The organism is Cognaticolwellia aestuarii (genome assembly GCF_002000025.1).
Classification (GTDB): Bacteria; Pseudomonadota; Gammaproteobacteria; order Enterobacterales; family Alteromonadaceae; genus Cognaticolwellia; species Cognaticolwellia aestuarii.
The window spans coordinates 1-57,671 of the sequence record NZ_MUZV01000015.1 but is presented as its reverse complement, the minus strand read 5'-3'; the positions used below and the strand labels follow the sequence as shown (position 1 = coordinate 57,671).

At 38.5% G+C, this 57,671-nt stretch carries 48 protein-coding genes and 2 pseudogenes (1 of these 50 running past the window's edge); 25 read left to right on the top strand and 25 right to left on the bottom strand.

Features of this window, described 5'->3' with window-relative positions:
- On the bottom strand, positions 1 to 1,404 hold the 5' portion of the coding sequence (locus tag B0169_RS17505; protein WP_158077117.1) for a transporter substrate-binding domain-containing protein. Its footprint begins 1,368 nt before the window's first position; 1,404 of the gene's 2,772 nt are visible here — the first part of the coding sequence; it begins with the start codon at positions 1,402 to 1,404; its stop codon lies off the left edge, out of view.
- A gap of 234 nt (positions 1,405 to 1,638) precedes the next feature.
- On the opposite strand from B0169_RS17505, the gene cmoA reads away from it, so the two are divergent.
- The 4 genes from cmoA to B0169_RS17485 all read left to right on the top strand — a co-directional run bounded on the left by cmoA (position 1,639) and on the right by B0169_RS17485 (position 5,970).
- Positions 1,639 to 2,373 carry a carboxy-S-adenosyl-L-methionine synthase CmoA gene (cmoA, locus tag B0169_RS17500; protein ID WP_077288202.1) on the top strand — a complete coding sequence of 245 codons (735 nt, stop codon included), beginning with the start codon at positions 1,639 to 1,641 and terminating at the stop codon, positions 2,371 to 2,373.
- Positions 2,374 to 2,390: 17 nt separating this feature from the next.
- Positions 2,391 to 3,356 carry a tRNA 5-methoxyuridine(34)/uridine 5-oxyacetic acid(34) synthase CmoB gene (cmoB, locus tag B0169_RS17495; RefSeq protein ID WP_077288201.1) on the top strand — a complete coding sequence of 322 codons (966 nt, stop codon included), beginning with the start codon at positions 2,391 to 2,393 and terminating at the stop codon, positions 3,354 to 3,356.
- 260 nt (positions 3,357 to 3,616) lie between these two features.
- Positions 3,617 to 4,963 carry an anti-phage deoxyguanosine triphosphatase gene (locus tag B0169_RS17490; RefSeq protein WP_077288200.1) on the top strand — a complete coding sequence of 449 codons (1,347 nt, stop codon included), beginning with the start codon at positions 3,617 to 3,619 and terminating at the stop codon, positions 4,961 to 4,963.
- A 608-nt stretch (positions 4,964 to 5,571) separates the two neighbouring features.
- Positions 5,572 to 5,970: a bacteriohemerythrin gene (locus B0169_RS17485; protein WP_077288199.1), complete on the top strand. Its 399-nt coding sequence runs from the start codon at positions 5,572 to 5,574 to the stop codon at positions 5,968 to 5,970.
- A 57-nt stretch (positions 5,971 to 6,027) separates the two neighbouring features.
- Here the strand turns inward: B0169_RS17485 and B0169_RS17480 are convergent, their stop codons facing one another.
- The 7 genes from B0169_RS17480 to B0169_RS17450 form a co-directional block, all read right to left on the bottom strand.
- Positions 6,028 to 6,420 carry a VOC family protein gene (locus B0169_RS17480; protein WP_077288198.1) on the bottom strand — a complete coding sequence of 131 codons (393 nt, stop codon included), beginning with the start codon at positions 6,418 to 6,420 and terminating at the stop codon, positions 6,028 to 6,030.
- A 2-nt stretch (positions 6,421 to 6,422) separates the two neighbouring features.
- Positions 6,423 to 8,255 carry a protein kinase domain-containing protein gene (locus B0169_RS17475; RefSeq protein ID WP_077288197.1) on the bottom strand — a complete coding sequence of 611 codons (1,833 nt, stop codon included), beginning with the start codon at positions 8,253 to 8,255 and terminating at the stop codon, positions 6,423 to 6,425.
- A 541-nt stretch (positions 8,256 to 8,796) separates the two neighbouring features.
- Complete coding sequence (locus tag B0169_RS17470; protein WP_077288196.1) at positions 8,797 to 10,377, bottom strand: dihydrolipoyllysine-residue acetyltransferase; 1,581 nt, start codon at positions 10,375 to 10,377, stop codon at positions 8,797 to 8,799.
- Between the two features lie 11 nt (positions 10,378 to 10,388).
- Positions 10,389 to 11,366: an alpha-ketoacid dehydrogenase subunit beta gene (locus B0169_RS17465; RefSeq protein ID WP_077288195.1), complete on the bottom strand. Its 978-nt coding sequence runs from the start codon at positions 11,364 to 11,366 to the stop codon at positions 10,389 to 10,391.
- On the bottom strand, positions 11,366 to 12,550 hold the full coding sequence (locus tag B0169_RS17460; protein ID WP_077288194.1) for a thiamine pyrophosphate-dependent dehydrogenase E1 component subunit alpha: 1,185 nt from the start codon (positions 12,548 to 12,550) through the stop codon (positions 11,366 to 11,368). Before B0169_RS17460 ends, B0169_RS17465 begins: the two co-directional genes overlap by 1 nt.
- A 445-nt stretch (positions 12,551 to 12,995) precedes the next feature.
- Positions 12,996 to 14,123, bottom strand: coding sequence for a succinylglutamate desuccinylase (astE, locus tag B0169_RS17455; protein WP_235838624.1), 1,128 nt, complete (start codon positions 14,121 to 14,123; stop codon positions 12,996 to 12,998).
- A gap of 312 nt (positions 14,124 to 14,435) precedes the next feature.
- Complete coding sequence (locus B0169_RS17450) at positions 14,436 to 15,692, bottom strand: D-amino acid dehydrogenase (RefSeq protein ID WP_077288192.1); 1,257 nt, start codon at positions 15,690 to 15,692, stop codon at positions 14,436 to 14,438.
- A 115-nt stretch (positions 15,693 to 15,807) separates the two neighbouring features.
- On the opposite strand from B0169_RS17450, the gene B0169_RS17445 reads away from it, so the two are divergent.
- Entirely contained in the window at positions 15,808 to 16,722 is a 915-nt protein-coding gene (locus B0169_RS17445) for a LysR substrate-binding domain-containing protein (protein ID WP_077288191.1), read from the top strand.
- Positions 16,723 to 17,229: 507 nt separating this feature from the next.
- Here B0169_RS17445 and B0169_RS17440 read toward each other — a convergent pair.
- From B0169_RS17440 to seqA, 5 genes are all read right to left on the bottom strand, one after another.
- Positions 17,230 to 17,409 carry a hypothetical protein gene (locus tag B0169_RS17440; protein WP_077288190.1) on the bottom strand — a complete coding sequence of 60 codons (180 nt, stop codon included), beginning with the start codon at positions 17,407 to 17,409 and terminating at the stop codon, positions 17,230 to 17,232.
- An 84-nt stretch (positions 17,410 to 17,493) separates the two neighbouring features.
- Positions 17,494 to 17,997 (bottom strand): regulatory protein RecX, encoded by a 504-nt coding sequence (locus B0169_RS17435; RefSeq protein ID WP_077288189.1) that lies wholly within the window; start codon positions 17,995 to 17,997, stop codon positions 17,494 to 17,496.
- 326 nt (positions 17,998 to 18,323) lie between these two features.
- Entirely contained in the window at positions 18,324 to 19,028 is a 705-nt protein-coding gene (locus B0169_RS17430) for a substrate-binding periplasmic protein (RefSeq protein WP_077288188.1), read from the bottom strand.
- 293 nt (positions 19,029 to 19,321) lie between these two features.
- Entirely contained in the window at positions 19,322 to 20,968 is a 1,647-nt protein-coding gene (gene pgm / locus B0169_RS17425) for a phosphoglucomutase (alpha-D-glucose-1,6-bisphosphate-dependent) (RefSeq protein ID WP_077288187.1), read from the bottom strand.
- Between the two features lie 76 nt (positions 20,969 to 21,044).
- Positions 21,045 to 21,596, bottom strand: a complete 552-nt coding sequence (gene seqA / locus B0169_RS17420) for a replication initiation negative regulator SeqA (protein WP_077288186.1) — start codon at positions 21,594 to 21,596, stop codon at positions 21,045 to 21,047.
- A 439-nt stretch (positions 21,597 to 22,035) separates the two neighbouring features.
- On the opposite strand from seqA, the gene B0169_RS17415 reads away from it, so the two are divergent.
- The 4 genes from B0169_RS17415 to fldA all read left to right on the top strand — a co-directional run bounded on the left by B0169_RS17415 (position 22,036) and on the right by fldA (position 24,119).
- The gene (locus tag B0169_RS17415) at positions 22,036 to 22,803 is read left to right on the top strand and encodes an alpha/beta fold hydrolase (RefSeq protein WP_077288185.1); all 768 of its coding nucleotides are present in this window, start codon (positions 22,036 to 22,038) and stop codon (positions 22,801 to 22,803) included.
- 243 nt (positions 22,804 to 23,046) lie between these two features.
- Positions 23,047 to 23,268, top strand: a complete 222-nt coding sequence (locus B0169_RS17410) for a DUF2788 domain-containing protein (RefSeq protein ID WP_077288184.1) — start codon at positions 23,047 to 23,049, stop codon at positions 23,266 to 23,268.
- A gap of 12 nt (positions 23,269 to 23,280) precedes the next feature.
- A complete protein-coding gene (ybfE, locus tag B0169_RS17405; protein ID WP_077288183.1) occupies positions 23,281 to 23,562 on the top strand; it encodes a LexA regulated protein in 282 nt (93 codons plus the stop codon).
- Positions 23,563 to 23,591: 29 nt separating this feature from the next.
- Positions 23,592 to 24,119, top strand: a complete 528-nt coding sequence (fldA, locus tag B0169_RS17400; RefSeq protein ID WP_077288182.1) for a flavodoxin FldA — start codon at positions 23,592 to 23,594, stop codon at positions 24,117 to 24,119.
- A gap of 232 nt (positions 24,120 to 24,351) precedes the next feature.
- Here fldA and B0169_RS17395 read toward each other — a convergent pair whose 3' ends face one another.
- Positions 24,352 to 24,540 (bottom strand): YgaP family membrane protein, encoded by a 189-nt coding sequence (locus B0169_RS17395; RefSeq protein ID WP_077288181.1) that lies wholly within the window; start codon positions 24,538 to 24,540, stop codon positions 24,352 to 24,354.
- Positions 24,541 to 24,710: 170 nt separating this feature from the next.
- Between B0169_RS17395 and B0169_RS17390 the strand changes: the two genes are divergently transcribed.
- Genes B0169_RS17390 through B0169_RS17380 form a run of 3 tightly spaced genes read left to right on the top strand, consistent with a single transcriptional unit; the run spans position 24,711 to position 29,421 of the window.
- Positions 24,711 to 25,034 carry an ArsR/SmtB family transcription factor gene (locus B0169_RS17390; protein ID WP_077288180.1) on the top strand — a complete coding sequence of 108 codons (324 nt, stop codon included), beginning with the start codon at positions 24,711 to 24,713 and terminating at the stop codon, positions 25,032 to 25,034.
- Positions 25,031 to 28,342 carry an efflux RND transporter permease subunit gene (locus B0169_RS17385; RefSeq protein WP_077288179.1) on the top strand — a complete coding sequence of 1,104 codons (3,312 nt, stop codon included), beginning with the start codon at positions 25,031 to 25,033 and terminating at the stop codon, positions 28,340 to 28,342. Before B0169_RS17390 ends, B0169_RS17385 begins: the two co-directional genes overlap by 4 nt.
- The gene (locus B0169_RS17380) at positions 28,339 to 29,421 is read left to right on the top strand and encodes an efflux RND transporter periplasmic adaptor subunit (protein ID WP_077288178.1); all 1,083 of its coding nucleotides are present in this window, start codon (positions 28,339 to 28,341) and stop codon (positions 29,419 to 29,421) included. The genes B0169_RS17385 and B0169_RS17380 overlap by 4 nt, the downstream gene beginning before the upstream one ends.
- A 171-nt stretch (positions 29,422 to 29,592) precedes the next feature.
- Here the strand turns inward: B0169_RS17380 and B0169_RS17375 are convergent, their stop codons facing one another.
- Positions 29,593 to 31,200, bottom strand: a complete 1,608-nt coding sequence (locus tag B0169_RS17375; protein ID WP_143323592.1) for a methyl-accepting chemotaxis protein — start codon at positions 31,198 to 31,200, stop codon at positions 29,593 to 29,595.
- Between the two features lie 143 nt (positions 31,201 to 31,343).
- The gene (locus tag B0169_RS17370; RefSeq protein WP_077288176.1) at positions 31,344 to 31,799 is read right to left on the bottom strand and encodes a DUF4442 domain-containing protein; all 456 of its coding nucleotides are present in this window, start codon (positions 31,797 to 31,799) and stop codon (positions 31,344 to 31,346) included.
- A gap of 213 nt (positions 31,800 to 32,012) precedes the next feature.
- Between B0169_RS17370 and fur the strand changes: the two genes are divergently transcribed.
- A complete protein-coding gene (gene fur, locus B0169_RS17365) occupies positions 32,013 to 32,456 on the top strand; it encodes a ferric iron uptake transcriptional regulator (protein ID WP_077288175.1) in 444 nt (147 codons plus the stop codon).
- 239 nt (positions 32,457 to 32,695) lie between these two features.
- Positions 32,696 to 34,144 (top strand): catalase, encoded by a 1,449-nt coding sequence (locus B0169_RS17360; RefSeq protein ID WP_459562017.1) that lies wholly within the window; start codon positions 32,696 to 32,698, stop codon positions 34,142 to 34,144.
- 118 nt (positions 34,145 to 34,262) lie between these two features.
- Here B0169_RS17360 and B0169_RS17355 read toward each other — a convergent pair whose 3' ends face one another.
- Positions 34,263 to 34,562, bottom strand: coding sequence for a DUF3465 domain-containing protein (locus tag B0169_RS17355; RefSeq protein ID WP_077288173.1), 300 nt, complete (start codon positions 34,560 to 34,562; stop codon positions 34,263 to 34,265).
- A 348-nt stretch (positions 34,563 to 34,910) separates the two neighbouring features.
- Between B0169_RS17355 and B0169_RS17350 the strand changes: the two genes are divergently transcribed.
- From B0169_RS17350 to B0169_RS17340, 3 genes are all read left to right on the top strand, one after another.
- A complete protein-coding gene (locus B0169_RS17350; RefSeq protein WP_077288218.1) occupies positions 34,911 to 35,828 on the top strand; it encodes an extracellular catalytic domain type 1 short-chain-length polyhydroxyalkanoate depolymerase in 918 nt (305 codons plus the stop codon).
- Between the two features lie 215 nt (positions 35,829 to 36,043).
- Positions 36,044 to 38,326, top strand: a complete 2,283-nt coding sequence (locus B0169_RS17345) for a TonB-dependent receptor (protein WP_077288172.1) — start codon at positions 36,044 to 36,046, stop codon at positions 38,324 to 38,326.
- A 115-nt stretch (positions 38,327 to 38,441) separates the two neighbouring features.
- Entirely contained in the window at positions 38,442 to 39,110 is a 669-nt protein-coding gene (locus B0169_RS17340; protein ID WP_077288171.1) for a response regulator transcription factor, read from the top strand.
- 257 nt (positions 39,111 to 39,367) lie between these two features.
- Here the strand turns inward: B0169_RS17340 and B0169_RS17335 are convergent, their stop codons facing one another.
- Positions 39,368 to 39,553, bottom strand: a complete 186-nt coding sequence (locus B0169_RS17335) for a hypothetical protein (protein ID WP_077288170.1) — start codon at positions 39,551 to 39,553, stop codon at positions 39,368 to 39,370.
- A gap of 359 nt (positions 39,554 to 39,912) precedes the next feature.
- On the opposite strand from B0169_RS17335, the gene prfC reads away from it, so the two are divergent.
- The 4 genes from prfC (at position 39,913) to B0169_RS17315 (ending at position 45,372) form a co-directional block, all read left to right on the top strand.
- Positions 39,913 to 41,493 (top strand): peptide chain release factor 3, encoded by a 1,581-nt coding sequence (gene prfC / locus B0169_RS17330; protein ID WP_077288169.1) that lies wholly within the window; start codon positions 39,913 to 39,915, stop codon positions 41,491 to 41,493.
- Between the two features lie 130 nt (positions 41,494 to 41,623).
- Positions 41,624 to 43,363: an arginine--tRNA ligase gene (argS, locus tag B0169_RS17325; RefSeq protein ID WP_077288168.1), complete on the top strand. Its 1,740-nt coding sequence runs from the start codon at positions 41,624 to 41,626 to the stop codon at positions 43,361 to 43,363.
- A 40-nt stretch (positions 43,364 to 43,403) separates the two neighbouring features.
- Entirely contained in the window at positions 43,404 to 44,519 is a 1,116-nt protein-coding gene (locus B0169_RS17320) for an HDOD domain-containing protein (RefSeq protein ID WP_077288167.1), read from the top strand.
- Positions 44,520 to 44,556: 37 nt separating this feature from the next.
- Positions 44,557 to 45,372 carry a TatD family hydrolase gene (locus B0169_RS17315; protein ID WP_235838623.1) on the top strand — a complete coding sequence of 272 codons (816 nt, stop codon included), beginning with the start codon at positions 44,557 to 44,559 and terminating at the stop codon, positions 45,370 to 45,372.
- 6 nt (positions 45,373 to 45,378) lie between these two features.
- Here the strand turns inward: B0169_RS17315 and B0169_RS17310 are convergent, their stop codons facing one another.
- On the bottom strand, positions 45,379 to 45,981 hold the full coding sequence (locus B0169_RS17310) for an AhpA/YtjB family protein (RefSeq protein WP_077288166.1): 603 nt from the start codon (positions 45,979 to 45,981) through the stop codon (positions 45,379 to 45,381).
- Positions 45,982 to 46,088: 107 nt separating this feature from the next.
- On the opposite strand from B0169_RS17310, the gene serB reads away from it, so the two are divergent.
- Entirely contained in the window at positions 46,089 to 47,123 is a 1,035-nt protein-coding gene (serB, locus tag B0169_RS17305; protein ID WP_235838622.1) for a phosphoserine phosphatase SerB, read from the top strand.
- Positions 47,124 to 47,202: 79 nt separating this feature from the next.
- Here serB and B0169_RS17300 read toward each other — a convergent pair whose 3' ends face one another.
- Positions 47,203 to 49,653, bottom strand: coding sequence for a PilZ domain-containing protein (locus B0169_RS17300; RefSeq protein ID WP_077288165.1), 2,451 nt, complete (start codon positions 49,651 to 49,653; stop codon positions 47,203 to 47,205).
- Positions 49,654 to 49,995: 342 nt separating this feature from the next.
- On the opposite strand from B0169_RS17300, the gene radA reads away from it, so the two are divergent.
- Entirely contained in the window at positions 49,996 to 51,384 is a 1,389-nt protein-coding gene (gene radA, locus B0169_RS17295; RefSeq protein ID WP_077288164.1) for a DNA repair protein RadA, read from the top strand.
- 297 nt (positions 51,385 to 51,681) lie between these two features.
- Here the strand turns inward: radA and B0169_RS17290 are convergent, their stop codons facing one another.
- Together B0169_RS17290 and B0169_RS17285 are read right to left on the bottom strand one after the other, a co-directional pair.
- Entirely contained in the window at positions 51,682 to 53,880 is a 2,199-nt protein-coding gene (locus tag B0169_RS17290) for a hypothetical protein (protein ID WP_077288163.1), read from the bottom strand.
- 11 nt (positions 53,881 to 53,891) lie between these two features.
- Entirely contained in the window at positions 53,892 to 54,470 is a 579-nt protein-coding gene (locus B0169_RS17285) for a GNAT family N-acetyltransferase (protein ID WP_077288162.1), read from the bottom strand.
- A gap of 154 nt (positions 54,471 to 54,624) precedes the next feature.
- Here B0169_RS17285 and B0169_RS17280 point away from each other — a divergent pair.
- A pseudogene (locus B0169_RS17280) lies at positions 54,625 to 54,900 on the top strand (IS110 family transposase); the annotation flags it as partial.
- Between the two features lie 482 nt (positions 54,901 to 55,382).
- On the opposite strand, the gene B0169_RS17275 reads toward B0169_RS17280, so the two are convergent.
- Together B0169_RS17275 and B0169_RS17270 are read right to left on the bottom strand one after the other, a co-directional pair.
- Positions 55,383 to 55,793, bottom strand: a complete 411-nt coding sequence (locus tag B0169_RS17275) for a hypothetical protein (RefSeq protein ID WP_077288161.1) — start codon at positions 55,791 to 55,793, stop codon at positions 55,383 to 55,385.
- 98 nt (positions 55,794 to 55,891) lie between these two features.
- Positions 55,892 to 56,359: a hypothetical protein gene (locus B0169_RS17270; RefSeq protein WP_077288160.1), complete on the bottom strand. Its 468-nt coding sequence runs from the start codon at positions 56,357 to 56,359 to the stop codon at positions 55,892 to 55,894.
- A 104-nt stretch (positions 56,360 to 56,463) separates the two neighbouring features.
- On the opposite strand from B0169_RS17270, the pseudogene B0169_RS17265 reads away from it, so the two are divergent.
- A pseudogene (locus B0169_RS17265) lies at positions 56,464 to 56,760 on the top strand (IS110 family transposase); the annotation flags it as partial.
- Positions 56,761 to 56,997: 237 nt separating this feature from the next.
- Here B0169_RS17265 and B0169_RS19290 read toward each other — a convergent pair.
- Positions 56,998 to 57,671, bottom strand: a 674-nt coding sequence (locus B0169_RS19290) for a transposase (protein WP_459562016.1), incomplete at its 5' end; no start/stop codon positions are given.

The following is a 57,671-nucleotide window of genomic DNA, read 5'->3' as shown; positions in this document are numbered from 1 at the left end:
AGTTAATTCCAGCATAGATAACTGGCGCTTAAAAAAGCCCGAAGAATTATCTAAATTCCATTTTTTTTCAAGCGCAATTAAATCTGCTAGTGGTATCTCCTTAAAGCCATCGGATATCAACTGCTTTAATTCAACATTAGCGTTATTTAATACCGCATGAACATCGTGTTTGAACTGATACCCTGGAAAGTGAATATAAGACGACTGCAATTGGTTTTGCAGTAAGTGGTGCTCAATAACATCACTTTCACCAGCAATAATATCAAGCTCGCCAAGTGCTACCGCCGCAAATAATGATTTATAGTCATCAAAATAAATAATATTGGCATTATCAACATGTTTGTTAATATCTTTAACAAGCTCTGGTGATGATACTAGGCCAATATTTTTATCCTTAATTTCAGAAATATGGGATATTTTATCCATATCGTTTGCCATAAATAAGCTGTTATTAATGCTATAAATAATCGGCCCTAGGCTAGCATGGTCTTTATGACTTAAACTGGCGATGTGAATATCAACAGTATTTTGGTTTACTTGCTGCAACTGATGAGAGTCCGCAACAATAAACTCGACTTCTAACCCACTATATTTAGCCCACATTTGCCATAGTTCGATAAAGAAACCTTGCGCATTTCCTGCAGCTGAGGTATCTGAAAAAGGCATCTGATTATTAGCATATGACAAAACAATAACGTTATCTGACTTATCTACTCCTAGCCATTTTATTTCTAATGCCGACTTTTCCTCTACTGATATTTTATCCAAACCTTGCTGAATAAAGCTCAATAATTTCGTGCTGCCTTTTGTGACCGCCGTACCATAATCATCAGTGTGATAAGAAATTCTTGCAAATGCAGGATATTTTTTATTAAGCAAATCATGAGCAGAGAAGTTTTTTGATAGTTTTTCTACCCCTGCAAAAATTAATACTTCATTATTGATTGCGGCATTATATAAAGCATGACGATCAGAGAACTTTCTTAGCGTTAAGCGAGGGTATTTCTTTTTTAATGATTCTTCATGACTCGATCCAGCAACCACACCTACAGTGTATGGCGCTAGCTGTGCGATATCTCTAATATGAGCAATTGAGCGATGCAAAAAAAGATGTCTACTTTGACGAAAAAAGGCTGAACTAAAATCGAACATTTCAGCTCTATAGGTATTTTGCGATAAACCAGCATGAATATCGACCCGACCATCTTGCACTTGCTCAAGGGTTTCTTGCCAGTTCAGTGCTACAAATTCAACCTTAGCGCCTTGCTTTTCTGCCCATAATTGCCAAAGTTCCACCATCATGCCATCTGGTTTATTGTCTTTGTTAATAAAATGATAAGGGTAAGACGTTTTATTAATAGCAACACGATAAGTTTTGGTTATATCCTGTGCAGAAACTGGCATAGCCAACAACATGTATATCAGGACTAGGCTTGTTATTAATTGCTTGAAAGATCTTAAAACCAAGTTAAATTCTCATTATTTTTTATTTTGCCAATAAAGCGCTGAAGTAAAATAGTAAAGACAGACAACGAAAAGCATAAAAATACATTATCTACGCGTTGTAATGTTTATCGTTGAAAATTTCAGGTAAAATACCCTTTTATATAACCTAAACGTTAGTATAGTTTCGACATCATGCAAGAATCAGACACCGATTTAATTTTTTCTAATAAACAAAGTAAAATCAAAGACTTTGCATTTGATGCTCAAGTCGTTGAAGTATTTCCCGATATGATCAGCCGCTCAGTGCCTGGTTATAATACTATTATCGATACCATAGGTCGACTAAGTCAACGCTATGTCACCGATAATAGCCAAGTTTATGATCTGGGTTGTTCTCTAGGCGCTGCAACACTGGCCATGCGCAAAGCTATTACAGCAAAAAATTGTAAGATCATCGGCATTGACAGCTCTCATGCTATGGTGGAACGCTGTAAAATGCACGTCAGTGCTTTTAAAGGTGATACGCCAGTAGAGATAATAGAGGATAATATTCTCAATATTGAAATTGAAAATGCCTCTATGGTAGTGCTCAATTTCACTTTACAGTTCATTGCACCAGAGCAACGTCAGCAACTATTAACTAAGATAGCTAAAGGCCTTAAACCTGGAGGCTTATTACTATTATCAGAAAAAATTGCTCACCCAGATACTATATGTAATGAACTTCTTGTTGATTTACACCATGACTTTAAGCGAGCAAACGGTTATAGCGAACTAGAAATAGCTCAAAAACGTACAGCACTTGAAAATGTTATGCGTACCGACAATTTAGATACCCACTTAAACCGTTTAAAGCTTGCTGGCTTTAAACATAATGCACCATGGTTTCAGTGTTTTAACTTCTTTTCTCTTATTGCCATTAAATAAATAGACTTTATATCCTTATGATTTCATTTAATAAGTTTTACCAAAAAATAGCGGGCAATCGTTTAAGTCACTGGCTTGATAGCTTGCCTGCACAACTCAGTCAATGGCAAGAACATCATTTACATGGCGAATTTGCGCAATGGCAAAAAACTATTGCGGCATTACCTAAAACATCACCTTCAAGTGTTGATATTAGTACTACCGTTCGTGCCGGTGAACGCGATGACATCAACGATGGAGAATATAAACGCATAGAAAATTTGCTAAAAAAGTTTAAGCCTTGGCGTAAGGGTCCATACCATATACACGGTCTACACATTGATACTGAATGGCGCTCAGACTTTAAATGGGATCGCCTAGCACCGCATATTAGTGATTTATCAAATCGTTATGTACTCGATATCGGCTGTGGTAGTGGATACCATTTATGGCGTATGCGCGGTGCTGGAGCAAAATTTGTTGTTGGTATTGACCCCACTCAATTGTTCTTAACACAATTTCAAGCTGTGCAACACTTTGTACAAGACGACAACGTTAATTTACTGCCCTTGGGTGTTGAGCAACTTCCTGAGTTAAATGCCTTTGATACTGTGTTTGCAATGGGGGTTTTATATCATCGTCGCTCACCTATCGACTTTATTTATCAGTTAAAATCGCAGTTAGCTGTTGGTGGTGAATTAGTCCTTGAAACCTTAGTGGTTGATGGCGATGAAAACACCGTACTTGTGCCTGGTGAACGCTACGCTAAAATGCGTAATGTTTGGTTCCTACCGAGCTGCGATGCTATGTGTGCTTGGCTTGAACGTTGTGGTTTTAAAAATATTCGCGTGGTTAATACTGACATCACAGCTTTGGATGAACAACGAAAAACGGATTGGATAGATACAGAATCATTACAAGACTTTCTTGACCCAGAGGATAACAGCAAAACAATTGAGGGTTACCCTGCCCCCAAACGCGCAATATTTATTGCCAATAAATAAAAATCACCGCGGATAAAAATACTAGCCGCTATTGATAATCAATAGCGGTTCAGCACAGCATCACTTCCCCAAGCTTTCTACCTAAATAAATCAATAACACGGATAAAAAACAACGGAAAAATCGTTTTCAGAGAATTAACATAATATATTTACATAACGCCCCTAATACCGTTATCTTTATCTATGTGTTTATTATGTTTCAATAATTACGCAATTCTAGTGATGTATTATGATCAGTTCACAATGAAAGTAGGGGTAATATGGATAATCAATGGCTAGCAAGACGATTAGAGCGAGTAGCACAACGACATCAAGATCATCGCAGCCCATTTCAGCGGGATAGAGCTAGAATATTACACTCGGCAGCATTTCGACGTTTACAATCAAAAACCCAGGTAATGGGCAGCGGCCAAAGTGACTTTCATCGCACTCGCTTAACCCATTCTCTAGAAGCATCGCAAATCGGCAGTGGTATTATTGCGCAAATTCGTAGCAAATATCCCAAGCAAAGTGCCCTTCTACTGCCTAATGACGATAGTTTGATTGAGTCATTATGCCTAGCACATGATATTGGTCATCCGCCCTTCGGACACGGTGGAGAAGTTGCTCTGCACTATATGATGCGAAATCACGGTGGCTTTGAAGGAAATGGTCAAACATTTCGTATTGTGTCGCATTTAGAGCCTTTTAGTGAGCACTTTGGTATGAATCTCACACGTAGAACCTTGCTCGGTCTTATAAAATACCCACAAACCTTAGATAATCTACAACATAATGATGCGCAAACACTACCCGCATCTTTTCGCCAACTAGAAGCTAATAAATGGCATCCGCCAAAAGGTTTATACCTAGATGATATAGAAATGATTAATTGGGTACTAGCTCCCTTAAGCCAAGAAGATAGGACCAAGTTTCAACAGATTACAGTTAACAATAAGAAGCACAGCAAAACACAATTTAAATCTTTAGATTGCTCAATGATGGAGCTAGCAGATGATATTGCCTACGGCATTCATGACTTAGAAGACGCTATTGTTACTGGCGTGGTTAATCAGCAAGACTTTCATGAACATGTGATTAAAAAGCTCTTAACGATTGATGATGAATGGTTGCATCATTATAGCCAAAGCTTAGCTGAAAAATTGTTTAGCTCGCAACGATATCAACAGAAAGAGGCTATTGGTGGTTTAGTAAACTACTTGATAACAGCAGTCGAATTAATTGATCTTAATGAAAGCAAAGCCTGTGCCTTTCAAGCGCCATTATTACGATTCAATGCTGTACATCCAACCGTTGCAGCACAAGTATTACAAATATTTAAAGATTTTGTTTATCAATATGTTATTAAGCAAACATCTATTCAGCAATTGGAATATCGTGGTCAACAAATAGTCATGGAATTATTTGAGGCTTTGTCGTCAGATCCCGAGCGTTTATTACCTAAAACAACAGTAGCTCGTTGGCAACATGCTAAAAACAATAATGTAAATCAACATCGTGTTATTGCCGATTATGTCGCAGGCATGACTGATGAATATGCAACTAGGCTTTATCAAACCCTATTCTTACCTATTGGGCAAACAGGGTTTGGTAAACATGATTACTAAGCTAGCAAGGTTATTTTCATCATTTTTGTAGCTTAATTAATATCGGGCTATTAACGCTGTTGATTTTTATGCTCTTTCACGATGTTGCTTGCATTCAAAGCGGATAAAGCCTCAAGGATTAACATTAAGCGCTGAGCAAGCTATTTTTTACAAATCAATAATGAGCGATTAACTACACCAATAAGCCTTAGTCAGGCAAAACTGAGCATATTGATAATAAACTGTGCGGCAAATTTTATAAAAATTGACTAAAGTGATTATAAACATTGCATTATATTAGCTTCTTCGTATATCCGAAATTCAGGTTAAGTAGCATTGCTGGCTAAAGTAACTTAATCTGATCAGAAGGGATTATATATTCGATTAAAATAATCGCTACCGGCCTTGCTAGCACCAAACTCTGTACCTATAGTGAAGACAGTAATTAAAGACCTCAAGGTGCTATGCAAAAAATATTCTGCAAAATAATGAAGTTGTTGCTACATTTTTAAAGATCACTTTAGCATTTCAACAGATGACTGATAAGTTCACCGCAATATAGACGGATAAACAACAATTAGTTACCGTCACTTATCAATACTATAATACAACTCATGGCTTGATAACTTATGACAAAAGAGCATTTAATCACTTGGGATACTGCGTTTGAAGTGGGTATAGCTAGTATTGATGATCAACATAGAGTATTAGTCGATTATATTAATGATATAGCTTATGCCATAGAGTGTGAGCCCATAAAAACAGAGATATCCGAGTTATTTACTAAGTTCTACGATTACACTAAATTTCATTTCAAAACAGAAGAAGCCTACTTTTTTACATTGAACGAGAACGACTGTTTATTACATCAGCTCCAGCATAAGCACTTTATTGAAGAACTCGATAGCATCATAGCTTTAAATGAAACCCAAACCTGCTCGCAAGAGTCCCTTTACTTATTAGCTGACTGGCTGCTTAGCCATATTCAAGAAGAGGATCTAAAGTTTTTACAGCAACATAAGTCTTAGGTCCCTAAAAAATCTAGTCTGCAGTTATAAGGCTAGAACAATTAACTACCTTTAGAACTAAATATTCTCGTTGGCAATTTTTTGATAAATAGCACAAACAGCTCCCGCTGGGTCTTTAATTAAGGCATATTTATCATTGCCCATGGTTTTAAGTGCCGATACTAAACTGCCACCGCTCTTCTCTACAGCCTTAATTGACACCGTAATGTCATCAACTAAAAAGTAAGGTAACCAAGCGGGCGGAAGGTCTTTATTTACACCTTTAGCATGGCAAACACCTGCAACAGCTTCATTACCACTCGGCTCAAGCATGGCATAATCATCATAATCGCCCATAGAAATATTATCAGCTTTCCAACCTATCACCTGCTGATAAAATGACTTTACTGTTTCAGCATTCTCAACAGATAAATCAAGCCATGCCATCGTACCAATTTTATTATCATGCATTTTTAGCTCTCCATTTTTTGCTTCGGATTTCTTGGATAAAACTTATCCGGCAAGCTGCTTATATGTTCAAAAAAACGTGTATCTTTATAGGGTAGTTTCATAAAGCCAGAAATACCAAAGCCGCTTATGGTAGGCAGTAACGCTAGTATTTCAGTTAAACACTGTTTAAATTCTGCTTCTTTGTCATGGTTTAACAGCATTAAATAACTATGAATTTTCAAATGTTGTGGTAATACTTCAAAAATAATACACCCCGTATGATGAATTTGGTTTAAACGTGCTAACACCGCCATAATTTCATCTGGTAAATATAAATACTCATCGGGATCTTTACCATCCTCAAAATATGAATGCAGCCGAGTAATATCATCAATAACAGCAACATCACTGACATCATAATGTATGACTTGACTGGGTAAAGCTCGAAACGGCTCATCTTCATTATCACGCTCAACATGCAAAGTATTGCGGGCATTAAACAAGCAACTTTTAAAAACCCCGACTCTAAATATGCCTTGAGCCAGCCTTACCATATTATTTACCGCACTTTGAAATGACGTTTTTAACTCAGGATCAAAAAGTGACAAGTTTGAATCAATATAAACACCATCTTTTTCCCAACGCACGGCTAAACCACCAACAACAGGAAAGTTAGCTAAACGACCAACGGCCGCAATGAAAGCTTTTTCCGTATCGCCCATGCCCATTAAAAAATTTTTAAAGTACTTCTCAAGTTGCATGTCATCAATATCACTTAACTGGTCTTTATCAGATGACTCACGCAAAAAGGACTTTCGTGAACCGTAAACCACGGTATCCATATCTTTTTGATAGTTTTTACACCAAATAGGTACTAAAGGCTTAATATCAACCGGCAGTGGCGGATCAGCCATAACGGTATTTTTTAGCAGCGCTAAATGCTTAAAAAAATAATCTCCCGCCTTATTACGCGTCTGCCGGTCTTTACTGAGCATACCAGATAATATTTGAGCAAGTAATTTAGGTAACCCCAAAGAGGAAGGTGTGATGACTGCACTACCATAACGACACGACTGACCTGAAGCTAACGCATATAATGTGGCAGCCAGTCCTTGTTCATCAAAACGTGGAGATGACATTTCACCACTAATTTGTTCATGGCCAATAAAGTACACATCGCCCAATCGAGCATTACTGTTTTGTAAATCGCTGCTCATCAGGTCCATAATATTATTCGCGGTCGTTTGCCCACGAACATCAAGTTGTGCAGGAACTGCAGAGCCCCAATCAACAAGGTAAACTTTCTCTGTTTCACTATCAAAAACCACGTTGGATGGTTTTATATCACCATGCACATAAGGCTTGCCCTTATAATGTTGTTTACTGTCTCGTAAATAAAGCAAGATTTCAGCTAACTGAATGGCTATTTTTACCACTAACTCACTGGGCAACGGGCCGCGCTGAAAAGACAGTTTTTCAAGATCTATGCCCGGAGCACGCTGCATGTGAACAATGGATTGACGCTTAACTTTATAGTATTCAAAAACCTTAGGAATACGACTATGCGTTAATTTTTTTTGTAAATCAGCTTCTTCAGCAAGACGGTCTTGTACATGTAAAGGTAAGTTAATACGTGAAAATTTAAAAACATGAGACTGTCCTTGCTCGTCTTCACCACCAAATACAAAGCCATAAGCCCCTTTACCTATCAAAGCAATATTTTGAAAGCCCAATAACAACAATTGCTGCTGACAAAGTTCAACCCATTGCTTTAATTTGGTCGCATCTTTACTGTTTAACAAGTAAATCGACTGCTCTTCAGCGATATAAAAATGTTGAAGTTTATTTTCTGCCACTCACGTCCCTTAACTACAATCTACAAAACTCAACTAAATTATCATTGATCTTTGCTTTAAATGATATGACTTATTGGCGTAGAACTTTAACAGCCAAAAGAAATATCTTAATACGAGTCGACAGCAGAATCATGCAATTACCTTGTCATATTTCCCTCATAATTCAGTAACAGCTTCGTCATAAAGATGCCGTATGCTAATTAACGTTAACAAATACCTCCCCAAGTGTCTTTGTTGAGTCTCTCTACTATATTCGTTATGCGAGTATATTTACTTTAGCGAATTGCTGATGCCCCTTATCATTTATTGTTAATTGATAAGGGGCTTTTTTAACGCTAGCGCCTTTCTCACTACCACTGACTCTCAAATCGATATTTTGACTTACATGTGCTTACTCTGCTTGCCTCTAAACCTAGGTTTTCACTCAGTAAGGCTATCTCTGGAGCTAATAACTTGATCGTTTGAACATAAAAAAGCCTGCATGATGCAGGCTTTAAAATGGTAATAATATTGCTCAATACTCAAGATTAAAACATAAAGTTTACGCCATATGCACTAGCATATTACTTGGCTCTTCAAGGAATGATTTCCATAAATTACAAAAACGAGCAATAGTGCCACCGTCAATCGTACGATGGTCGCCAGACCAACTAACCTGCATAATTGAACGCGCTTCAACTTCGCCTTTGTCGTTAAAACGAGGCAGTTTTTGGAGCTTACCTAACGCAACAATAGCAGACTCTGGCTTGTTGATAATAGGTGTTGCCACCGTACCGCCAATGGCACCTATATTTGAGATGGTAATCGTACCACCTTTTAAATCTGCAGCTGGTACACGACCTGAGCGTGCATCATTGGTTAAACGTGTAATATCAGCCGCTAAGTCTAAAATAGATTTAGTTTGTACTTGCTTAACATTTGGTACTAACAAGCCCACTTTTGAATCAACAGCCATGCCAATGTTATGGTCGTCAAAGTAGGTCAACTCGGTACAGTCTTCATTGACTTGCGTATTAACTAATGGGAATTGCTTTAACGCTAAAGACATCGCTTTCATAAAGAACGGCATCATGGTTAATTTAATATCTTGCTTAGCGTAAACTTCTTTAAGCTCGCCACGCAATTTAATTAAATTAGTCATATCGATTTCTTCACAATAGGTAAAATGTGGAATAGTCGATACAGAATTAACCATAGCTTTTGCCATTACCGCTTTAATACCGCGAATTGGCTCAACACGTGTATTACCAGTAACTGTTTCCGTAGCAACCGCAACGGCTGTAGAAACAGCAGGTGCTTCATTAAAAGCAACCACGTCTTCTTTATAAACACGGCCTTTTTTCCCGCTACCGGGCACCTGGTGAATATTCACATTCAGTTCACGAGCAACACGGCGTACCGCAGGGCTTGCTATGGCTTTCTCATTAACAACCTTAGCTACTGCCGTGTTAGTTGGAGCTACGGGCGCTTTAGTGGCAGCAGGTTTAGCCGTAGCTGCTTGAGCTACAGGTACTTTAGGGGCTTCAGCAACAGCAGTCGCAACCGCTTGTCCCGTTGCCGCAATTTCCACGGCAAATAAAGGCGAATGTACCTTGGCAATTTCACCTTTGGCATAATAAAGCTTCACAACCTTACCTTTATGCATGGCTGGAATTTGTACTAAGGCTTTATCCGTCATGACATCAGCAATAGGTTGATCTTCTTCAATCACATCGCCTTCTGCTACTAGCCATTCAACTAACTCACACTCAACAATACCTTCGCCAATATCAGGTAAAATAAAATCTTCTATTTGTGTTGTTGAAGCCGTTACAGTACTTTCTACCGCAGGCTCTGCAACTGGTGCTTGTACAACGTTTTCTGCTGCATCTGGTACACTTTCGCCGGCAGGTGTCATGGCAAATAAAGGCTGATGAACTTTAGCAATTTCACCTTTGGCATAATAAAGCTTATCTACAACACCTGAATGCATTGCTGGAATTTGTACTAAAGCTTTATCTGTCATCACATCAGCAACAGGCTGATCTTCTGCAATCACATCGCCTTCTGCTACTAGCCATTCAACCAGTTCACATTCAACGATACCTTCACCAATATCTGGTAATATAAAATCAATGCTCATGCTCTAAAATCCTAGTAAGTCATACTGTTTTTAATTGCTTCATAGATCTTCAAGTGATCCGCAACATATTCTTTTTCAAGTGCTAATGGGTATGGTGTATCCATGCCACATACACGAGCAATTGGCGCTTCTAAGTGCAAGAAACATTCTTGTTGAATAGTTGCTGCAATTTCACTAGCAAAACCCGCGGTCAAAGGTGCTTCTTGACTCACCACAAAGCGGCCTGTTTTCATCACAGAGTTTGCTACCGTTTCAATATCCCAAGGCAAAATAGTACGTAAATCGATAATTTCACATGAAATACCATCGGCAGAGGCTAGCTCAGCGGCTTTCTCAACGATTTCCATTTGTGCGCCCCAAGCTAATAACGTGATATCGCTACCTTGTTGCACAACTTCAGCTTTACCTAACGGTAATTGATAATCTTCTTCAGGAACTTCGCCCACTGATGCACGATACAAACGTTTTGGCTCGAAAAAAATCACTGGGTTATCATCACGAATTGACGCCAATAACAAGCCTTTCGCTTGATAAGGGTTACGTGGCACAACTAACTTTAAACCTGGGGTATGCGCAAAGTAAGCTTCTGGTGATTGGCTATGATATAAACCACCAGCAATACCGCCGCCGTATGGCGTACGAATCGTTAATTTACCAACATCAAATTCATTGCCGCTACGGTAACGGAATTTAGCTGACTCATTTACAATTTGGTCAAAGGCAGGAAAAATATAATCGGCAAATTGGATTTCAGCAATCGGTGTACTGCCTTGAGCAGCCAAGCCATTGGCAAAACCAATAACTCCTTGTTCAACTAAAGGTGTATTAAAACAACGGTTTTTACCGTACTTCTCTTGTAAACCACTAGTCGCGCGGAATACGCCACCAAAGTGGCCGACATCTTCACCAAAACAAACTGCACGATCATTCTCGGCCATTACCGTATCAAGCGCATTATTGATCGCTTGTAATAAGTTCATTTGTGCCATTACTTAATTCTCCCAGCAGTAAATGGATAAGCATCGGGATATTTCTTAATATGTTCTTTTAATTGTTCAAATTGACTTTGCAACAACGGTGGTGCTTGGTCATAAACATCGGTTATTAAGTCTTCAACCGGTGGTTTATCAATTTTTTCTGAAACTTTAACCGCCGCTAAAACATCATCACGTAGTTTTTCAAACAATGCTGTTTCTTGAGCTTCGTCCCACCAACCTTGTGCTAACATCCAGTTTTTCATACGAAGAATAGGGTCATGTTCTTGCCATTTCGCTTCTTCTTCACGCGTACGGTAGCCTGAAGGATCATCAGACGTTGAGTGAGCACCTAAGCGATAAGACATTGCTTCAATCAGCACCGGCTTACCTTCTTTAACTGCATATTCACGGGCTAATTGCACAGCAGCAATAACCGCTAAAATATCGTTACCGTCAATACGTAGCGTTTTCATGCCGTAACCAACACCACGAGAGGCAATTCCGTTACCAACATACTGTTCATCTGATGGTGTAGAAATAGCGTAGCCATTATTACGACAGAAGAAAATAACCGGTGATTGATGAACTGCAGCCATATTTAAACCGGCATGAAAATCACCTTCAGACGCAGCACCTTCACCAAAATAACAAATAGTTACGGCGTCTAACCCTTGCATTTTTTGCCCGTAAGCATAACCTGCAGCTTGCGGAATTTGTGTACCTAACGGCGATGAGATCGTCATATAATTTAATTCGTTACTACCGTAATGAATTGGCATTTGACGACCTTTACCTAAATCTTTTTCATTACTGAACATTTGGTTCATAAAGTTTTCAAGGCTAAAGCCACGAAACATTAATGCGCCCTGTTCACGGTACTGTGCCATGATCATATCTTGATCTTTTAGACCCGCAGCACCACCAACGCTAGCGGCCTCTTCACCGAGTGCTGCCATATAGAAACTGATACGACCTTGGCGTTGTGCCGCCACCATACGCTCATCTAAAACACGATGAAATGCGAGAGTTTTATAGGTTTTGGTGGCAAGTGCTTGATCAATTTCCGGCATGGTAGCATTTTCATAAATGCTACCATCTTGTTTCAATATTTTAAGGATTGGAATTTCAACTGAATGACCATCAATAAAAGCTGGTTGATGTACTACCGGGCTTTCGCTATATATGTCAGTGTTCATAGCCTTCTCTTTTTTATTAACCTTGAATGACAAGGTGACATTAATATTCACTCACTATTAACCATTGAAAGTATAGAAGCTTTCGAGGCAAGTTGAATATTTATGTCGTTGTTATGAATTGTTGGTTGTAATAATCGCAAGCACTTTACCTTTACGTAAACTGAAAAACAAGTTTAGTGAGAAAAGTTAACGCTTTTATTTGGCTAAACGCGAGCATAATTCTTTACAGTAATATCAGTAATCAAAGCCCGGAGCCACTGCTTAATTATGCACTGTGCCTACCGCTGTAAATAATAACTAAGTATCTAAGTCACTTATACTTGCCTGATAGAAAACTGTATTCACATAAACTAAACACCTTATTACCTGAGGTTTAAGTCCATTTAAGCTCATGTGAGTGCTTCCAGATACAACACCAGTCGATTTTTGCCTAACATGCCAGCCTTTAAGCAAGTGTTGTTGGTGTTACGGTTAACATTGCACGTTGTCCAATGGCAACATTGGCATTAGGAAAAATAATAGCCTCACCATCTTGCTGAGTTTTTATTTCATTATCACCATCTATCGCTAGCACATGATCTTTTGGAAAATCAGTGAAGTTTTCAACATCATCTGCAAAGGTTAACGCAAAGTTTTCATGGTGGCGATCAATCACCTGCGAAATTTCATACAGGTTAAAATCTTCAGCTTGGTATGGTGCTAACGGTAAGTCTTGACCTGAAACAAACTTGATTAATGTTTCGCGAACCTGAGTAAATTGACTCATGTCATTCTCACCAAATGGTCGCACTTTGCCTAATTCGACAGTAAATGCATCCGCGCCAAATTCATTTGATGAAAAATAGCTAAAGGTTGTAGTGGGTGAATGCGACAACAAAATAGTACTCACACCACAGGCATTTAGAAATTGCAGTTGGCTCTTCTTGCGTGGTGCACCGTGTAGAAAAGGATAAACAGCAAATTTATCGCATTTAGAACCGCGAATTGCGGTATGTAAATCATAATGACTACGCTGACGTTGGCCACCATTTGCGCTAGGTAATTTACTACCCGCGTCAAAGAAAGCTCTAACCGTATTTTCCAATAACAGAGCACGATGACGCTCTTTATTAATTAAGCCAGGTCCTTGCCCTTGATCTTGTGAATGTCCGCCAGAAAACAAGCGGTTCATATTTTCCTCAACAAAACGCTGTGCAATATTCATTGATGCCGGATTACCGAAAATAAATAACACTCGCTCAGCCAGTGGCAATTCACCACGAATTAGCTGCCCAATAATATCATTACAAATTTCAATCGGTGCTGTTTCATTACCATGGACAGCACTCGATAACACGATATCATGATTACTTGCACGATTTAGCGGTTCAAAAGTAATTAATCCAGTTTCTAATACCGATACTTTGCTTTTGGTTCCAGAGGCTTGATGACTAACATCGAAACTAAAAGCACCGCCAGGCAATGACCATTCATTAGCTCGCGTAATTGATAGGAAGTCACCACTTTGTTGTAAAGTAGATGCGAAGGCACTTGCTGAATGGGCCGGGTTTATTACATTGGATAAGTCACTCACGCGGGTTTCACCTGTTATATTGTCGAACATAAAGTCTAATTTACTATGAGGCCGAACATCAAACTGACACAGCACTCATTAATGATTGCGCGCTATTATACAAGATTTACTTGTTAAGGTCTTTGCGATAGCAAGTTTGCTAGAGAATCGAGAAAAACAATGTGCTCAAACACTACTCTCCCAGTCGTATCATTGTTAATAAAAGCGACGCTTTGAAAGTTACACATAATAAAATAATGAGCAACTCCTCACTAACTATACTCAAGCCTTGTTATGTTCTTCGTTATGCTCTTTGATAAGTACTCTACAAAATTAGCTTAAATAACGAGAAGCGTTTAGTCCATCAACATTAATATCGGGTTGATTATCAGAAACGATATCAGCGAGCAACTTTCCTGAGCCACAAGCCATAGTCCAGCCTAATGTGCCGTGGCCGGTATTGGTGTATAAATTGCTAATGTTTGTTTTGCCAATAATCGGTGTGCCATCGGGAGTCATTGGCCTAAGGCCAGTCCAAAATTCCGCTTTTTTTATATCACCAGCTTGCGGAAATAAGTCCTGCGCGACCATGGCAATTGTTGCTTGCCTTCTTGATGGCAGGGCTAAATTAAATCCTGACAACTCAGCTGTACCAGCGACTCGGATGCGATCATCAAAACGGGTAAGTGCCACCTTATAGCTCTCATCCATTACTGTTGAAACGGGTGAACACTCGGCATTTGTCATTGGAATAGTCAGCGAATAGCCTTTCACGGGATATACCGGTAAGCGAATTCCAAACGGCTTTAATAGCGCAGCTGAATAGCAACCTAATGCTACTACATAGGCATCGGCGCTGAATGTACCTATAGAGGTGTCAACAGCCGTTATTTTTTCATTATCAGTAAGCAAGCGATTTATCTGCACATTAAAGTTAAATTCGACACCAGCTGCTTTGGCCATTTCAGTCAGTTGCTGACAAAACTGATAGCAATCTCCTGTTTCATCATCGGGTAAGTGTAAGCCCGCAACGATTTTATTTTTCACTATCGCTAAACCAGGCTCTTTTTCAATACATTCTTCAACATTTAATAATTTAAAGCGTGTTTTGCTAGCAGATAGCACTCGCAGGTCTTTTTCAATACTGTCAACTTGCGACTGCTGTCTAAAAACTTGCAAAGTACCTTTTTGTCGCCCTTCATAAGCTATAGAGTGTTTTTGCCGCAGTTCACGTAAGCATTGACGACTATAGTTTGCCACTTTTAGCATTCTACTTTTATTAATCTGATAATTTTTTTCGGTGCAATTTTTTAGCATCTGCATGGTCCAAAGGTACAACTCTGGCGACATACCTGGCTTAATAACAAGTGGCGAATGTTTTTGAGCTAGCCACTTAATAGCTTTTAAAGGTATGCCCGGGGCTGCCCAAGGTGATGAGTAACCATAAGAAATTTGCCCTGCATTGGCAAAACTCGTTTCTTCACCACTGTGTGCTTGCCTGTCAATAACTCTAACCTGATGACCTGCTTGTGCTAAATACCAAGCAGACGTCAAGCCAACAACACCTGCTCCTAAAACCAAAACTTTCATACGTGTTCTTGCGCTATCCAATAAAAATATGACTGCACAATGCAAAAAGAACGTGTATTTATCAAACGATATTTATTAACATCTGTGTTTAGTTATTTTAAAGGCTGAACTCTACATGGCATTAAAAGGTAATATTTTATCTGGGTTAGTCACTTTTGAGGTGGCAGCTCGACTTGGTAGCTTTACTAAAACCGCCATGCGGTTACATATCACGACTGGTGCTATCAGCCAGCAAATAAATTTATTAGAAAATCAGCTCTCAATAAAACTGTTTGAAAGACATTCCAGAGGTATCAATTTAACTGACGATGGTCGAAAACTCTATCAAGCCGTCAAACGCAATTTTGCAGATATAGAAAATACCCTTGATGATATAAAGCAAGGACAATCGCTTGATGGCGAAATTAAACTTAAGCTCACCCCGTCTTTTGCTTATAAATGGCTAATCCCTCGCCTTCAGAAATTTTATAATCTATACCCTAACATTAGCATACAAACCTATGCTGAAGGTGCGTTAGTTGACTATCAAGACAGAAGCTTTGATCTAGCAATAGATTACGGACAAAGCCCTTATGTCAATCAAGGTGCCAAATTACTGCTAAATGAGCAATTTATTCCAGTAATGAGTCCAAGCTATTTTGAGCGCTTCAATTGGCAAGACAATTCTGTAACACAACAAAAAAAACTATGGCAGTCAGTAACTTTGTTACATGATGCGATGCCATGGCGACATGCAAAAAGACATGCTGAATGGCATTACTGGTTTGATCAAATGAAAATAAAAGCTGACAGTAACCAAGGGCACTTTTTTAATCGTACCGACATGGCAATGGCTGCTGCAGAAGCCGGATTAGGTGTTGCTTTAGCGCGATATGCTTTAGTAGCAGAAGACTTCAAGCAAGGACGGCTGATGTCGCCATTTCAAGCCATAGAGGCAAATACCGGTTATTACATTATTCAGCATCGAACATCTGCGGTGATCCAATGCTTTAAATCTTGGTTATTAGCTGAAAGCGCTAGCGTTGAATAGCCGTCCTTGGTTTAACCTTTAACCTGAACTAAGGCTAATATATATCAAAATATTGTTTAGAGCGTATATGCAACAACTTCATTACTCTAAAAAACAAGGGTATATTTTATTATCAATGTTATTCGTTTTGTGAATTAACACTGGCCCCGTAAAAAATAACGTTGAGACATTTTACTTAACCTGAGCTCTGGATAATAAGTGCATGATATTCAGATGAATCAAAAGCTTAGGTGACAAAGTAAATGCTATAGCAAGCTGAACATCACTAATAGATATCAATGTTTCACTTTATGCTATTTCCAAGGCAAAACGTTTATCAATAGCAGCTATTTATCGACGTTTTAACGCAGATAATGGGTTAGAAGGGAGGATTGAGCAAGTGCTGCTTATCCAGAGTTCAGGTTACTTGTACTGAGTTCAGGTGCTTTAACTCTAAATGCACAATAACCTTGCTATACCTGAGGCATATTAATTAACTTAACTAGCTTGACGTAACCTGAACTGAAGTTAGTTTACAAAAACAAGTAGTAAAATAAAAATACTTACAACAAGAGTTGTATAGCAAAAGGTACGTTTGAAGTATTTACCTTTAGGCTGTGGACTAAACAAGGCAACAATTGCCGCTAAAATCACCCCAGCAACTACGGCGACAATCACACTATAAGTAAAGATAAAAATGTATTCCACTGAGACACCCACTGTAAAATTAACAAGCTAAACTAAGGCTTAAAGGTTTAAAGGTTTAAAGTTTAGTTGTATATCGCTATTAGCTTAATCTTGCTCGGCAGAGTAACCGATCACTTGATTGGCAATCGAATATGAAAAGCCTTTGGCGATCAAATGCCGTAATGCTTTTTGCTTTAATTTCAACTCTTCAATCGGCCCTTCGCCAAATTTTCTTACTTTTAAAGTTAGTGCTTTTTCAAAATAGTCTTCATCGGTTGTTGCTAAAGCACTAATACATTCATTAATTGTTGGTGAGGTAAACCCCTTTGTATAGAGCTTTTCTTTAATTTTATTAACCCCAATATTTTTTTCTGCAAAACTAGCTGTTAAACGTTGTGCATAACGAAGATCATTCACTATATCACGCTCAATAAGATAGGCTAACGCAGGCTCATTAAATTGGGTATCGTCTTTGAATAATAAATTAGCCTTTTGTAGCAAGGTTTTTGCCGAATAATCGCCATATCGCTCAATCATCCATAACATATAAGATTTAACGCGATCATAAGAAATAACTTGTGGCTTGGCATCTTGCTTTTTTTTGTACATCTTAATATTAAACCTTATTTCTCAATATCCACTTATTTGCAGATGAACTCAACCTAACAGCAAAGCGCTGCATTATAAAGCTATGAAGTTCAACATCAGAATTTCAGCTTGAAGTATCATAGCTATAACATAGCATAAAGTGATTAAAACCAGCGATTAAAATACAGCTACTCTAGCAATAACAGCACGTGTTAATTACTGTTGCTAGGTATTCTTCGAACGGGGTGAGCTAATAATAACTTGACTCTCTTCAAGTACACATTCATTAAATGCACGCTTATTTAGTTCCGTGAGGTGAGAGAACAAAAAGTCATTAACGTTTTAGTTTAATGAGTCACGCTATTATTTATTTTTTTAAGCCCTCTTTCAAAAGCTTTGATAATATTATCGGTATCTCTGGACTTGCTAAAGGCAATATAAATATCACTAATGTGATTTATAGCCCCCTGCTTAATCGTCGAGCTTGGTAAGTTTGATTTTTGAAGAGAATATGCCGCGACTTCATCAAACATTATCGCCATATCTATTCGGTTTGATTGCAACATTTCAATTATTTGACTTTGTTTGGTCAATCTAACTTCATTAAAGCGTTGCCGGTGTTTCTCATAATCATCACCATATTCGTAACCAATTATTAGTCCGATGATCATATCATCAGGAATTTCGGCTAACGTTTGATAGTTTAATAAAGAGTTGGGAGGATAATAAAAGGAAGCGCTTGCCTTTAAGAAAGGATTGTCATGAAAATTAAATTGCTTAATCGTGCTAATTTGCTTAGTAACATTAAAAGCACCATCTAATGTGCCATCTTTAGTCATTTTCAATGCTCTAGCATAAGGTAGCACAACAAACTCAACCTCAAGATCAACCGCATTAAAAGCTTTGGTAATGATATCTTTAGATATGCCGTTACCGTCCGAGTCCGAGTATGGTGGCCAACTGTTTTCTACGCCCAACAAAATTCTCTCTTTAGCAAATAGCTCTGCGGTAAAGAGAAAGAATAAAGCGATGATAATAACAGTAACTTTCATAATTGTGTGCGGTTAAGCGTTAAGTGATATAAAACAAAAGATAACAACAAGCAGAATGGTTAAATGTTAGCTTTATATTTTAGCCTCATATATTAGTTAACAATAAATTAACATTTAACTTTGTTAGCATCAACTTTGTTAGCATCAATATAATCCATTAAATTAATGACGCTAGCATAAGCAATAAATAGCGGCTTTTAAGTTAACAGCAGAAACATATTTTAAATTTTTTGTAATAAAAAGGGTGCGTATAGCACCCTTTTAAAGTTGTGAACTTAAACGTAACTAAAGCATTATAAGCCAGCTGCCTCAAATGCAGCACTGACCAATTTTTGTGCATCGCTAATAATCAACTGTAAGTGCTTGTCATCAATAAAACTTTCAGCATAAATTTTGTAAATATCTTCCGTACCAGAGGGGCGAGCAGCAAACCAGCCATTTTCAGTGCAGACCTTAATCCCACCAATTGCAGCATTATTTCCTGGCGCGTGTGATAAAATTTGCGTAATTTCCTCACCCGCTAGCATATCTGTCGTGATAGCGTCTGGGGTTAATGATGTTAAGACCTGTTTTTGTTGTAAATTTGCGACAGCTTCAACACGACCATAACAAGGCTCACCTAGCTTTTGAGCTAGTTCTTGGTATAACTGATAAGGGTCTTTTCCAGTCACAGCAAGCATTTCTGCCGCGAGTAAGGTCATTATAAAACCGTCTTTATCTGTCGTCCAACAGCTACCGTCTCTAGCAATAAACGATGCGCCAGCACTTTCTTCACCGCCAAAGGCATAACTTGAATCATGTAAGCCATCAACAAACCATTTAAAGCCAACCGGCACCTCTGAAAGTGGCCGTTCAATAAGTTTAGCAACACGATCAATCAACGAGCTTGAAACTAAGGTTTTACCAATTTTACAACTCACTGGCCAATCTCTGTGAGTCATTAAATAGTGAATAGATACCGCTAAGTAATGATTTGGATTCATCAAACCACCACTTTTAGTGACAATACCATGGCGATCAAAATCAGGGTCGTTACCAACAGCAACATCAAACTTATCTTTTAAGGCAATTAAACCCGCCATAGCATATGGTGATGAGCAATCCATACGAATTTTGCCGTCTTTATCCAATGGCATAAATGCAAAACTAGCATCAACAACGGGGTTAACCACATCAAGTTTCAAACCATATTTTTTTGCAATAACCGGCCAATAGTGAATTCCTGAACCACCGAGAGGATCAACACCAATATGAACGCCAGCTTTTGCGATAGCTTGCATATCAATGACTTGACTTAATTCATCAACATAAAATTCAATAAAATTTTCTCGAGATAATAGCGGAGATTGCAAGGCTTGCGTAAAGTCAATACGTTTAACATCAACAAGCTTGTTAGCGATGATTTCATTAGCGCGTTGCTCTATAACTTGAGTTATTTCACCTTCCGCGGGACCTCCATGAGGAGGATTATACTTAATGCCGCCATCCGTTGGAGGGTTATGTGATGGCGTGATAATCAAGCCATCAGCTTTCGTTTTTTGCGTTTTATTATGCACTATGATTAAACGTGAAATCACTGGCGTTGGCGTAAAACCATCATCCGCTTGAATAACAACAGGTACATTATTAGCAACTAAGACTTCAATGGCAGTAGCAAATGCCGGCTCAGACAAAGCATGAGTATCTTTACCTAAATACAAAGGGCCTTGAAACCCTTGTTTTTGACGGTACTCTGCTACAGCTTGGCAAATTGCTTCGATATGCTGCTGATTAAAGCTTAATTTACTGGCACTTCCACGATGACCAGAAGTACCAAAACTGACTTTTTGTTCTGCAACACTGATATCAGGTGCTTGTAAAAAATAGTCACTGACTAAACGACCAATATTAATTCTGTCTTCCGGCCTAGCGGGTTTACCAGCATGATGATGAATTGTCATTTATGTTCCTTGTCTTATTTGCCATGTCGATTTATAAATCAATTTTAGCGAACTATCTTAGCGAACTTTCGAGTTGCTAAAGTAAATCGCGAATATCTTCTACATCTTGTTCGTTATAGCCTAGCGCACGGCCTACTTCTGTCAGCATCATTTTTTTACGCGTAGTGTTTGAATTCGTAATAACCCAAAATGGGCTATCAGGAATTTGACGTGGCTTAGTGCTGCTACCGCTTGCCGCTAATTCAGCTTCACTGGCGGCAAAATATAAACGATCACGACCTCTAATATTGCAAACGGTAGAAAAGTGCTGGTTATGCACACGATATAACGCCGCTAAAATCAATAAAAACCGCCCTACAGCTCCCCTTTGCATGGCTAACTCTTCTTTATTGATATAGTTGAATACCGTGCCATTACTGTCGGTGACAACAGGAGTAGCTTCAGTTGACTTTTCAACGACCACATCCGTAACCGGCTCAATTGTTTCTGATTCTACAGCAACCTCAGTATTGCTTTGTGCTGGTAACTTAATAAGACGACGTAATATCGACGATGCACTTTCGCCAATATACTGAGTATTTGAAGCTATATGCTGGTAAAGCTCTTCATCTATTTCGATGTTTTTCATTGATGACCCTAGGAAAATTATTATAGATCGCGACAAGATTATACTTACGTTAATAGCAAGTCTCTATAGTGGATTAACAAATGATAGAAATATTTTTTAAAACCCGTAATTCACGCCATTTTAATTCCAGCAGTAACAACTTAACGCAATGTAAAAAGGGCTAGTTTATCGGTTTTACAGAGTTCGACCTTAGTGTTTAATGCTATATATACCAATCATTGTCCTGTAAACCCTGTTTTCATCTGATTCTGCGCCATGAAAATAACCTTGATCGAGTCCAAGCTTAAATGAATACCGCACGGGGTTGCCCTGGCTTGACTATCTATACAGATTGGCTTGCATCAAAAACTAAAAACAAGCACAATTTCGCCGCATAAACAGCACAACACTTGCTAATAATTACATGATATAGCGCTAGACAGAGATAATAGAGAGAAATATGAGTCAGCTTTTAAATTACCAACAACTGGGCAGCGGTAAAGATATTATTCTAATACATGGTTTATTTGGCCGTCTAGAAAACCTTAATATGGTTGCCAAAGCGCTGTCAGAAAACTATCGCGTCACCAGTGTTGATGTTCGTAATCATGGCGACTCATTTCACAATGAGCTGATGGACTATCCATCTATGGCAAAAGATATTGTTGCAATAATGCAACATTTGGCTATCGAGAGCGCCATCATACTTGGGCATTCTATGGGGGGGAAGATAGCAATGGAGTTAGCGCTTACCTGCCCTGAACGAGTAGATAAACTTATTGTGGCAGATATCGCCCCGGTAGAATACCCGCCACATCACAACCAAATCATTGACGGACTAAAAGCCATAGATTTAAGCTCAGTAAAAGGACGTAAAGACGCAGATAAACAATTAGCGCATTATGTCGACAACCTCAGTGTTAGACAGTTTTTGCTTGGTAACTTAACCAGTAAGGATGGTCAATTCGTCTTTAAATGCGATATTGAAAATATCGACAAGAACTACCCGAATATTATGCGAACTTATCAAGGTAGCAACACTTACAGTGGCCCGACCTTATTTATTAAGGGAGCAAACTCAGATTATATCTTACCTGAACATAGAGCAGAAATAGTTAGGCTATTTCCACAAAGCCGTGCCCGCGTAATTCAAGGCGCTGGTCATTGGTTGCATGCTGAAAAAACCATAGCTTTTAATCGCAGTGTAGTGAACTTTTTAGCAACTTGATCACAAGTAAATGCCATTTGAGTTCGGTTATAAACTTATCAATTTATAGGCGCTAATTGATCTAGCTCTAATTTCAAGCAGTTAAATTTTGTGCAATTGAGATAATAAAATATTCTTTAGCGCTTTATTTTATTGGCTTCATAACCAAAGTGGCATTGATAAAACATACGCTAGTAAACAAAAATTAATGTGTTTAAAAGCAACGATATGCTATAGTGCGCCCTGAAAATTTTAGGGTTGATTATGTTAGCAGAACACTTTGAACTAGTTGAAGCCGTCGGGCTGAATTTATTTTTTGCTTTTATCTTTATTTTCATTGGGTTATCAATCCATGATGTAATGAAAAAAAACGATGTTCCTAAAATGGGGAAGGTTGTTGTTTATTTTGTATTATTTTTAGGATGTGCCGGCTTTATTGCTAAAGGTATCATTCAGTTTGTTTGGGAAAGCCAAGGCGTTGGATAAGTAAGTAATATAATGGCAAAAGAAGTAGCAGATTTAACAACCATTGACTTATTTAGCGATGAAAAGCGTCCAGGACGACCAAAAACGAATCCTCATTCGCGCAGTGTTCAAGTTAAAATAAACAAGCGTAATCAGGTAAAGCGTGATAAGAACAATGGTTTAAAGCGTGTTGAGTTTAAATTACACCTAAGTGTATTTGAACGCTTAGACGCTTTATCAAAAGATAAGGGTCTCAGTCGAAGTGAATTAATTGAAGCTTTATTAATTCAGTCGCTTGATGCCAATGAACATTAAAGTTTAGTTAGATATAAAAGGTTAGATTCATGGCAATTGTAGGTTTATTTTTCGGAAGTGATACAGGAAACACCGAAGCTGTAGGTAAAATGATCCAAAAAAAATTGGGTAAAAAGCTTGTTGATGTAAAAGATATCGCCAAGAGTACTAAAGAAGAAATCGCAGCATTCGATTTATTAATTTTAGGTATTCCTACTTGGTACTATGGTGAAAACCAATGTGACTGGGATGATTTCTTACCTGAGTTAGAAGAAATTGACTTTACTGATAAGTTAGTCGCTATTTTTGGCTTAGGCGATCAAGAAGACTACGCAGAGTACTTCTGTGATGCAATGGAGCCATTACGTGATATCGTTGAATCAAAAGGTGCAATTATTGTTGGTAACTGGCCAACACAAGGCTATGAATTTGAAGCCTCTAAAGGCTTAGTTGACGAAAATACTTTTATCGGTTTATGCATCGATGAAGACCGTCAACCAGAATTAACTGAAGCACGAGTTGATGCTTGGGTTAAACAAATTTATAACGAACTATGCTTAGCAGAGTTAGAAGACTAACTTATTATTCAATAGTTTATGCCCCTCCTAGGGTGGGTCATTATCGTAATAATATAAAGCCAGCTAACCGCTGGCTTTTTTGTTTACAACTTTTGCTCTGTCTTAAGCGAGCTTGTTACTTCTCAGTACTAACTCAGGCATTGCTAACTCAGACATTGCTATGAAATCAACGACTAAGCGGTATACCCACAGAAGTTATGCCATACAGAGCAAAAAATGACGTCAATTAGTATTAATTTTTAACACCAAACTTCTGCAAAATAGTCATCATTGGGCACCACTTAGTCAACGATGATTGCAGCAAGTTGACACCAATAAAAGCAGTAAACCACAACCAGTTGATTGAAAAGCTGATCGCAAGATATAACGATAGCAAGATCATAACACCGGCGATTAATCGTAACCATTCATTGATAGTCATATTTATTCTCCACACAAAAGTAGAACTAAAAAATTAGAAAAACCTAAATTAATAACTACTACATTAAAATATACTACATTAGCTTTTTCTTATTTAAAATTTACTAATATACAATGTTGCGCTAATATGTCAAATATAACTTTGTTGGTAGAGATTTACGCTGAGGTAAAATGAATATAAAACCTGCTGAACTGTCAGAAAATGCCAAAGAAGTGGCCGCTATACTAAAACTACTTTCAAACCATTATCGACTCATGATCCTCTGTTGCCTTGCCGATAGTGAACTTACCGTCGGTGATTTAAATAAACAAATTGATTTATCACAATCGGCCTTGTCGCAACATCTAACTAAACTCAGAGAAAATGGCTTAGTGGCAACAAGAAGGGAATCGCAAACTATTTATTACAGAATTCATAATGCTGAAATTAAGGATTTACTGTTTTATCTACAACAACAGTTTTGTGATAGTGCGCAAAGGAAAATAAGAAAATGACCAACCAACAAAATTTTACCCAGCGCTTAATTGGCTCAGTGTTAAATAGTAAGCTACCTTTGTTTTTACTCATACTTTCAATCGTTTCAGGCTTTATTGCGTTAAAATACACCCCAAGGGAAGAAGAGCCTCAAATTGTCGTTCCGATGATTGACATTATTGTCACAAGCCCCGGTATAAACGCCAATCAAGCAGCACGTTTAGTGACCACACCGCTGGAGAAGTTACTTTCACAAATTAGTGGCGTCGAACACGTTTATTCAATGACCAACAATGGCCAATCAGTGGTTACCTTAAGGTTTCATGTTGGAGAAAATAGAGAAAGTGCGTTACTCAATACTTATAACAAATTACACGCTAATACCAATAAAATTCCTGCACTGGTCAGTAGTTGGCGTGTTAGCCCCGTTGAGGTTGATGATGTTCCTATTGTTATGCTTGGCTTGTGGAGTGACTCTCCCGAACAAGTTGATGACTTTGCTTTAAGAAGGCTTGCTGAAGAAATCACTACCTTTTTACAAGCTATCGATGATACCAGTGAAGTTAATATTGTTGGCGGCCGTACACGAGAGATCCAAGTAAACCTCGATCCAGAGCAAATGACAGCGAGGCAGGTTACAACAGCCGATGTTATTAAGGCGATTCAATCATCCAACCAACTACAACATTTAGGTAATATTACTTTATCAAATAGCTCGGTTATTTTGGAAAGTGGCGATGTGTTTAGAGATAAAGACAGTTTGGCTGCTACGCCTATTTTAGTGGTCAATGGTGCGACGGTAATTTTGAAAGATATTGCTGCAATAGTTGATGGCCCGGCAGAACAACAGGCATACCACTGGTTAGATTTTACTAACGCCCACCCTAATAAAAATAGTCCTGATCACCCTTTTGTCACGATAAGTGTTGCGAAGCAAAAAGGTAGCAATGCCGTTAATGTTGCCGAAGCGGTACATGAAAAAATAGCACAGCTACAACAAAGTATTTTTCCACAAGGCGTACAGGTAGAGGTGCTTAGAGATTATGGCGAAACCGCCAATGAAAAAGTGAATAACTTAACCACCAGTTTGGCCTTCGCCGTTTTTACCGTGGTTGTTTTTATCGGTGTTTTTCTTGGCTGGCGCCCTGCTTTAGTGGTTGGACTCGCGGTACCTATTTGTTATGGCATCACATTATCATTAGATTTAGCCTTTGGTTATACCATCAATCGGGTAACACTTTTTGCGCTTATTTTATCGCTCGGTTTATTGGTTGATGACCCCATTACTGGCGTAGACAACATTGAACGTTACATAGCAAAAGGCAAAGGTAAGTTAAAAGATAAAATAGTCGATGCTATCAATGAAATACGCGTGCCATTGATCATGTCAACATTTACCATCGTACTGGCGTTTATTCCACTCGCCTTCATCACTGGCATGATGGGACCATACATGGCACCAATGGCATTCAATGTGCCTATGAGCGTCATTAGTAGTACGCTAGTAGCATTTCTAGTAACACCATGGTTAGCTGCTAAGTTAATTAAACCTAAAGTGGCGGCTGATACAAATCAACAAAACCATGGTTTTAGCCAATTCTACCGTCGAATGCTTACCCCTTTATTAGCGAGTAGAAAAAAAGGAAAGGCCGTTCTTTGGCTTTTATTGGCCTTATTCATTATCGCAGCCATGCTGCCAGTATTGCGCTTAGTTCCATTAAAGCTGTTACCTTTTGACAATAAAAATGAAGTGCAAATAATTGTCGATATGCCAGAAAGTGCCACATTAGAACAAACCGCAGCAATGACCAAAAAAGTTTCAAACATCATTCAACAACTGCCCGAAGTCAAAACAATCGCTAATTATGTCGGTGAATCTTCTCCAATCGATTTTAATGGTATGGTAAGGCAATATTACTTTCGACAAATGCCAAATACTGCTGATATCAGAGTTATTCTCGTTGATAAAACCGCCCGTGAACACCAATCACATGGCGTAGTTCTGAGAATGCGAGCATTGCTAGCGCCACTCAACACTGACGGTATTAAACTTAAGGTAGTTGAAGTGCCACCAGGGCCACCAGTAATGAGCACACTTGTAGCTGAGCTCTATGGCGATGAATATACCCAATATCAACAATTACGCGATGCCGCCACAATCGTGGCTAATAGGTTAGCATTAGAGCCTCATGTTGTTGAAGTAGACACTATGGTGGGTGACGACAAGCAAAAACTTCGCTTTATCACTGATAAAAATAAAGCGGCACTTTCAGGTGTTGCTACCAAAGATATCAATCAAGCGTTAGACATTGCTAATCAGGGCGAGATTGTCAGCTTCATGCACGATGAAGATAATGCCACTCCACTGGCAATAAAGTTACAGCTACCAATAGCGCAACGCTCCACGGTGAGCGACTTACAACGCATTACGGTTAAAGGACAATCAGGCATCGTTCAACAAACCACAGCACAAGGCATTGATTTAGCCCCACAGTCTCTAGTTGCACTTGGAGAGCTTGGCTATTTTGCAACGTCAATAAATGATAAACCTATCTATCATAAAGATCTAAAGCCTGCCGTGTATATCACTGCTGATATCTCAGGAAGAACCCCAGGAGAAATTATTGCTGATGTTAGTGCCGATTTAAACAGTGCCAATGCTGCACAGGATTGGCAAGCCAGAACCTTCTTAACTAACGGCGGCGGCAATACTTGGTCACTGCCGAATAATGTCGAGCTGGTATGGAGTGGTGAAGGCGAATGGCGCATTACTATCAGAGTATTTCGAGACATGGGGTTAGCATTTGCTTTTGCTTTACTGGCGATTTATATCGTTTTGCGTATACAAACCAAATCTGCTGCCTTATCAGGCATTATTATGTCGGCAATTCCTTTAACAGTGATTGGTATTATGCCAGGTTTTTTATTGTTAAATCAGTTTGGTGAGCGTGAAATTGCCGGAGCCCCTGAGCCGGTCTTATTCACCGCTACGGCTATGATAGGTATGATTGCTCTTGCCGGTATTGTGGTACGTAACTCTCTAATATTGATTGAGTTTATTACTCAAGCTCGCAATACTGGAGAAACAATTAATGAAGCATTAATTCAAGCCGGAGCAGTAAGAATGCGCCCTGTGCTATTAACCGCAGGCACCACATTGTTAGGTAATTTAATTATCACCCTAGACCCAGTATTTAGTGGTTTAGCTATAGCGATTATTTTTGGCATTATTTCTTCAACTTTATTTACCTTGCTTGTCGTCCCAATCGTTTACGCACTCATTTTTGATAAGCCACAAAGTACGGCTAACACCGAGGAACTATCATGAACACCACGCTAATTAAGAAAGCTTTCATTCCTGTTATTGCCATCATCATTTTATTAGCTATGGTTGCTTGGCTTGCGGGTTCATTTGATGAAAAAATTGCACCAAAACTCCAAGGTAACCAGCACCTAAAAAGTTCAGTGCCAATTAGCGAGCAATTTATTGTCTCATACCAAGAACTAATAGCTTATGAACCGGTTTCAGCCGGTATTGAAGCGAAGCAAGCGACTATAATCTCCTCTCGACTTTTAGCTAGAATTGAGCAAATAAAGGTCCGTGCAGGAGACACTGTTGCACTGGGCGATGTATTGATTGAGCTTGAAAAATCTGACTTATTAGCCTTAGTGTCGCAAGCACAAGAACGTATCAATAGCGTCTCTGCTCGTTACTATGAAGTAGAAAAAAGCTTAACACGAGCCAAAAAGCTCTATAGTAATAAATTGCTCTCCACCGCTGAACTTGATAGCCAAAAAGCAAGTTTTCAAAGCATTAAAGCTGAGTTAACCGCGGCTAAACAGGCACGACAACAGGCACAGTCTACCTTGGCTTACGCTACAATTACCGCACCAATTGATGGTAAAGTTGTAAATCGTTTTGCTGAACCGGGTGATACGGCACAGCTAGGTAAAAAATTACTCGCCATTTATAACCCTCTAACACTTAGGGTTGAAGCAAACGTTAGGGAGCAGCTCGCCATCACTTTACAACAGGGGCAAACTATTCAAGTAGAAGTGCCATCAATTAAGCAAACATTAAGTGCACAAATTGAAGAAATAGTACCTGCAGCAAATACCGCTTCACGTAGTTTTTTAATCAAAGCAAGTATTAGCAACAACCTAAAGCTACTACCAGGTATGTATGCCAAAATGCTGATCCCGACAGAGTCACAGCAAGTGTTACAAGTGCCGAGCAATAAAATCGTCAGCATAGGACAGCTAAACGTTGTCTGGATAGAAGAAAATGGTGAGTTACAACGCAGGTTCGTACGTTTAGGGAAACACAGTAGTGAGACTATGACCATCGTATTATCAGGGTTAAATGCTGGTGACACCGTAATTAATCCCCCCAATACCGAAGGGTAAATAACCTGAGTCCGTGATAAGTAAAATAAGCGCAATCACTTAAAAATATTGATTAGCGGTGTGTTATTTAAATAAAAAGAGCTTTGTTAATCACAAAGCTCTTTCATATTGTAAAATAGGTTAACTCGTTGCTATGACTAAACTAGCTACCGAATCACGGCACTTTAGCCGTTAAAGTTTAAATTTAGATAATTGGCTACTTAGTTCATACGCAAGTTCAAGCAACTCTTCACTAATTTGCTTACCTTTTATCGCATCTTCACTTGATTGTTCTGCGGCGTTACTGATATCAACAACATTCTTATTGATTTCATCAGCAGCAATATTTTGTTGTTTAGCTGCATCTGAAATCTGGCAGTTGAGTTCATCAAGTTCACGAATTTGCTTAGCAATACCTTCAAGTAAACTCGCAACATCAGTCACATCTTGTGCTTTTTCACTGGCTTGCTCACTCACCACATTCATCGAAGTTACCGCTTGTTTTGCATCAACTTGCAAACTGCCGATAGTCGCTTGAATTTGATCTATAGATTCACGTGTTCTCGTTGCCAAGCTTCTAACTTCACTTGCCACTACCGCAAAACCTCGTCCATGCTCGCCTGCACGGGCAGCCTCAATAGCGGCATTAAGCGCTAGTAAGTTAGTTTGCTCGGCAATACCCGTAATAACGTCAAGTACACTGCCAACTTCATTAGTTTTATTACTTAATTCTGTGATCATCGAGGTATTTTCAATAACTTGATCGCGCAGTTGATTAATGCCAGTTTTAGCACTATCAACCAATACCAAACCTTGCGATGCACTTTCACTAGCACTAACCGACTTTTCAGCGGCCATCTCTGTATTGCTCTGTACGTCATCTGCAGAAGCATCAAGTTCATTAATGGCTGCGGCAACAGAGTCTGTACCGTTTTTTTGTTGCAGTACTGCTTCTCGAGTTAAAGTAGAAATTTCATCGACATTTTTTGCTGAGCCAATAAGCTGCTCAGTAGCACTTGAAAATGAGAGAAAACTCACTTTAAATTTATCCATCATGCTATTAAGTGCCGCACTCACAGCACCTAATTCATCATCATAATGCACTTTAATAGTTTTCTTTAAATCAAGGTTTTTCTCAACATCATTAATCGTATGCTTTAAACGACGTAAACGCGAAATAACCAATTTACTGAACATAAAGCTTAGTAAAGCGAAACAGATCACGGTGATAATAAGCTGTAAAATACCTGCGTGAATAATAGATTGGTTTATTTCTTTATTAACCGTGGTTAAATCGTAAGTAATTTTAACTGCACCGAGAATTTCATTTTCAGGTACCTGATGACAGGTTAAGCAATTAGTACCGCGATAATCACTACTCGCACGGATCGGCATGATAAAGCTCATCATATCTTTACCATCTTGCACTATATGTTTAAACTCTTTATTACCGAGTAAACCACTGCGCTCAAACTTATTGTTTGCCGCTTGCTCATCAAAACCTTTGCCAAAGGTTTTAATTAATGCAGGCGCTCTGATAATTCGAGCTTCAACGATTTCTTCTTGGCTTAACGCTTTTTGTTGAGCAATTTTTCTATTAGCGACAGTGCCGGTTAACATCATGGTGTTAACCGAATCAAAATAGTTCAAGGCAAGGTTCTCTAAATTACTCTTGACAAATTTCTCACTGAGTTCCTTTTCATCGAACCAGAAAAAAATCACCGTGGTACTTAGAAAGATAATGGCAAATAGTATCAAAATAATATTTATTTTTTTTGCTAAAGAAAGCTGAATTATCATATTGTAATCATCCCGATTAAAATAAAAAATGAGTTCAAATAATTCTCGAGTATAAATAAAAATTATTAACAATAACAATCAACTTGCGGTTAACTCCCCTGCCATTACAAAAAATATGCCTATTGTTTGTTCTACTTCAACTATTAGGCTAATAATTTACGACGTATGTACAATTTTCTATTGAGTTTAGCAACAATTTCACCTTGCGCATCTTTAACATAAACAGGTATTTCAGGCAGGTATTTTTCGCCTTGTGCGGTATGCTGTAAAATATCTTCAATCAAGGCATCGGTGATCAAAAAATCAGCGGTAACCGTCCCTTTACCCGGTTTGATATAATCAATATCTGCAGATTTATCCCACACAATATAATCATTGCCTAATCGCGCCATTACCATCAGCATACAAAAGGGATCTGTCATCGCATATAATGAACCACCAAAATGAACACCAACCGCATTTTTATTAAATAGACTTAACTTTAGACGCACTTTTGCTTTGCGAAAGTCGTCAGAAATATCAACAACACGAATCCCAGTAAATAGAAACGGCGGCCAAATATTCAATAACAATTTCATTTGCCAAGCTTTTTTAAACATATAATTTCCTTCGAAAGCAATATAAACATATGAGTACCCATATAAAGCGTATGGTTTATAGGGTAAAACTCATCAGACCAGAAAAATATTATGACGTTTTAAGCCAGTAAAACCAACAAAATAGATAATCATTTACAACTAACGCTTTCAACCAAGCGCATAACCTCCTATAATTTTCCCTAAATTGAAAGCCCGATGTAGAGATTTAAATAAATGCCTGAACAAAATGAAGAATTAAAAAGAGCCGGATTAAAGATCACTTTACCGCGCATTAAAATATTGGCTATTTTACAAAATCCAAACAACCAACACATCAGTGCTGAAGATGTATATAAAATATTGCTTGAGCAAAATGAAGAAATTGGTTTAGCTACCGTATACCGTGTATTAAACCAATTTGATGACGCTGGCATTGTCACTCGTCATCACTTTGAAGGCGGTAAGTCGGTATTTGAATTAAGCCATAAAAAGCATCATGACCATTTAGTTTGTCTCAATTGTGGCAAAGTGGTTGAGTTTGAAGATGACGTCATTGAACAACGCCAAGAAGATATTGCTAAATCACATAAAGTTAAACTAACTAATCACAGTCTATACTTGTACGGTGAATGTGAAGACGAGGTAGCTTGTGAAAAATACCGTAAAGCTCAATTTTAAATTATCTTAACAAGGTTAACATGCTAAGCCCTAATTATTCAGTTAATTAGGGCTTTTTATTGCTTACCATCTATCTTCCCTCATATATCTATTCCTGATGCAAACTGATGGGCTTTCTCATTTGTTAACACTTGTGAATTAAAAAAAACTATCATGATCATATAATCAATCAATTTACCATATATGATTTATTCAACTAAGCTAATGCTGTCATTATTCATAATTAGTGAGAGGAATATATCATGAAGAAAAAGCTGACCACCAGTGCGGGTTGTCCTGTTGCAGATAATCAAAATGTTTTAACCGCAGGTAAACGTGGCCCACAATTACTGCAAGATGTATGGTTTTTAGAAAAACTAGCACACTTTGATCGCGAGGTCATTCCAGAGCGACGCATGCATGCCAAAGGCTCAAGTGCTTATGGTACTTTCACTGTTACTCACGATATCAGTCAGTACACTAAGGCAAAAATATTCTCTGAAATAGGTAAACAAACTGAATTTTTTGCTCGCTTTAGTACCGTTGCCGGTGAACGCGGCGCGGCTGATGCTGAACGGGATATTAGAGGTTTTGCATTAAAATTTTATACTGAAGAAGGTAACTGGGATATGGTCGGTAATAATACCCCGGTTTTCTTTTTACGTGACCCGTTAAAATTTCCTGACTTAAACCACGCGGTGAAACGCGACCCTAAAACCAATATGCGCAGCGCTCAAAATAATTGGGATTTTTGGACCTCATTACCTGAAGCATTACACCAAGTAACCATAGTGATGAGTGATCGTGGTATTCCTGCTAGCTATCGTCATATGCATGGCTTTGGTAGCCATACCTTCAGCTTAATTAATGCTGATAACGAACGCTTTTGGGTGAAGTTCCACTTTAGATCGAATCAAGGTATTAAGAACTTAACTGACGCTGAAGCAAATAGAATCATTGGTGAAGACCGAGAAAGTCATCAAGCAGATCTATTTAACACCATAGAAGCTGGCGAAAAACCGTCTTGGCAGCTGAAAATCCAAGTAATGACCGATGAACAAGCACAAAACTCTCCTTACAACCCTTTCGATTTAACGAAAGTATGGCCACATGGCGATTACCCATTAATTGATGTTGGTGTTCTAGAGTTAAATAAAAACCCAGAAAACTACTTTGCCGAAGTTGAACAAGCGGCATTTAATCCGGCTAACATTGTACCCGGTATTAGCTTCTCACCCGATAAAATGTTGCAAGGACGACTATTTTCATATGGTGATGCACAGCGCTATCGCTTAGGTGTCAATCATAACTCAATCCCAGTAAATGCACCGCGCTGCCCTGTACACAGTTATCACCGTGATGGCGCAATGCGTGTTGATGGTAACCATGGTGGCACTATTGGCTATGAACCAAACAGCGAAAATGAGTGGCAAGAACAACCTGACTTTTCAGAGCCACCGTTAAGTTTATCTGGTGCAGCAGCTCGATGGGATCACCGTGAAGATGAAGATTACTACTCGCAGCCTGGAGCATTATTTAATTTAATGACAGCAGAGCAGCAGCAAGTGCTATTTACTAATACCGCTAGCTCAATTGGTGGTGCTTCTTTAGCAGTACAAAAACGCCACATTGGTAACTGTTTGAAAGCATCACAAGCTTATGGTGAAGGTATTGCTAAAGCACTTAATATAGCGTTAAGTGATATTTAAGCTAAATAAACAGATAGATAGTGAATAAAAATTCAGCAGGTATTACGCGCTAATACCTGCTGCTTTCTCTACACTTACTCAGTATAACTCTGTCAATATTAGCAAGCGGCTCGGTGAGTTACTGATAGATAATATTATGATGTTTTATCCAGCCAGATTTATGCTCAGCTACATTTGCACTTTTATGTGTCCAGTGCACTAATCCACCAAAGCGATTCCACTGGTAAACGCCATAAAACTCTACCAGATCACCAATTTTTAACTGATTTATCCGCTGAGATAGATCAATATTGTGTACAACCACAACTGATTTATTAGGCTTGAGCTTAACGGTAAATTTTTGATGCCGACTGCCTTTTCGATCATCCGCGAATACTTTTACCACGACACCTTTACCATGAAAATATTGCTTACTCATCAAAACCTTACTTTTGAAAAATCAATATAACCACTTGTTCATCACGACAAGCTAGCCCCCGTTATCATCAATAGTTATATTACTTATTAACGAATACCAGCGATACCTTAAATACTAAAACACTCACCACGTTAACGATTCAGCCATAGCCAAAAATACAATTGCCACTAACAAACACCGTCAGCTTTAGCCTCACAGCTACTCAGATAACAATATACTTTTAGCCAGCAAAATAATAAGTTAATCAGCACTGTGGACCTAAAGTACCATTCAATAAATTATCACTATACGACATGCTGTTTAGTATCAACAACTGCATTTATTAGCTTTTTACTCATGGAAATTACTATGCATAAACATTTAATTGCTTTGACTCTCATTTTCAGCTCTTTTTTGAGTGCTAACAGCCTAGCTGCTTTCTCGCCATTAACCAATTTTGGTAATAATCCAGGTGAACTAACAGCAAGTTACTTCAAGGGTGAAAATCATAATAACAACCTAGTTGTGTTATTACATGGCTGTGTTCAACAAGGAGAAGAGCTAGCGCAACAGAGCGGTTTACTTGCACTAGCAAAACAAAAACAGTTCTCCTTACTGATCCCACAACAAAGCGAAAACAACAATATTAAGGCCTGTTTTAATTGGTTTTCCAAACAAGACATTGAAAAAGATCAAGGTGAAAGCCTATCAATTAAAAACATGATCGCAGCGGTAAATGCCGAGAAAAATTTTAATAATATCTACATCATAGGTCTTTCAGCCGGCGGGGCAATGGCGAGTTCAATGCTGGTAAATTATCCCGAGGTTTTTACCGCTGGTGCCATAGTTGCCGGTATTCCCTACCCTTGCGCCAATAATCTAATTACCGCCATTGCCTGTATGCGCAGTGGCCCTTCGCAAGAACCTGAGGAATTAACGACATTAGTCAAAAAGATAAACAACACAGAAGCTAACTGGCCAACTCTGTCAGTATGGACCGGCAATCAAGATACTGTGGTTAACCCAAAAAATGCCCAATATCTTGCTAAGCATTGGGCACAACTCAATCAATCACCCAAGCCAACAGTGACTAAACATTCAGGTTATACAATCACCCAATGGCAAGGAAAAGATAAAAAAGTGCTGGTCGAACTCGTCGAAATAGAAAACATGGATCATGGTATTGCTGTTGCGCCAGCACTCAGCAATGGTGGTAGCGAGGCACCATTTGTCATTAAAACACCAGTGAGTACAATTTTATATTTACTCAACAGCTGGAAAATATAAAAACGCTTAATAAAAGTAAAAAAACAGTAAATAGTTACGAGCAAAACTAGAATATAAAACAAGTTTTACAATAACTTAAATAAAAACAATGTCGACATACTACTATAGTACAAATTATCTTATAGCAAATTTACTATAGAGTTTTATCCACACCAATAAAAAACAATAAAGTGCATAAATTAGCGATTTATTAGACATAAGATACGGGGAAAATTATGAAACAATACACCACAAAGTTGAGTTATTTAGCCATAACTATTTCAGCGATTCTAAGCAGTCAAAGTATTATGGCCGCAGAAGTTAATCAAGCACTTAAAGATGATCCAACATTAGAGCGCATTGAAGTTACCGCACGTAAATCTGTTGAGAGTTTACAAGAAGTGCCTGTCACCATGACTTCTCTCAGTGCCGACGAATTAGCAGAAAGAGGCATTGAAACCATCACTGAAGTTCAACAGTTTTCTCCTAACACTACGCTGCAACGTAGTCGTGGTACTAACTCAACAATTACGGCCTTTATTCGTGGTGTAGGTCAACAAGACCCACTTTGGGGTTACGAAGCAGGTGTTGGTATTTATATTGATGATGTTTACATTGCTCGCCCACAAGGCGCAGTGCTTGACCTTCTCGATATTGAACGCGTTGAAGTACTACGCGGACCGCAAGGTACTCTTTACGGAAAAAACACCATTGGGGGTGCAATAAAGTATGTCACGAAGGAAATGTCCGGTGATGCTGAGTTTAAAATTCAAGGCACCGTAGGTCAGTACAATCAAAAAGATATAAAATTAACCGGTCAATATCCGATCATAGCTGACAAACTTTATGTCGGTTTTGGTTTCGCCAGTATGCAACGCGATGGCTACGGTGAGTTCCTCACCTCTGACTTACCCAATCAAGATAAAGAGAATTACAATAAAGATCTGATGGCAAGTCGTATTAGCCTTGAGTATCATGCAAGCGATGATTTACTTTTCAGTTTCGATTGGGACAAAACAACTGACGATTCAAACGCTAAAGGGGGCTATCGTTTACTACCAAGTATATTAACTGATGCCCCTGTACCTGATGATTTTTATGATTCTTACACCAGTTTACCAACGTGGAATGAAGTAGAACTAGAAGGTATTAGCTTTACCGCTAAATGGGATGTGAGTGATACTACAAGCCTCAAGTATGTTTTTTCATCACGTGACAGTTACTCACCAACCAATATCGATTTTGATAATACTTCTTTAAGAATTTTTGATGTTCCGGCAATTTATGACGACAAACAAAAAACACATGAAATTCAAGTAAACAACAGTGGCGACAACTACAAATTTGTCTCAGGCTTATATTACTATGACGGTGAATCTTGCGGACAATTTGAAGCTATTTTAGAAGAGCTTGGGAAAACAGCTTTTGGTACACCGGGCTTAACCCGTGAAGTTAGCGGCTGTAGCAACTCAAAAAGTACTGCACTGTATGCACAAATCAGTTACGACCTCTCCGAAAAATGGTCGGTTACTGCTGGTGCTCGATACACAAAAGATGAAAAATCAGCCTTAGTTCGCAATGGCTTGATCTTTGACACTGTTTATCCTGAATCAGGTTGGATCGATGGCTATATTCGACCAGAAGGCGAATTAGTCCCTGTTGTACTTGATGATGAAAAAGACTGGTCTAAGTTTACTCCACGTATTGGCGTTGAATACCAAGCAAATAGCGATTTGATGTTTTTTACCAGCTTTGCCCAAGGCTTTAAATCAGGTACCTTTAACCCTCGAGCTACCGCTGCAGAGCCAGCAGCAAACCCTGAAGATGTTGATTCATTTGAAATAGGTATGAAGAGTGAATGGTTCGAAAACCGCTTACGTGCCAATATCACACTATTCTCACTTGATCATAAAGACCGCCAATACATTTCGGTATTACCAAGTGAAGATGCCAGTGTTTTAAATCAACGCTTAGGTAATATTGGTAGCTCTGATGCAACCGGTATCGAAGCTGAATTTACTTATCTAGCCACTGATGACTTAATGTTATCAGCTAGCTTTGGTTTTATTGATTCTGAATTTAAAGATGTTATCGATACTGATCCGGTTACTGGAGTAGAGTTTGATAAATCAGATAGATTCTCAATTTCAAATACACCTGACTACACCTTTAATTTGGGGGTAAATTACACTATCGAATCAACAGTGGGTGATTTTATTATTAATGCCAGTTATTACTATCGAGATGATTATGTTTTATTCGAAGAAGATAGTTTATTAACACAAGATGGTTACGGCTTAGCTAATATGAGTGTGGTTTGGTACAGCGATGACGGTAATTGGAATGCCGGTGTACATGTTAAAAACTTAACCGATGAAGAGTACATGGTTGGCGGTTATCAATTCGTCGCTCCACTTGAAGATGGCGGTTATGCACCAGGGTTAGGCGGTGATAATACCCTCATTGGTTATTACGGCGACCCTAGAACAGTATCTTTGACTGTTGGATACCAATTTTAACTGCTTATGTTATTGTTTTAACAACTGAGTTAATAGCGAAAATAAAGAGCTGAATTATTCAGCTCTTTTTCATCGACTAGCCGACTAGCATTTCAAGACTATACGGGAGCTTTCAATGTCAACAGCAAAAGTAATTATCGCCGATGATCACCCATTATTTCGCACCGCCTTAAAACAAGCGATTGTCGAATGCATTGATGATGACGAAACCTTAGAAGTTGATAATTTTCATGACTTACTTAAAGAGGTCACCAATAACAGTAGCTTAGAGCTTGTTTTTCTCGACTTACATATGCCAGGTAATGATGGTTTTACTGGCTTAACCCAACTACAAAATCACTTTCCTGATATTGTTGTTATTATGGTGTCATCAGACGACAACTCAGAAACAATGCAAAAAGCCATTAACTTTGGTGCCGCCGCCTTTATTCCAAAATCAGCGGATTTAACCACAATAGCCCAAGCCATTGATACCGTTTTAGCTGGCGGCATATGGTTACCTGAACATATTGACTTTAATGCTGATCAACAAATAGATATTGCCCATCAAAAACTCGCAAAACAATTAAGTCAACTTACGCCTCAGCAATATATAGTGTTGACCCAAATTGCTGATGGTCAGTTAAACAAGCAAATTGCTTATGATCTCGATATTAAAGAAACCACAGTGAAAAAGCATGTATCAGCGATATTATTAAAATTAGAAGTGAATAATCGCACATTGGCCGGCCTTGCCTATCAGCAACTCATGCTAACTCCAACACAACATCTAAACGTTAGTTAAAACTTGTCAGGAGATTTGAATCGCGAGATAAATAAGCAATATGCGTTACAGGTTATAGCAAAATAAATTAACGAATCATGTAATCGGTGAAATGAAGTAAAACAGTTAGCAGAACATGTACGAGATTAGCAGCAGCCGTCATCTAAATAACTTAGCGATAACTTAGCGATAATATTAATCTATTTATCGCTATCAAGCTTGATGCAAATGTATATAAATATCGCGCTAATGTAGCAGTAATCAAACGATAAAAGCGTTTAACGTTCTCCAGTAACTTTATGCTCACAAATAACTTTCTTTTTTCCTGTTATGCTAAACCAAAAAGTCATGTCAAAAATCAGCCCTAAGACAATAAAAATCACTATACCTTGAGAAAAAGCATTTTGATATGACCCCAATGCCATTAATAAAAGTAGCGCAAGAATAAAGTACTTTTTAGCCATATTGATAACCTATTAAAATGTAATTTGCATTAACAGATAAAATATATGACTAAGTGACGCTGTAAATAAATACTTACCCGAAATAACAATCCTCAACTAAAGAGCCAAATACAAAAGCCAAACATTGACAGTAAACTGACAAGTTAAACATAGGTTTTTACTCTAATTAACCATCAATTCCTCCAAAAATACGCTATTTTATAGCGAACCATTGGTAAAATTTTAAATAACGCAATAATTAATTGAAAAATAAAGTCAGTTTGCTAGATATTGTTACTGCCCTTCGCACTCGTTTTCGCTATAATGTTGCGCGCTTAAATTTAAGCTAATTTTTCATCCACTTTAAACAGGTAATTTGCATGTCTGTACAACAGCAGGAAGTCGACTTACGACGCACCTTCGCTATTATTAGTCACCCCGATGCGGGTAAAACGACGATCACTGAAAAAGTATTACTTTTCGGTCAAGCGTTACAAAAGGCCGGTACCGTTAAAGGTAAAAAATCTGGGCAACATGCAAAATCTGACTGGATGGAAATGGAAAAAGACCGTGGTATTTCAATTACCACCTCGGTGATGCAGTTTCCCTACAATGATTGTTTAGTAAATTTACTTGATACTCCCGGCCATGAAGACTTCTCAGAAGATACTTACCGTACACTGACCGCCGTCGATTCTTGTTTAATGGTTATTGACGTTGCCAAAGGTGTAGAAGCTCGTACCATTAAATTAATGGAAGTTACTCGTTTACGTGATACACCTATCATCACATTCATGAATAAAATGGACCGTGATGTTCGTGACCCAATGGAAGTCATGGATGAAGTTGAAGACGTACTGAAAATTAAATGTGCGCCTATTACTTGGCCAATCGGCATGGGGAAAGAGTTTAAAGGTGTTTATAATATTTTAACCGATGAAGTCTTTTTATACCAAACGGGCCAAGGCCACACTATTCAGGAAAAACGTATCATAAAAGGTATCGACAACCCTGAACTAGACACAGCTATTGGTAATTATGCCGAAGACTTACGCGAAGAGTTAGAACTTGTTGTCGGTGCCTCACATGAGTTCAACCATGATGAGTTTTTAAAAGGTGAATTAACTCCGGTATTTTTTGGTACCGCCTTAGGAAACTTTGGTGTTGATCATATGCTTGACGGTTTAACCCGTTGGGCGCCGAAGCCGCTTCCGCGTGAAACGGATACTCGTGTTGTTAATGCTGAAGAAGAAAAGTTCTCAGGCTTTGTATTTAAGATCCAAGCTAACATGGATCCAAAACACCGTGACCGTATTGCTTTCATGCGTATTTGCTCTGGCAAGTATGAAAAAGGTATGAAAATGAAACAAGTACGTATTGGCAAAGACGTTAAAATTGCTGATGCCGTCACCTTTATGGCCGGTGATCGTTCTAACGTTGAACAAGCTTATGCCGGTGATATTATTGGTTTACATAACCACGGAAGCATTCAAATCGGTGATACTTTCACTGCCGGCGAGAATATGAAATTTAGCGGTATTCCAAATTTTGCCCCAGAAATGTTCCGTCGCATTCGCTTACGTGATCCACTTAAAGCCAAGCAATTACAAAAGGGCCTTATTCAACTATCTGAAGAAGGTGCGGTACAAGTATTTAGACCTTTCAACTCAAACGATATGATCGTTGGTGCTGTCGGTGTGCTGCAGTTTGAAGTAGTCGTGCAACGTTTAAAAACCGAATACAATGTTGATGCTATTTATGAGCCGATCAGCGTTGCAACAGCTCGTTGGTGTACCTGTGATGATGAGCGCACGTTAGAGCAATTTCAGAAGAAGGCTTATGACAACTTGGCACTTGATGGTGGCGATAACTTAACCTACATTGCACCTACTATGGTGAATTTAAGCCTAGCGCAAGAACGTCACCCAGATATCGAGTTCCACAAAACTCGTGAGCATTAATCAATAGCCTTTGATGACAACTAAAAGTCAATCAAGTAACTTATAGATAAGCGCAGTATTTTATGCGGCGTTTATATGCCTAAGCCTCAATGTAGGCTTAGGTCGATAATCCAATTAAGAGTTAATTTACATGAATATTAGTAACATCCTAAGTGAGAAAGTTAGCGCTGCTATGGTTGCAGCAGGTTTGCCTGAAGGAACAAACCCAGCGATAAGTTTATCAAACCGAGCAAATTTTGGTGATTACCAAGCAAACGGTGTTATGGGTGCGGCTAAGAAATTAAAAACTAACCCACGTGAACTGGCAACTAAAGTTGTTGAAGCACTAGACTTAAGCGGCATCGCTGAAAAAGTTGAATTAGCTGGCCCTGGGTTTATTAATATTCATTTAGATAAAAACTGGCTAGCAACACAGTTAAATCTGATATCAAACGACCAGCACCTTGGCGTTAACCAATCAGCAGCACCACAAAATGTTGTTGTCGATTACTCTGCGCCTAACCTCGCAAAAGAAATGCATGTTGGTCATTTACGCTCAACCATTATTGGCGACGCGGTTGTCCGTGCTCTTGAGTTTCGTGGCGAACATGTTATTCGTCAAAATCACATGGGTGATTGGGGTACACAGTTTGGTATGCTATTAGCACACTTAAGCGATAAATTAGCGTCAAATGAAGTCGCTGAAACTGCGCTGGCTGATTTAGAAAACTTTTACCGTGAAGCTAAAATTCGTTTTGATAACGAAGAAGGCTTTGCTGATCGTGCCCGCGACTATGTGGTAAAACTACAAAGTGGTGAAGCGCAATGTGCCGTACTTTGGCAACAGTTTATCGACATTTCAATTGCTCACAGTGAAGACATTTACAAAAAACTTAATGTCACACTAACACGTGATGACATCATGGGTGAAAGTGCTTACAACGATGACTTATCAAACGTTATTGATGAATTAATGGCACAAAAAATTGCTGTAGAAGATCAAGGCGCAAAAGTTGTTTTTATTAACGAAATGGCCAATAAAGACGGTGAACCTTCGGTCTTTATTGTACAAAAATCTGGCGGCGGTTATTTATACGCAACCACCGACTTATCAGCATGTCGTTACCGTAGCGGTGAATTAAAAGCCGATCGCATTATTATCTTTACCGATGCCCGCCAAGCCCTACATTTTAAACAAGTGGAAATTGTTGCTCGTAAAGCTGGCTTTTTACCTGAGCATGTCGGTTATGATCACTGTCCATTTGGCATGATGATGGGCGACGATGGCAAACCATTTAAAACGCGTACTGGTGGTACAATTAAACTTGCCGAATTACTTGATGAAGCCGTGGTGCGTGCAGCAGCATTGATCAAAGAAAAAAATCCAGATATTGCCGAAGCTGATTTAGCTGAGATTTCACATAAAGTAGGCATAGGCGCAGTTAAGTTTGCCGATTTATCAAAAAATCGTACCAGTGATTATATTTTCAACTGGAAAACCATGTTGAGTTTTGAAGGCGCAACGGCTCCTTACTTACAATATGCTTATTCTCGTATTCAAAGTATCTTTGCTAAAGCAGATTTTTCTACAAGCACAGACATGCAAAGCATTAGTATTGTTGAACCACAAGAAAAGGCATTAGCATTAAAATTATTACAATTAGAAAACGTAATCGACGCGGTTATCAGCGAATGCACACCTAACTTATTGTGTAATTACTTATATGAGCTTGCTAGCTTGTATATGAGCTTTTACGAAGCCTGCCCTATTTTAAAAGATGAGATTACACCAGAGGTTAAGCAATCACGCTTAGCGCTAAGCTACATTATTGCAAGCACTCTTAAACAAGGTCTAGATATCTTAGGTATAGACGTTATGGAACGTATGTAACTTCTGCTGATAAAAATATCTCAAGGGCAATATGTTGTAAATGAAAGTATTATTAATTGATAATGTCGACGGTCAACTGTTAGCGCTTAAGCAAGCGCTAACTAAGTCTCGAACAAAATTCGCTCATGTCACAGGCTTAAATGCTGCGGTTTCAGCTCTTTCACAACACCAGTTTAATGTGGCTATATGCGCAGGAATGGTTGATAACAGCAATGGTGATACAATACTTGAAATGGTGTCAAAAAAGTTCCCTGCTATCGTGCGTATCTTGATCGATAATACTGAGCAACAAACACATAGCATTGCCCATTACTGTTTTGCCCAGCCTTTAGCGTGTCGTGTTATTGTCAGCACAATTACCCAGCTATCCAATAATAATCAAGCCATCACCAAAGATATTATTGTCAAAACTATTGCTAATATCAAAATATTACCAAGCCCTCCCAAAGTCTATATGCAGCTTAATGCCATTTTAAAAGAGCGAAACACTGACTCTCATAAAATAGCCCAAATTATCCAACAAGACCCTGCACTAACGGCAAAAGTATTACAATTTTCAAACAACACTTTTGCCACAAATGGCAAACCTATGATGAATATTAGTGATGCTATTACAAAAATGGGTATGGATACTTTATGCTGTATCGTGATGACGGCTGAATTATTTGCTTATAATCCTAAGATCAAAGATTTTTCCATACTCGATGAACAGCTGCATTGTTTAGCTACGGCAAAATTAGCGGCATCAATGGTTAAAGCCGAATTAAAACAGGACGCTATGATCGCAGGCTTACTTCACGATATTGGCAAAGTTGTACTATTTGAAGTAAATGAAAAATTAACAGCGTTATTCTTTACCCATCGTATAAATAATGACGACAACCTTGCTCTAGAAAATAAAATATTTGCCACTGATCATTGTCATGTAGGAGGTTATTTATTACATATGTGGGGGTTTTCATACGATATTATTGAGGCCATTGTTTTACACCACAGTCCTGAAAAGCTACGCCAAAAAAGCTTTGGTATTGCACAAGCTGTTTATCTTGCTAATGTGCTTATCAACAAGCAAACGCCAGAGGCTGAATTTATCAACCATTATAAGTTAACCGGTGTTATTGATGCCCTAACGCAGCGGGCTGAAAAGCTCGCTTAGCGAGTTATAACATTACAAAGACATTATCGGAGTTAAGATGACAAATATGTTGCGCTTTACCGACAGCCATTGTCATCTTGATTTTAACGCACTGAGCACTCAGCTTCCTCAACTCCTAAAACTATGCCAACAAGCGCAAATTAACCGTATTGTAATACCTAGCATAGGGCCTGAAAACTGGCATAAAGTCCTAACCCTGGCCAAGAACCACAGCACTGATTCATTAAAAATACAGCCATCTTTAGGTATACACCCATGGTTTCTCAATAATTTAGCCAAAAACAGTTTTGATACTTTAGCGCAGTTAGTGCAACAACAGTTAAATAACATTGTCGCTATAGGTGAAGCAGGTATCGATGGTGTTATTGATAAAGAACAGCAGAATTTATCACTACAAAAAAGTCTATTTGAACAACAATTATCGCTAGCTAAACACTATAACTTACCTATTATTGTCCATCATCGCCGCTCACATCAGCATATTGTGCCGATGTTACGACAAAAAAAATTATCTAAAGGTGGTATTATTCATGCTTTTTCTGGCAGTTACCAGCAGGCAGTTCAATATATTGATTTAGGATATAAACTAGGGATCGGAGGTACCATTACCTACCCTAGAGCAGAAAAAACCATCAAGGCAATTAAGCGACTACCGCTAACGAGCTTAGTACTTGAGACAGATGCCCCTGCGATGCCTTTATACGGTTTTCAAGGCCAAGATAATTCCCCCTTACAATTGATAAAAGTTTTTCAAACCTTAGTAAGTATTCGCACTGAATCTGCGGCAGAAATTGCCCATACGTTAGAAGATAATGTTAATGCCATTTTACCTGCCCAATCAGCCGCCGTGTAATAAAACCTACGCTATTGGTGGTCTATAGCCTTGGCGACTAAAGCGATTTAATCCCCGAGTTAACAGAAAACCAATGAACCCTGCGACAATTAACAGTAAACGCATAATATCGTATTGTGAACGGCTATTTTCAGCCAATTCATCTGCTAAGATCGAACGATGAAGCGATAACCGAATATAACCACTCAATTGCTCTGTACGTAATTCTTGTACAAAAGGTAGCAGCTCATCAGCTTGGTTAATTTTATTAATGCTGATACCAAACAAGTCATTAATAGACTCTGCTTGCGCTGAGCTCGCAATTCGTTGGCCTGTTTTATCATAAACATGAACACTTTTTACCAAAGCTTGCTTTACCAAAGTATCAGTAAAGTCTTGAAGCTTATTTTGCTCTGCTGACAAATAAGGTATAGCGCTCGCTGCAGCTTGTGCCAAGTAAATTTGACCAACTTTATGTGCATGTGCTTGGATCTGTGCTTGCTGTGCATCACGACTATCAACCCAAAAGTTCATCAACAGTACAAGTAACAAAATAGCGATAGCTAATTGCAATATTTTATTATAAATCGGTGATAATTTAGGGTATAAAGGCTGTTCTAGTTGCTTCATAAAACGTATTGTTTCCTACATTTCTATAACTACACTATAGAACCACATTTACACTTTTTATGCTAGGACAGTTGTTTTAAAACATATTTTTCAAATAAGGCATTATTGTGACAATCGAAAAAAAATCAGTTTCCCTAGCAAGTATCCAACATTTAAATTTAACCCAATGGTTGCCTGTCGACACAACGTCAAATGAAGTTCCTTTGACCTTTGATAAAAACCAATTAGCATTCACTAGCACTGAATATCAAGCGGTACCAGCAACATCAGCATGTGCAAAGCAGCTAGAACTTGTAGTTTTTGGTGATATGACACTTGATATATTTGCCGGTTTACTACATGAGTGCCAACTTACCCTGCTATCTCTACAGAAAATCAATCAACGTAATAATGCCATAAGTTATCGATTTTCAGTACAAGTAGAAGATATAAAGCTGGCCCGAGAGCAATTAGCAAAATTCAATCTTGCTAAGCAAGTCGAATCAGCATTACTCACTAATGCGCCAACATTAGCACAACCCGGCCTTTTGTTGATGGACATGGATTCAACAACAATAAAAATTGAGTGTATCGACGAAATAGCAGCACTGGCGGGTGTCGGTGAAGAAGTCGCAGCAGTTACTGAACTGGCTATGCAAGGCCTGCTTGACTTTAGTGAAAGCTTACATCAACGCGTCGCTAAATTAAACAAGGCTTCTGAGGATATATTAGCGCAAGTAGCGAAAAACATTCCCTTAATGGAAGGGTTAGAAACCTTAGTTAGTGAATTAAAAAAGCATCACTGGCGCATTGCTATTGCTTCAGGCGGGTTTACCTATTTCGCTGATCATTTACAAAAAATGTTAGCCCTTGATGCTGCTGTAGCCAATGTGCTTGAAATTGATAACCACCACTTAACTGGCAAAGTAGTCGGCCCAGTTATTGATGCCACAGCGAAAGCTGAATGCTTGAAACAATTACAAGTAGATTTTAATATTGCAGATACTCAAACAGTAGCTATGGGTGATGGTGCAAATGACTTAGTGATGATGGCAGCAGCACACCTAGGGGTGGCATTTCATGCCAAACCTGTAGTATTAGCACAAGCCGATGCTTGCATTACCACTTCAGGTCTTGATTGTTTATTACATTGGCTAAAGTAAGATAGCGCTGAAGTAAAAATAAAGCTGAAGTAACTGTTATCAAGATTGGCTAACAATCAATACCGTTAGCCATTTAAGTTCAGTTACGCATCAGTTGATAGCGAAAAAGGACTTCTTGGGTTATATCAAAAATCTGTCCGATACCGGCAACACTGAAAATATCTTGTTCGATTTGCTTACCGCGATGAATGGCATATGAGCTGATATAACTAAGTTCCGGATGCAAGTGCGCCATATCAGGTTCCGCAGCACGAGATAGCTTCATCAAAACACAGAAAAACTGACCTTTTTTCAAAGCTTGGTGAATAAAGAACTGTTTCACTTTTTCATTGGCAAAGTCGGAAGCAAGCTTAATAGTTACTGCTTTTTCCACTTGCTCAACCTTGTTATTAATCGCCATATAAATTAATTCAGAGCTAGCCCCGTCAGTACTTTGCATTTTCTTTAACTGAGCACTCAATTTTGCCATAACATCAGCATGAGCAAAAACTGGATATAGATTGTAATAACCATCAAGATCACTAAGTTGCTTCATTGCTGACATCAACTTGCTGTCTGGGTCTCCGCCGGCAATCACTTCTGCTTTATAACGGCTACCACTAGCTTGCACGATAATCGACGATATCGCTGAGCTAGCACTATAGATATTTCGTAAAGCCTTTGCTAAACCAGGGCTAGACATAGCATATTCATCTGGTGTTAATTTATCACGGTTTTTATCAATTAAAGCCTTAAAGAACTTACGCCCGATATGTTGATGCTTCTCAACATACACCCTTAAATTAACAACAGTTTTTGCTGAATTTAAACGCATAACCTCATAGGGTAAACCAGATAAATCGAATGCTGAGGTAATTTTTTGTAATGCTGGGAAGCTAACATAAACAATGTCACCTTTACTTAAAACAGTCGACTTTTCTAATTCAACCTTTAAGCCTGATTTAGAAAAATCATGTGATACCCCTTGCCACATTACATTTTCAATTTTAACGTGCGCTGGCGTTTTATAAGTAAAACGCAGTTCCTGACGTTGATTTTTATAATTTATCCCAACTTCGTCAACACTGAAGGGTTTACTCAGTCGTTTATGACCAAAGTTTTTTAGTTTAACTGTGTTGATACCTTCATAAGACAGCGACTGGTATGCTTGTATGCTTTCACTATCTGTTATTTCACTAGCAACAACAATATAGGGGGTTTTATCAAGTAAGGCTTTAACTTCGTCAGATACTGGCGTATTCAAATACTCATTTTGTTTAGCAATAGTATTTGATAGGGTTAAAAATGATTCAGCACGGCGAGGAAATACATCTAGCAAAGACAACTGAATAACTGAAAAACTCTCTTTAGCTGCCGCAAATCCCAGATAATATGGCATAAAATCTGTATCTTCAGCTAACTGAAATTCATCTGCCGTATAGAAGTAAGATTTTCCTTGGCTTTTATGAATAAAACTAAAAACCAGTAACGTCTTGCCTGATACAGCTAGCTTTTTAAGTCGCTCAATTCGCTCGGGGGTAATCAAACAATACAAGGTTGAATAACGCTTTTCATCTTGCCAATACTGGTAAAGGCCTTGATTATTATTACAAGTTAAGGCGTATTTTGGCGTTAAGAGTTCATTGTTTTTTTCAATAAAAACAGGAAGCTCATTAGACTTAGGTAATATATATTGCTCGTAGCTACGAGACTGCAAAGCGCTAATAGTATTATCTAAATTTATTTTATAACGGCGTTTATTGCCTTGAATAAAACCAACAAGAAACTGCGTAAAACCATCAGGACGCGCTTTGGTCTCAACAACTCTTTGGACCCCAACTAACTGCATGTTGTCCAATGTAGTGATATTTTTTACTTCGTAGATAAAGTTAGTATCAGCACCAAACTGAAATTCGTCTTCTAAGCCACGAAAACGTAACGTAAGCTGCATACCTACTTTAACTGGTTTAAAGCCGCTAACTCTAAACTTACAGCCATTAACACTGATATCTGAACTAGTACATTCAAAACTGACTCCATTACCCAATGATACTTGGATAGCAACGGCAAAATTCATCCGCTCTTCACTGCGATCATAATAAGGGCCAAAACTATAAAACTTGGCTGGAGATTGAGATTTTTCAAGTGTTTTTGCAGAGTCAACTTGGGGAGTTAAACTGGCTTTTTGTTTTTCTTTTTGATAGATAACACGAAAGTTATTTTCGGTGTTCATTGTGGCTTCATAAACACCAAAAGTATAACCATTATAACGGGTAAAAGCCTCAGTAAATACTCGACTAGCAACGTCATCTAAATAATGAGTTCTATCTTCATGATCAAATGCTTTACATTCACCGTCAACATGGCCACGTAAATCAATTAGGCGGGTGCATGGTGCAGCTAAGCGCTTTAATTCCATTTTAAGGAGAAAGCGTTCAGTTTTCGGAATTTTTTTCGTGGCAGCATTAAACCTAGCTTCAAAGTCACTTGTTAAGACTTGGCCACTGAACTCGTCAATAATTTTTTGATATTTTGAAAAATCTTTATTCATTTACGCGTCAATATCTTTACAATAAAGAAAACTACTCATCGTATATAAAGTTAAGTATAAATGGCTTAAAAGCCAATTAACACCACAATAACATTTATGAGTAAACATTAGCTATGCAATGCAAAAACTATACCTGTTAAATAGTCATAACAAAAGCAAAACTGAACAGTAAGATTCATTTAACTAAAGCTTTGAATATGAATATAAAAATCATAGCAGAACATTCATCTCTCTGACAAACGGCGACACCTTCATTTATTGCGCCAGTATTTTGTCATAATTTCATCCCGCGTAATATGCGTAATGGGCTGAAAAATTTAAATTTAGAAAGTAGGTAGCCCAATGGCAAAGTTAGCAAAATTAGAATTCGTTTGTACTGATTGCGGTATGAATTACCCTCGTTGGCAAGGACAATGTCGTTGTGGCGCATGGAATACCTTAGCAGAAATGAAGATTCCGGCAAATCAGAGTAAGAGTCCAAGCAAGAGCAGAATAACGACAGGAGGTTATGCTGGCGGCACGGGTGGTGGCTCGAAGAAAATCAATGACGTTGAAACCACTGAAGCTGAAAAACAACTCACCGGCATTGGGGAGCTTGATCGAGTATTATGTGGTGGCGTGACTACAGGCTCTGTCAATATTATCTCAGGAGATCCTGGTGCAGGAAAAACCACCTTGTTGTCAGACTTAGTTGCCCGAATGTCAAAGCTTACACCATCTTTATATTGTACAGCTGAGGAATCACTTTCTCAGTTTAAAAATCGTGTGCAGCGTTTAAAGCTAGATTATAATCCTGAAGAACTATATTTATTATCCGAAACCAGTGTGGAAGCTATTATTGAAGAGTTAGAACAAAATAAAATTAAATTTGCCGTGATTGACTCTATCCAAGCTGTTGTAACTGATAATGCCAATGGTAGCCCAGGCTCACCATCTCAAGTAAAAAGTGCCGCTCAAGCATTAACTCAATACTGTAAACAAAATAACGTCACCATGTTTTTAATTGCCCATGTAAATAAAAACAATGAAATTGCCGGGCCGCAAACCTTAGTGCATATTGTTGATGCCCTTCTCCATATTGATACCAACGACGGTCAAATAAGAACATTACGTGCCAATAAAAACCGTTTTGGCGACATAGACACGGTCGGTATTTTTAAAATGTGCGAACGCGGCATGCTCAGTGTTGATAACCCCAGTGAGATATTTCTATCCGGTTCAAGTACAGAATCACCGGGCTCAGCTATAACATGTATCAGAAAAGGCAATCGGAATTTATTACTAGAAATTCAATGTTTAACCACCGAAACTGAAGCAGAGTTTCCACAACGGGTTTGTGTTGGCTTAAATATGAACCGAATAAAAATGTTAACCGGTATTTTGCGTAAACATACTAAAACAAAAATTTATCACGATACTTTTTTCAACATTATTGGTGGCTTAAAAATTGATGAATCAGAAACCTGTATTGATCTCGCCTTAGTCACCGCACTATTAAGCAGTTTGAATGAGTTTGTCATCCCAAGAACCACCTGTATCATGGGCGAACTAAGTTTGAATGGTGACGTGCGCCCCATCGACAGCGGCGTACCCAGAGTAAAAGAAGCTGCACAACATGGCTTTAGTGAAATATTTATTCCCTATCGTAACTATCACAAATCAATGGAAGGTTTAGGGGCAAAAGTCACGCCAATAAAAACCATTCATGAATTAATTGAGCTAATTAAATAGTCGATAAGTAAGTTGATTGGTGTGATGACTGAATGTAAAAATTCTGTATTTAGCGCTACTCAACTGACTTTAGCGTAAAAATCAATCGCCTAGCAATGGGGTATTCCCCCCCCATAAAAGCATTTATGTCATAAAGAAAAACTAAATGAGAATAGCCGTATTAGGGGCAACAGGCATGAGATTTTAAGCGGATTTTAAGCGGGACACCCTTTCTAAAAGATAATTTGAGATGGGTGCCCTGTATATTTCGCTGTATATTTCGGTATGTTTCGAGTTATAACGACAAGCAGTTTGTATTTACTTATCCGTTCCGCTTTTATTGAGTAGCAATATAATTAGCAGCATCGCAAACAGCGTAACAATACTAATTTGCAAAGGGCCGCTAATTTTAACCCCTAAGTTACTACTGTTTATAATATCAAAAATATCTTTCAACGCGCCTACCGATATTAACCCCATTGAGCCTGAGATGATGCCGGTTAACCTTTTGCTGTTTCGTGTTCGTAGTTTTTCATAAAGTTTAGCGTTTTCAGCAATAATTTCATCTTGCCTAAATTGAATTTTATCTAAAGTTTCTTGTGTACGAATGTGTAATTTCTCAAACCCCATACGATCAAACACTTTCTGAATAAGGCGGGTATGATCAGGAAAAGTCATCATACTGCCAGCACTGATCAACTCTAACAACCAATGCGCATCACGAGTAAACTGTTTTAAGCAGTTATCTTCAATAGTAAGCTTTTTAACTTGCTCCCTAAGCACTTTAACAGACAACTTTTTATCGGTAAGTTTCCGTACAGAGTTAGCTTGGCTAACACTGAGTTGTTTATCGAGTAACTTATTGGTTAGATGAAACAAGTTATTGATAGCAGCGGCCACATCTATCATTTCAGCTGATTGCTCTAGTACCCAATTGGGTTGTTGTAACAACCCTAAAACACACTCGTGCTTATTAATATAAAAAAACTCATCATGGTTAAAACAATCTTGATTCAAATTGTTACTGGCTAACGGTGGTGTTCTAAGACACCAGTCATCTACAGCACTGCGCAGCTCTCTCTGCGGTAATATAAATAGCGGGTAAGCAAAATGTGATTTTAGCGACTTTGCGGTAACTGAAATATGCTTATCATCAACGCACTCAACCACACGATCAATTAACGTTGATACAAAGCGATTATCAGTTTTATTAAAAGTAAGAATATCACTAATTGGTTTGTCGCCATGTTTAAAGGAGCCATTAAGTACTTCGGCCAATTCAGTAAATCGATTTTCGGCAAAATCTTCCAATAAACCTATATCTTCATTATGCCAATGCATTTGTTGGTCCATGGCAAAAGGCGTACCAAGAGACATCGCATGTCTAACACCGCTGCCACTAACACCGTCAAGATCAGCTTTTAACGTTAACGCAAAAATGCCCATTGGGTAGTACACCAACTCTACGGTAAAACATAGCGCTTTATCAGTGCCGTTTCTATTTCGAAATGGCGTACTTAAACTGGGTAACTGCCACGAATATATATTTTCAAACTCGCGGGCAATTCCTTCCCATGTATCGTTGAGCATATTTCGAACTGGTGTTTCTGCTGCCCATTGCTCAAGATAAAGTAAATGCGACTCTGGAGCGTCGTTAATAATACTAGATAACGACTGCAGTAGTTCACTAATAACAATATGATTAACGCTGGCAAAATATGAAATAGTAATTGCACCACGTTCAACAATCAGTTTCCCAGTGCCTGGCGCTCTATTTTCGCTAAAAAAAGTTAATGGAGGCCACAGCGCTTCTAAATCGGTCGACATTATATATTTGCCGTTCGAGCTTAAAGCTTGAACCGCTTCAAGGAACTTAGGCCTCAATTGAGCCATATGTAAGGTTAAGGTTTCGGGCTCACCCCATCGAATTTCTAACAGCTGGGCAATTATCGCCACACCCTCACTGTAATATTGGTATGAACTGAACTCTAAAGCAAAATACTCGGCATATAATTGGCAATCAATAGGGCTAAGCTCAGCCTTTAACGCTGTTATTTCGTTTAGCGTGTTTGCAATATTTTTTGTTGCTTGCGCCATTAAATACTCTTGGCTAGTGTATATACCTCGGTCAATACAACAGATGTCAATTTGAATTCCTGCAAACATTTTCAGTGCTTCAATAATGTCCGAACTTGGTAACGATTCAAGTGCCATTATACCTGAGCGGATCAGCGTTTCTGCATGGTAGTATCTGTTGGTTTCTTCAACCTCATGCCGAGCAAAGCTATAGCAGCTACAAAACATTAATAAAAGTTCGTTACTCTCAATATTCGTAAGCTGTTCTGTTGATATTTTTGGCTGTTCCCCTAACTGTTTAATAATACTAAACGCATCAGAATTATAGCCTTGTAATTGCTTTTGTGCCCAATGAAAACAAGCCTCAAAATCCTCTGAACGAATAAACTCAAAAAACCTTGTCAAGATAGACTGCTGCGCAATATTTTGCTCAAAACTCATATAACTACCTTTTAAATAATATAATTTCGCTGTTGCTCTAGCCTTGGGTCATCAGAAGATAAGTAATAACTCTCAGAGAATATATGATGAACAATGTGCCATAATTGCGCTTTGGTAGGTGCGCTTTGTTCTGCTTTAGAATATAGCATTAATGCCATTTCGGTTGATTGCATATCATCATAATGTGGAGACAGGTATTTAATACCTAAGGTAGAAAAGCCTAATTGTTCATAGAAACGTTCGGGGCCAGCTTCTGCTTCGACTAACAACCACTTTAAATCATGACTTTGGTTAAAAAAATCAAATAACTCTTGGCACAATAACTTGCCTAACCCTTGCCCTTGGTGATTAGAAGAAACAAACAAGTAACCTAACATAGCAAAACTTTTAGACCAATAAACTTCAGTCAAAGACATGGCTATAGTTTTATTGCCCTCATGTACCAAGATACAACGAGAATTACCACTATTAACCGCTGCTTCAATGTTAGCTATTGCTTCCCTTTCCCATTCAGGAAATATTTCGCAATATAACACCATAGCACTTTCCCACAATGGGCCAACAGCTTTTGTAAGTTGTTTAGTTTGCATGATTTTCTATTCTAATTTTTCTTAAATGATACCTAATATAATTATTATTATCGACTGATTGAGAATAAAAAATAGAGTCAGATACACATTATATTTTAGCAATTTGGGGCGGGTTGGGATGGATGTCCTTTAAGTTGGGATGGATGTCCTTTAAAGTTCATTAGTGAAATGCAAAGCAGAGTCAGCTGGGAAAACCTATGGTACTAGCGGTAATAAAATTGGTAATGGTTATCTGAAATGGGCTTTTAGTGAAGCCGCGGTGCTTTATCTTCGCGGTAATGACAACGCTAAACGCTATTTAGCTAAATTACAAAAACGCATGAGTAAAGGTAAAGTATTATCTGCACTGGCACATAAAATTGGTCGCTGTGTTTACTTCATGCTTCGAGATAGGCAGGTTTTTGATGAAGATAAGTTTTTAAACCGTTAAGTCACACAATGGCGAGAGCTGAACACCTAACTGGATGAGTAAGAGCATCTGATGAATCATCGCGTCCGTTAACTGAAAGTTGATGATTATTATGCCGAGTAGTCCAAGCCACTTCGCTTGATTAGACTCGCCATTGGTGCGCATTATTGCAATGAGCAAGCGCGTTTACACCTTAACTGAGTCTTAAACTAACTGAACTGCGCCCAAAGGCACTGAGTCATCATGCTTGAATAGTACCAGCGTAAGGTTAACCGATAAATGTCTAGTGCCCCTACTTAACCTATGGATAGACAGAGTAGGCAGTGATGAGATCACAATAAGAGAGCCTCTATATGTGTTTGCCGTAAACCCTTGTTTAATGGCTAATTGACATAGCGAAGTAGATGAACTTGTGAATTGACTGAACAATTAGCTGCCTAACGGCAGCTAAATAAAACCCTATTGCCTATTGACGGGAATAAGGCTCATATGTGTTATACGTACTATGGCACAAGTTCCAAATTACATTCAACTCTTTGCTTTATAGCTAAATTTTTGCACTTATCTTCAGGGTATTTATTCAGAAATTCTATTATGACTTGGTTGCTTTCATATGTAGGACTATTCATATTTAGCTCATCACAGTATTCACCCACACATCGATTGCCCCAATCATATTTAGTAAGAATGAAAAAACGCAATGCTTTTGAAACTTCATTAGTATCTCTGAGCGATCGTTTATACAAATCAATATCTCGTCGAATTTGCAATTCGGGATCTGTAGCCATTTTGGTAAAGTCATCAAATCTCTGAAATGAATCGTTGGCTATATTTATCGAATTAAACGCCGTGCCCGCGATAAAACTAATTATGCACAAAATCAATACGACAAATGAAACTAGAAATTTACGCATATTTTCCCTGTACGTATAACGCCCGCCTAACACGCAATGTGTTGGCGTGGCTTTTTGCGTTGTTTGCCAAAACCATGACAACTTAACATTGTCGGAGTTTAGGCGCTTGTTATACGAAAATTATCAACAATTTTGCAAATTTCTTCGGGCGCAACACCTGTTAAACGTTGATGTATTTCGGGAGTACTTCCCATCAATGGACCAACCATAAATACTTCAAAATCATTGGCGCCAATATTATCTATTCGATCTTTAATGACGTAACCTTTTGGAACGTACTTTGTAGTACTGAAATCTACCGTACTTATTAAATGTCCATTTTCAATTGCATATCTGTTTGCGTAATAAGTGATGTCAACTTTGCCTTTTGAGTCAAACTCATAAGACAAAACACATTTACGCCCATCTTCAGTAAAACCAATTTGGCTAAACCAGTAAGGGTGACGGCCGTCAAATTTTAGCTCCCAAGTTCCTATTAGCTGAGAAGAACTATATTCAACTTTTTTGGGTTGTGACGCACATGCAGTTAGAAACGTTGCGATCATTAATATTAATGCAGATTTCAATTGAACCTCCTTTTCGTATAACGAATGATATGGACTCCCCTACTAATCGGCATCTATGTGCCATATTGAAAGGTGTTAAATACATTCAATAAAGGAGAGTCCATATGTCCTTAATTAAAGTCGTTGGCATCGATTTAGCCAAACTTGTTTTTAGTATTCATGGTGTTGACCAACATGGCAAGTGTAAATTAAGAAAAACTGTCAAAAGAAACAAACTGTTAGCAGAAATAGCAAAGCTACCAAAGTGCATTATTGCCATGGAAGCATGCTCGGGAGCACATTACTGGGTAAGGGAATTCAAGAAACTTGGCCATGATGTTCGCATCATAGCATCTAAATTTGTTATTCCTTATCGTCAAAACGAAAAGAATGACGCCGAAGCTATTTGTGAAGCAGCCACCATAAAATAAATTGGACACCCATTTTAAATAATACGTCCAATATAAACAGGAAAAGTTTAACCTTAATGCATGCAATCGTGTTTTTATCGTCTGTTGAAGTTCTCGCGCTATGAATTCTATCAATTAAACCTCATATGACCCAAAAAATTTATTCTGAAGGCATGTTTGGTTCAGCGTATTGACAAATACACTGTTCAAAATGGGGTGCTTTATTGAGTTTGCTTAGGCTAAACGCTTTTACGCAAATAGCTTATTACAATGACTTAAATTCTGTCGTCGTTTGAAGTGTTGATGTTCACAAAAGTCAGTTAACGCCGCTTCTCGGCCCACTGCACCATGGAATTGTGTTCTAAATTCGGTGGTGATAATGAACCAGTGCGCTGCTGATATATTTAAGCGTTTTAGTATCTCTGGTTGGCTTTGCTCGATAAAGCCATGTTTGTCTTCCCGGATACTACGCCCAGTTATATCAATGAGTTGCAGGTAATCTGATAGGTCAAACGGTAGGCCTTGGGGCATATCTTCTCTCGGGTTGCCAACAAAAGGCAATAGTGTGTGGGGTTGGTTGCTGATGTTGTCGGTTTGACTGGCTTTGTGATGGGGTTTCTCACTGGCTTTTGTTTGCTCGCAACGCAGTTTAACGCTGGTGTGGTTTGAGCTCTCTGGTGTATCAGCGATATTGGCTCTAACAGGATTTAAGTCAACATACGCCATACAAGCCACTAGCGCTGTTTCATCCAACAGTGCTTGGGATTTAAATCGCCCTTCCCAAAACCGGCCTTTGCAATCGTCTTCTTGATTCGCCTGACGTGCTATTTTTTCATTGATTTCACGCATAAACCAACTGACGTCAATAAGGCGCTGGCGATATATTTCAGCCGTTACGTTAACCATATCCACTAGTGGCGTAG

What these genes read in the sequence shown, in the direction of transcription:
- cmoA (WP_077288202.1), top strand. Translation starts at nt 1,639, where the DNA reads ATGCAAGAATCAGACACCGATTTAATTTTTTCTAATAAACAAAGTAAA.
- cmoB (WP_077288201.1), top strand. Translation starts at nt 2,391, where the DNA reads ATGATTTCATTTAATAAGTTTTACCAAAAAATAGCGGGCAATCGTTTA.
- B0169_RS17490 (WP_077288200.1), top strand. Translation starts at nt 3,617, where the DNA reads ATGGATAATCAATGGCTAGCAAGACGATTAGAGCGAGTAGCACAACGA.
- B0169_RS17485 (WP_077288199.1), top strand. Translation starts at nt 5,572, where the DNA reads ATGACAAAAGAGCATTTAATCACTTGGGATACTGCGTTTGAAGTGGGT.
- B0169_RS17480 (WP_077288198.1), bottom strand. Translation starts at nt 6,420, where the DNA reads ATGCATGATAATAAAATTGGTACGATGGCATGGCTTGATTTATCTGTT.
- B0169_RS17470 (WP_077288196.1), bottom strand. Translation starts at nt 10,377, where the DNA reads ATGAGCATTGATTTTATATTACCAGATATTGGTGAAGGTATCGTTGAA.
- B0169_RS17465 (WP_077288195.1), bottom strand. Translation starts at nt 11,366, where the DNA reads ATGGCACAAATGAACTTATTACAAGCGATCAATAATGCGCTTGATACG.
- B0169_RS17460 (WP_077288194.1), bottom strand. Translation starts at nt 12,550, where the DNA reads ATGAACACTGACATATATAGCGAAAGCCCGGTAGTACATCAACCAGCT.
- B0169_RS17450 (WP_077288192.1), bottom strand. Translation starts at nt 15,692, where the DNA reads ATGAAAGTTTTGGTTTTAGGAGCAGGTGTTGTTGGCTTGACGTCTGCT.
- B0169_RS17445 (WP_077288191.1), top strand. Translation starts at nt 15,808, where the DNA reads ATGGCATTAAAAGGTAATATTTTATCTGGGTTAGTCACTTTTGAGGTG.
- B0169_RS17435 (WP_077288189.1), bottom strand. Translation starts at nt 17,997, where the DNA reads ATGTACAAAAAAAAGCAAGATGCCAAGCCACAAGTTATTTCTTATGAT.
- B0169_RS17430 (WP_077288188.1), bottom strand. Translation starts at nt 19,028, where the DNA reads ATGAAAGTTACTGTTATTATCATCGCTTTATTCTTTCTCTTTACCGCA.
- pgm (WP_077288187.1), bottom strand. Translation starts at nt 20,968, where the DNA reads ATGACAATTCATCATCATGCTGGTAAACCCGCTAGGCCGGAAGACAGA.
- seqA (WP_077288186.1), bottom strand. Translation starts at nt 21,596, where the DNA reads ATGAAAAACATCGAAATAGATGAAGAGCTTTACCAGCATATAGCTTCA.
- B0169_RS17415 (WP_077288185.1), top strand. Translation starts at nt 22,036, where the DNA reads ATGAGTCAGCTTTTAAATTACCAACAACTGGGCAGCGGTAAAGATATT.
- B0169_RS17410 (WP_077288184.1), top strand. Translation starts at nt 23,047, where the DNA reads ATGTTAGCAGAACACTTTGAACTAGTTGAAGCCGTCGGGCTGAATTTA.
- ybfE (WP_077288183.1), top strand. Translation starts at nt 23,281, where the DNA reads ATGGCAAAAGAAGTAGCAGATTTAACAACCATTGACTTATTTAGCGAT.
- fldA (WP_077288182.1), top strand. Translation starts at nt 23,592, where the DNA reads ATGGCAATTGTAGGTTTATTTTTCGGAAGTGATACAGGAAACACCGAA.
- B0169_RS17395 (WP_077288181.1), bottom strand. Translation starts at nt 24,540, where the DNA reads ATGACTATCAATGAATGGTTACGATTAATCGCCGGTGTTATGATCTTG.
- B0169_RS17390 (WP_077288180.1), top strand. Translation starts at nt 24,711, where the DNA reads ATGAATATAAAACCTGCTGAACTGTCAGAAAATGCCAAAGAAGTGGCC.
- B0169_RS17385 (WP_077288179.1), top strand. Translation starts at nt 25,031, where the DNA reads ATGACCAACCAACAAAATTTTACCCAGCGCTTAATTGGCTCAGTGTTA.
- B0169_RS17380 (WP_077288178.1), top strand. Translation starts at nt 28,339, where the DNA reads ATGAACACCACGCTAATTAAGAAAGCTTTCATTCCTGTTATTGCCATC.
- B0169_RS17375 (WP_143323592.1), bottom strand. Translation starts at nt 31,200, where the DNA reads ATGATAATTCAGCTTTCTTTAGCAAAAAAAATAAATATTATTTTGATA.
- B0169_RS17370 (WP_077288176.1), bottom strand. Translation starts at nt 31,799, where the DNA reads ATGTTTAAAAAAGCTTGGCAAATGAAATTGTTATTGAATATTTGGCCG.
- fur (WP_077288175.1), top strand. Translation starts at nt 32,013, where the DNA reads ATGCCTGAACAAAATGAAGAATTAAAAAGAGCCGGATTAAAGATCACT.
- B0169_RS17355 (WP_077288173.1), bottom strand. Translation starts at nt 34,562, where the DNA reads ATGAGTAAGCAATATTTTCATGGTAAAGGTGTCGTGGTAAAAGTATTC.
- B0169_RS17350 (WP_077288218.1), top strand. Translation starts at nt 34,911, where the DNA reads ATGCATAAACATTTAATTGCTTTGACTCTCATTTTCAGCTCTTTTTTG.
- B0169_RS17345 (WP_077288172.1), top strand. Translation starts at nt 36,044, where the DNA reads ATGAAACAATACACCACAAAGTTGAGTTATTTAGCCATAACTATTTCA.
- B0169_RS17340 (WP_077288171.1), top strand. Translation starts at nt 38,442, where the DNA reads ATGTCAACAGCAAAAGTAATTATCGCCGATGATCACCCATTATTTCGC.
- B0169_RS17335 (WP_077288170.1), bottom strand. Translation starts at nt 39,553, where the DNA reads ATGGCTAAAAAGTACTTTATTCTTGCGCTACTTTTATTAATGGCATTG.
- prfC (WP_077288169.1), top strand. Translation starts at nt 39,913, where the DNA reads ATGTCTGTACAACAGCAGGAAGTCGACTTACGACGCACCTTCGCTATT.
- argS (WP_077288168.1), top strand. Translation starts at nt 41,624, where the DNA reads ATGAATATTAGTAACATCCTAAGTGAGAAAGTTAGCGCTGCTATGGTT.
- B0169_RS17320 (WP_077288167.1), top strand. Translation starts at nt 43,404, where the DNA reads ATGAAAGTATTATTAATTGATAATGTCGACGGTCAACTGTTAGCGCTT.
- B0169_RS17315 (WP_235838623.1), top strand. Translation starts at nt 44,557, where the DNA reads ATGACAAATATGTTGCGCTTTACCGACAGCCATTGTCATCTTGATTTT.
- B0169_RS17310 (WP_077288166.1), bottom strand. Translation starts at nt 45,981, where the DNA reads ATGAAGCAACTAGAACAGCCTTTATACCCTAAATTATCACCGATTTAT.
- B0169_RS17300 (WP_077288165.1), bottom strand. Translation starts at nt 49,653, where the DNA reads ATGAATAAAGATTTTTCAAAATATCAAAAAATTATTGACGAGTTCAGT.
- radA (WP_077288164.1), top strand. Translation starts at nt 49,996, where the DNA reads ATGGCAAAGTTAGCAAAATTAGAATTCGTTTGTACTGATTGCGGTATG.
- B0169_RS17290 (WP_077288163.1), bottom strand. Translation starts at nt 53,880, where the DNA reads ATGAGTTTTGAGCAAAATATTGCGCAGCAGTCTATCTTGACAAGGTTT.
- B0169_RS17285 (WP_077288162.1), bottom strand. Translation starts at nt 54,470, where the DNA reads ATGCAAACTAAACAACTTACAAAAGCTGTTGGCCCATTGTGGGAAAGT.
- B0169_RS17275 (WP_077288161.1), bottom strand. Translation starts at nt 55,793, where the DNA reads ATGCGTAAATTTCTAGTTTCATTTGTCGTATTGATTTTGTGCATAATT.